This is a genomic window from Pseudarthrobacter sp. NPDC058362 (genome assembly GCF_042723515.1).
Classification (GTDB): Bacteria; Actinomycetota; Actinomycetes; order Actinomycetales; family Micrococcaceae; genus Arthrobacter.
In genome coordinates this window covers 131393-187426 of the sequence record NZ_JBHXIW010000004.1, presented here as the reverse complement: position 1 = coordinate 187426, position 56034 = coordinate 131393, and the positions used below count along the sequence as shown (strand labels likewise).

Below are 56034 nucleotides of genomic sequence, written 5' to 3'. Positions count from 1 at the left end.
CGCATTGCTCTGCGTCGGGTCGTACTGGACGGTCCGGGATCTTGGGAAGCTGCTGGGCGGTTCCGACTAGCCACCGGTTTGTCGGCGCCTGGTTGCCATGAGCCCCCTACCAAACACCGGACAACGGCGGGCACCCGCTGTCGCGCTGGCAGCCGTCCTGGGGACCGTCGCCGTCGTACTGGCTGTTCTGCTGTCCAACTCCTCCGGGAGTCCCCCGCCCTCAGGACCCGCCTCCGGCCCCACTCACGCGATTAGCAGTCCCGCTGGACCCGCCCCGTCCAAGTCCTCGGCCCCGCCCCTGCCGCCGCGTGCGACAGACACCGCACCGCCGGCGCCAGCGCCCCCTGAAGAGGGCCAGGTACCGGTGCAACCTCCGGCCACTGTGCCTCCCCCGCCTGTTACCACCCCGCCCGACGGCGGCCCTCTTCCCGTGCCGGCCCCGTTCCCGGCCGAGTTGCGGAACCAGGATCTGACTGAAATTCCGGGCGCGGGGCGCACCATTGCTCTGACTTTTGACGCAGGGGCCAACGCGGCGGGCCTGCCCAAGATCCTTTCTGCGCTGTCAGCCAAGGGGGTGGCCGCGACGTTCTTCCTGACCGGAAACTGGGCGGCGAACAACCCGGACGGAGTCCGGCAAATTGTCTCCGCCGGCCATCGTGTGGGGAACCACTCCATGACCCATCCTGGTTTCACCGGCCTCAGCGATGCGGAGATCGTCGCGCAGGTGCGGCGGGCGGAAGAGGCGATCCTGGCCGCAGGCGCAGACCCGCGTCCCCTGTTCCGCTTTCCTTTCGGCGAACGGGATGCGCGGACAATCAGTGCAGTCAATGACCTGGGCTATGCCGCAGTCCGATGGTCCGTGGACACGCTGGGCTGGAAAGGCACCAGCGGCGGGGTCACCGCGGGGATGGTCTCCGACCGGATCATGGCTGCCCTGCAGCCGGGTGGCATTGTCCTGATGCATATCGGGTCCAATCCGGACGACGGCACGACCCTTGACGCCGATGCCCTGCCGCAAGTGATCGACGGGGTCAGGGCGGCCGGTTACGGCTTTGCGACGCTCGACGCGTTGCTGGGGCGGTAAGCCGGCAGCATGGAACAACCCGGCGGATCGGAAACCAGAGGACTTACCGGCGGCGAGGTCCTGGAGCGAACCAGCACCGGCCGCGTCAACAGGGTGCCTTTCGCAGTCAGCCGGACAATCTGGCAAATTGTCCGGGCCAACGTCCTGACACTCTTCAACGGAATAGTGGCAGGGAGTTTTCTCCTGCTGTTCCTGTTGGACCAGTGGCGTGACGCGTTGTTCGGCCTGTCAGCGGTAGGCAATTCCGTTATCGGCATCGTGCAGGAGTACCGCGCGAAGCGCTCCTTGGATCAACTGGCGATTCTGCATGCCGCAAAGACCAATGTTCTGCGGGACGGGACCAAGCAGAAAATCCCGGCAGAGTGCCTGGTCCCGGACGACCTCGTGGTGCTTAGCGCCGGGGACCAGGTGACAGCGGACCTGGAGCTTACTGACGGCAGTTACCTGGAGGTAGACGAGTCCTTCCTGACTGGCGAATCCGAACCGGTGGAAAAGGGTCCCGGCGGTCAGCTCCTTTCCGGGACCCTGATACTGGGAGGCAGCGGCCTGGCGCGCGTCGTGAAAGTGGGCCAGGACACCTTTGCCTACCGGCTCGCTTCCGAAGCCAGGCGCTTCTCGCTGGTCACGTCGGAAATCAGGAAGGGACTGGAGCGGGTCTTCACCGTTGTGACGTGGCTGCTGCTGCCCACCGCGCTGCTCCTCATCAACGCGCAGGTGCATCATCAGGGCGGTTGGGCCGAAACGCAGGAAACGGGCCAATGGACCGTCGCCACTGTTGCGGCGGTCGCCGGCGTCCTCGCCATGATCCCCCTCGGCCTGCTTCTGCTCACAAGCGTGGCATTTGCCGTGGGCGGGCTGCGGCTGGCACGGCGAAAGGTGCTGGTGCAGGAGCTCGCTGCTGTTGAAGTCCTGGCACGGGTGGATGTCCTATGCCTTGATAAGACCGGGACGCTGTCCTCCGGCTCCATTGCCTTCGATGCCCTCCATGATGCAGGCGCCGAACCGGCCGAGGGATGGAAGGCGGCACTTGAATGGTTCGGTGCCAACGCCGGAAGCAGCAGCACAGCCGCTTCCATTGGGGCCGCATTTCCCGTTGAAGATCCACTGCCGGAGGTATCCTCCGTTCCTTTCGCAGCCGCGCAAAAGTGGAGTTCCGTCACCTTCGGACCCCTATCCGGTGCAGCCGGAACCTGGATCCTGGGAGCACCCAATGCATTATTGGACGGTGCCTCGCCGGCCGACGGCGAAGCCCACCGACGGGCCACAGCATTAGCCTCCACGGGCCTGCGGACTTTGGTACTTGCCCATGCGCCGGGCGTCCCTGCATCCACGGCCCCCGGGGAGGCCAAACTACCCGGACAAATGAAGCCGGCCCTGCTGCTCACATTTCATGAAAAACTCCGGAAGGAGGCGCCGGACACCGTGGACTACTTCCGCCGGCAGGGAGTTACCGTGAAGATAATTTCCGGTGATGATCCCCGGACTGTAGCCGTCCTGGCCGGCAAAGTCCGGGTGGGCGCGGGCAGGGCATACGATGCCCGGGACCTTCCGGCAGACCCGGTCCTGCTTGAGGAGGCGATGCAGCACCATGATGTCTTCGGGAGCGTCACACCGTCCCAAAAGCAGTACATGATCCAGGCGATGAAGCGGTGCGGGCATACCGTCGCCATGATAGGGGACGGCGTGAACGACATTCTGGCGCTGAAGGAGGCCGACCTGGGCATCGCCATGGATTCCGCCTCTCCAGCGACCAAAGCGGTGGCCAGGCTGGTGCTCTTGGACGGCCGCTTCGACAGATTGCCCGCCATTGTGGCCGAAGGCCGGCGGGCCATCGGCAACGTTGAACGGGTCTCGATGGTATTCCTCAGCAAGACCATGTATTCGACGCTTATCGCGCTCGCAACAGCAGTCATGCTGTTGCCGTTTCCGTTTCTCCCGCGCCAACTGTCCGTCATCGATGGCCTCACGATTGGCCTCCCTGCATTCTTCCTGGCCCTGCAGCCGTCGGGCCGGCGCTATGAGTCGGGCTTCCTAAGGCGTTCCCTGTCCTTTGCGGTCCCTGCGGGACTCTGCGTGGCCACCAGCGTTGTGGCGGTCAATGTCTACGCATATTCAGGAGGACACAACACGGCGGCCGTCCAAACCGCTTCGAGCTTCACGCTCTCTCTCCTGGCCGCCTGGATCCTGGTCACAGCGTCCCGTCCGCTCAACGTGCCCAAAACTGCCATTCTGGCCGGCATGTACGGTGGCCTTGCCCTGTTGTTCACGGTGTCACCCGCGACGGAGTTCTTCCGGCTTAGCCCCCCTCCGCCAAGCCTGCTGGCCGCAGCCGTCTTGGCCGCCATCACAGGAAGCCTTGCAATCGAACTCGTCAGATACTGCCAGCGAGGCACGGGCCGCCCCGGGCGATGATGTTGCCCGCCGGGCGCTTGCGGGTCAATGCCACCGTCAGGGTACGTTTGCCGCTTGTGACTTTTGGCCCTGCCGCCGTATGCCACCTCTTCTATACCATTCTGACTGGCAACACCGGCTTTTCCCCACCACTGCAAAAGGAACGGCATGAAGGCTGTCATCGTCTATGACTCCGTCTATGGAAACACCAAAGCGATTGCCGAGGCCGTTGCTGCCGGACTCGGTGCAGGGGCCAGGGCTGTTCCCGTGGCCGGGTTCGTACCCGGCAGCCTCCAGGCCGGCGACCTGCTCGTCGTCGGGAGCCCTATCAATGGCTGGCGCCCCACTCCTGCAATCGCTTCGGCCCTCGGAGACTTGGCCGGCGGCGGACTTACCGGAGTGAAGGCTGCCGCGTTCGATACCCGGCTCAAACTGTTCATCCATGGCGACGCGGGGAAGAAGATCAGCCGCGCCCTGCAGGAGGCCGGTGCCAGCATCATCGGCGGACCAATGGCGTTCTACGTCAAGGGCACAGAGGGGCCCCTGCTCGCCGGCGAGGCGGGCCGCGCGGCAGCATGGGCCGTTGAACTGGCCGCCGCCATGAAATAGGTCCCGGTTTGGTGCAATGGAGCCAGCCAACAACTCCTGGACCGTTGCCCGGTTCTTTGAAGGGTCACCCGCAGCCCGGGCAATCTACGATGCGGCGGAACGCATGGCCTCGGGCTTGGGGCCGATGGATGTCCGCGTCAGCAGGAGCCAAATCGCATTCCGCCGGCGCCGCGGCTTCGCTTATCTGTGGCGCCCGGGTACGTACGTCACGTCCGACATCCCATTGGTCCTTACTTTGGCCCTCCGACGGCATGAAGCATCGCCCCGTTTCAAGGAGGTGGCCCATCCTTCCCCCGGAGTCTGGATGCACCACCTGGAGCTCCCAGACAGCAGTGCCCTCGACGGCCAAGTGCAGGAGTGGCTGCGGGAAGCCTACGTGGCAGCCGCGTAGGGCGGAGGGAGTTTAGGGGCTTTATGCCCTGTCCCGTTGGCAGCCGGAAGGGGACGCTGGTGCCATGAGCGAAACAGGTTCTGAGCCCAGGAGAATCCAGACTACGGAGCAGCTTGTCGCTGTGATCCGTGAACGGGTCCCCATGACCTCGCTGACAGAATTCTTCGGCCGCGCCTTCGGTGCCGTTATGGCTGCAATGCAGGAACAGGGCGCTTTCGCCACAGGTCCTCCTTTTGCGAGGTACCACGGCATGCCGGGCGACAGCGTCGACGTCGAAGCGGGCTTCCCCTTCGGCGGCCATTTCAATGGGGCCGATGCTGTGCAAACGGGGACGCTGCCCGGCGGCGATGCATACGAAGCCATCCACACGGGACCCTACGAGACCCTTGGCGAAACCTACGGTGCCATCCAGCAACGGATGCAGGCGGAAGGCCTCACGCCGGCGGACATCATGTGGGAGTACTACCTTAGTGGTCCGGAGCAGGAACCGGATCCCGCCAAATGGCAGACGAAGGTGGTCTGGCCGGCAGCGTAGCCAAGGCCGGTCCCCGGCCAGCATGGACAGAAACAGGTTCAGGAGTATGTAGGGATAGGGTCCCACGCGTCCCGGACGAGGGCGAACGAGTTGACCAGGGCCCACGCCGCCATGAAGGCGATGAAGAAGCCTACGAACGTCCAGCTGCCCATGCCGTTGCGAAGGAACGTCCGCGGCGCGCTCGCCGCGGCTCAGGCTTTCCTTGTGGCGCAACATGCCACGTACTTCTTCGCTCGCCCATGTGCCCGCCGTACGCAGCCAGGACTCACTACATACCCTAGGGGGTGTTTTGACTACCCCGGGGGGTATCTGCAATACTTTTTGAGGTATCCCCCGAACCCTCCCGAGAGGCTCCCTCATGACTTCCCCTTCCACAGCAGCAGTAACCGCCCTCGCTCCTGAGACCCTGCAGTCCTGGATCACCGAGCACCAGGACCTCGTCTTGATCGACGTGCGTTCTGCCGCCGAGTTCGAGTCCATGCACATCCGCGGCTCGTACAACGTGCCGTTGCAGCTGCTGTCCGAACACACCGACGAGCTCGCCGCACGGCTCGGGTCCCGGGTGGTCCTGGTCTGCCAGTCCGGCGTCCGCGCAGAACAGGCCCGCCAGCGCCTCGCAAAGGCCGGGATCGAGGCCGCCTACGTCCTGACGGGCGGAGCCCCCGGCTACGCCGCCGCCGGCGGGGACGTAGTCAAAGGCAAGAACCGCTGGGACCTCGAACGCCAGGTGCGCCTGGCGGCCGGTTCCCTGGTGATGCTGGGCCTCACAGGCGGCAAGTTCGTCTCCCCGAAGATCCGTACGCTTGCCGGCATCATCGGGACCGGCCTGACATTCTCTGCGGCCACCAACACCTGCGCCATGGGCAAGGTCATCTCAGCAATGCCGTGGAACAAGACGGCCAAGGAACCCACCCGCGAAAGCGCCATCCTTGCCCTGCCCGTCAACACCGGCCTGACCGCGAAGGACGCCCAGGCATCATGAGCCTGACATTGCTCGTTGTACTGGCCCTCTCGGTCGTCATCGGACTCTCCTTGGGGGTCCTTGGCGGCGGCGGGTCCATACTGACCGTCCCGATCCTGGTCTACGTGGCCGGATTTGAGGCCAAGGAAGCAATTGCGGCTTCGCTCTTCGTCGTCGGCGTGACGTCGGCGGTCAGCGTGATCAGCCACGCCCGAGGAGGCCGGGTGATGTGGCGGACCGGCCTGATCTTCGGAGCCGCAGGCATGGCCGGCGCCTTCGTTGGCGGCCTCCTCGGCGGCCACATCCCCGGCCAGATCCTGCTCATCGCCTTCGCCATCATGATGGTGGCCACCTCAGTGGCCATGCTCCGCGGGCGGACAAAGAAGAACGACGGCGGTGCGGCGCCGGTCAAGCGCGAGCTGCCCCTTGGGCGGGTGCTGCTGGACGGCGCCATCGTCGGACTCGTCACCGGACTCGTCGGCGCGGGCGGCGGTTTCCTCGTGGTGCCGGCCCTGGCACTCCTGGGCGGACTTCCCATGTCCGTCGCCGTCGGGACGTCCCTGGTTGTCATCGCCATGAAATCCTTCGCCGGGCTCGCCGGCTACCTCACCACCGTGCAGCTTGACTGGGGCATCACGGTCGGGGTGACCGCCGCAGCCATCGTCGGCTCACTGATTGGTGCGAAACTCGCCGGTCGCATTCCGGAAACTGCCCTGCGCAAGGCATTCGGCTGGTTCGTCCTGGCCATGGGCACCTTCGTCCTGATCCAGCAGGCCCCCGCCGGGTTGCAATGGCCTATCGCCGCAGGGATCGCAGCACTTACCGCGGCAAGCGCCGGCATCTGCTGGTTCTTCGTCAATTCCTGTCCGCTCAGGAACCGCGGACGCCACAGCACCGATGTCCCCTCACCCGCTTGAACCGACCACTCCCAGTTAGGAATATCCCATGGCTGAAATCACCGTTACCGAAACCGACCAGCGCCGCTCCACCGCGCGCATCCTCGATGTCCGCGAGGACTTTGAAGTTGCCGAGGGCATGATCCCCGGCGCCCTGCACATCCCCATGGGACAGCTGCAGGCCCGCCTCGGTGAGCTCGATCCGGCCGTGCCCGTGATCGCCGTCTGCCGCAGCGGAAACCGCAGCGCCGCCGTCGCCGAAGCCCTCAACGGCGTTGGCTACAAGGCAGACACCATGGCCGGCGGCATGGTCGCCTGGACCCGCGCGGGACTACCCACTACCTAATACTTGCCCGCCGGCACAGTACAACCCCACCCGACTTCCCCGAAAGGACACGACAGACCATGGCCACCATCGACATCACCGAACAGAGCTTTGCCCAGACCCTGGAGAGCAGCGATATCGTCTTCGTCGACTTCTGGGCAGCCTGGTGCGGCCCCTGCCGCATGTTCGCACCCACCTACGGCGCCGCCGCTGAGCGGCACCCGGACGTCACCTTCGCCAAGGTGGACACCGAGGCTGAACAGGCCCTCGCCTCCGCAGCGCACATCACGTCCATCCCCACGCTGATGGCATTCAAGGACAAAACCCTTGTCTTTTCCCAGCCCGGAGCCCTCAACGCCACCGGCCTGGAGGAAGTGATTCAAGCCGTAAAGAACCTCGACATGGACAAGCTCCGCGCCGGAGCCGGGCATCAAAACCCCTAACGAACGCCCGGTTTGCCCGGGCATATTCCTCGTTGCAATATACCCCCAGGGGTATTACACTTGAAGCAGGAAATCCCTCAATACCAACTCCACAGAAGGAGCGAAGCACATGCTTATCGAACGCATCTATGACGAAGACCTCGCGCAGGCCAGCTATTTCATCGGCTGCCAGTCCAAGGGCGAGGCGATCGTGGTGGACGGCCGCCGCGATATCGCCGTGTACCAGGACCTCGCCGCGAAGAACGGCATGAAGATCGTGGCGGTGACTGAGACGCACATCCACGCCGACTACCTCTCGGGGACCCGTGAACTGGCTGCCGCTACCGGCGCCACGATGTACGTTTCCGGTGAGGGCGGGCCGGACTGGCAGTACGGGTTCGACGCCGAGCGCCTCTATGACGGGGACGCCATCACCCTGGGCAACATCAGTGTCAAGGCCCTGCACACTCCCGGGCACACCCCGGAGCACCTGTCCTTCCTGGTGACCGACGGCGCGTTCAGCGACCAGCCCGGCTACCTGCTCTCCGGTGACTTTGTATTCTCCGGAGACCTGGGCCGCCCGGACCTGCTCGATGAGGCAGCAGGCGGCATCGACACCCGGTTCGAAGGCGCCAAGCAGCTCTTCGCCAGCCTGCGGGATAAGTTCCTCACCCTGCCCGACTACGTCCAGGTCCACCCCGCCCACGGCGCCGGCAGTGCCTGCGGCAAGGCCCTCGGAGCCATCCCCTCCTCCACCGTGGGCTACGAACGCCTCTACGCCTGGTGGGGCCCGTACCTGGCCGCCAACGACGAGCAGGGCTTCATCAACGAACTGCTCGACGGCCAGCCCGACGCGCACGCCTACTTCGCCCGGATGAAACACGAAAACCGTGAGGGCCCGGCCGTCATGGGCAAACGCACCCCCCTGCCCGAACTCTCCACCGACACCGTCGCCGCAGGACTGGCCGCGGACACCCTGACCTTCATCGACACCCGCGGCAACCGGGAAGTCCACGAAGGCACCGTGGCCCGGTCCCTGAACGTCCCGGCCGGGAAGTCCGTAGCCAGCTACGGCGCCTGGGTGGTCAACCCCGAAACCGACAAGAACCCCCTGGTCCTTCTCGCACCGGACCAGGACGCCGCACAGGAGATGTGGGACCATCTGGTCCGCGTCGGCATCGACAACGTCGCCGGCTACGTCACCGGCATCGAAGGCCTGCCCATGACCACCCCGAAACTGGTCCAGCCCGAGGACCTCGACGGCTTCGACGCAGCCATGGTCCTGGACGTCCGCAACAAAACCGAACACAAGGACGGCCACATCCCCGGCTCGGTCCAGCTCAGCGGTGGCCGCGTCATGTGGCACCTGGACGAGCTCCCGGACAACGGCCCAATCGTGACCTACTGCCAGTCCGGCGTCCGCAACTCCGTCGCCGCCAGCGCCCTCCGCCGCGCCGGGTACGACGTCGTCGAACTCGACGGCAGCTACGCCGGCTGGAATGTGTTCAAGGCGTCCACAGCGGCAGCAACCAGCAACTGATCTGCGGTCCTCAGGGGCGGCGGTACCAGGGACACCCCGGTACCGCCGCCTTCTTTGTTGGAAGGCGGCGGTCCGCATTCCACAATCCGGGACTTTGGTCCCTAATGCGTCGCCGCACCCTCTGAGAATGTAAAGGGAAGCCCAAGGATGCGCCATGGCTGGAGTGCTGTGTCCAGGCTGCTGCACCGGGATACCGGTAGCCACCTGCTCCAGAGCGGCTGGAGCACGGGACTTTTGAGGGAGCAAAACCCATGGCGGGAATGTTCGAGCTGTTTACCGACGAGGATTCGCGGGTCAGGTTCAGGCTGGTGGCGCCCGACGGCTGTGTTTTGGCCGTGTCCGGACAATACCCGGACAAGCACCAGGCGGCCACCGCCATCAAGGATGTACGTGAGTGCGCCGGCACCGGGCTGATCGACGATCTCACACCTCGTTAGCACCTCCGATGCCTTTGGCCGGCCAGGAAGTGAGGACTGATGCAGCAGAGAAGTGAGGACTGATGCAGCAGAACGGAGCCATAGTCGCCGGCTATGACGGGTCAGCCGAGGCTCTTGCGGCTGTCCGTTGGGCAGCGCACCATGCGAACCTCCGTGATTGTGCTCTGCACGTGGTTCATTGTTCTCTCTGGCCCCTGCTGACCAGGAAGCTGGGCCCCGTGCCCGGCATCGCGGACAGCGGACTTGAGCGCTCGGCCCAGGCGATCCTTGCGGAGGGAGTTGCCGCCGCCAAAGCGGCCATGCCCGGACTGGAAGTGGAAGGCACTCTTTTTCATGGGCTGCCCGCGTCCTATCTCGCCCGTATTTCTGACGGGCAGGCCATGGTTGCGGTGGGAAGCCGCGGCTTGGGCGGATTCCTTGGCCTGCTCGTGGGTTCGGTAAGCCTTGAACTGGCCGCCACCGCCACCTGCCCGGTTGCGGTTATTCGGCCTGACGTGAACCCCGCGGGCCCAGTAATCGTGGCAGTGGACGGCTCGGGGTCACCCACGGCACTGGAAGATGCCTGCGTGATGGCATCGGTATCGCAGGCAGCGCTTTCCGTCATACATGTCCAACACACGCCTGCCGGATACCTGCAGAAGGATCCCACCGGCGCCCCGACCGCCCAATCCGGGGCGGAGGAAGTCCTTGCTGCAGCGGTTATCCGCGCCCGGGCACTGGCGCCCGGCATTCCGGTTGACGGCGCCGTCCTCGTTGGCAGATCGATCCCCCATGCCATCCTGACGGCCTCAATGCATGCGCGGATCCTCGTTGTGGGCACCAAGGGGCATGGTTTCCTCCGGGAAACGATAGGTTCAACAGCCCACGCGGTCCTCCACCATGCACGGGGGCCGGTTCTCATTTCGCGGCGAGGAACAGAGCAGTGATTGGAACTGCCTGTGCCCGGTAACACTCCTCCGCCACACGGACTCCAGGGCCGCCCGAGCCGCCAGGACTTATGGGACAACGGCTCCGCTGCCCGTAAGATGGGAGGATGACCGCGGTGGCCGGCCATTCCGGCAACCCATTCCGACTCGCCCGCAGCCTGCGGGGAGTGCTGCGCCGCGTGCCGGTGTGGACATGGCGGCTTCTGATGGTGGCTGTAGGTCCGCACGAGCGGGCAAGGTTCAACACAGACCCCATTAGCAATGTGGCGTACACGCACGACATTGACTATGCGGGTGACGGCGTCCCCGGCCACCGACTCGACGTACTGGCGCCCAGTGAGCCGGCGGACGTGAACTCACGCGAGCAGGCCGGCGCGGACCTGCCGGTGTACGTCTATTTCCACGGCGGCGGATGGACCTCCGGGGACAAGGCAGCGGTGACCAAGTACTGTGCCAGCCAGGTTCTGGGCGGAATGGTGGTCGTCAACGTGAATTACCGCCAGGCGCCCCGGTTCCGTATGGACCACGTATTGGAGGACGCTAATGCGGCTCTGGCATGGGTGGCCGGAAATATCCGGGCATTCGGAGGAGACCCGGAGCGCCTCATCCTGGGCGGTGATTCGGCCGGCGGACACATTGCGTCTTTACTCACGGCCGTAAGCTTGCGGCCCGAGCTGGCCGCCCACTACTCCTTGCAGCCAGCCGTTTCCGGCGGCCACATCAGAGGCCTGGTCCAGCACTGCAGCGTCGTCGATTTCTCCGTCTTCTTCGAGAAGAGCTTCGTCCTCAGCCTGAACTTCGTCCGAATGCTGCTGCCGGCCGCGGTTCCGCCTTCCGGCGGGTTCCGGCGGTGGCCGCAGACCCGCCGGAAGATCGGCCGCCTCAAGAAGGCAGCTGCATTTGTGTCACCTATCGAGTGGCTGCACGCGGGGCATCCGCCCGTTTTCGTCACCACGTCGGAACGCGACTTCTTTTACCAGGCAAACCTCAATTTCATTGAACGGCTTCGGCAGTTTTCCGTTCCGGTGGAGACCCTGATTTATTCCTGGTCCAACACAAACACCGAGCACACATGGCAGCAGGATTACCGCTACCCGGAGTCCCAGGAGGTGTACCGGCGCCTCCACGACTTCGTCAGTCGCGTTGCCCGGCTGCCGCACCCTGCCCGCTGACCAAACAGTGCCGCCGGCGCTATCTTTGGAGCATGGCCGATACAGACACGGAACAGTCGGGGGTTCACCCTGAGGAGTTCGGCTCTGCCCAGGTGGATGCTGCAGCTCTCCGGGACGCAGAGCTGGGCGATATCGATTGGTCCATACCCCCCGAGGGCTCAGTGCGCAGCAGCATCCAAGTTCCCAGCGGCAGCCTGGCGGCTCTGGCCCTGGGGAATCCCGACAATCCCGCCATTGTGATGGTTCCCGGCGCCACGGGTTCCAAAGAGGATTTTGTGCTGATGATGCCCGACCTCGCCGCTGCCGGCTACTTCGTGCTGAGTTACGACTTGGCCGGGCAGTACGAGTCCGCGTCCGCGGGGCCGGAAAATCTGGTTCCGCCGAGAAAACACTATGACTATCAGCTCTTCGTCGATGATTTCCTGGCCGTCCTGGAATCCACGGCAGCTCCCGTTCACGTCGTGGCGTATTCGTTCGCGGCCATCGTTGCCCAGCTTGCCTACGTGCAGCGCCCGGAACTGTTTCGGTCCCTCACGCTGCAGAGCTGCCCGCCCCAGCCTGGCCCCAGCTTCAGGGGTGTAAGCCGCATCGGCCGTTTCAGCACCTGGGTGAATGGCAGGATCGGCGGTGCCCTCCTGATCTGGGGCATCCGCAGCGGAAGATTCGTACATGTCCCGCCCGGGCGGCGAAAGTTCGTCAACGACCGCTTCCGCTTCACGCGCCGGCGATCCGTCGGGGACATCTACACCCTCATGCAAGAGGCGCCGGACCTGCGCGGCATCCTGGCCGAGGCATCCCTTCCCAAGTTTGTTGCGGTCGGCGAGCACGATCTGTGGCCGCTCCGGCTGCACAGGCTCTTTGCCCAAGCCATCCAGGCACGGATAGGCGTCTACCGGGGAGGCCACAGCCCCTGCGAAACTTCACCCCACCAGTTCAGCCGGGACCTGATCGACCTTTATGCCAAAGCAAACCAGCTGTCTCAACAGGACGAGTGACGCCCCCGCCGCCACAGAAGACGGTCCCTCCGGCGGCGCAGGGGCGGCTCATGCCCGGCCGCAGGCCGGTAGGAAATGTCCGGATCGTCGTGAACCAGGGCATTGTCCCGGATGACGGAGGTATGGAGAGCGGCCCAGAGCTCGCGGCTCAGGGCAAAGTTGGAGCTGTATACGGCGATGATGTCCACCCTGTCAGCGTGCCCTTCACTTCGGGCCCACGGGCGATATCCTGACCGAATGCTGATCGATATCACCGCCCCGGACGGCCCGGCCGAAGCAATACTCGCGCGGCCATCGACGGGCGAAGGGCCGTTTCCCGGTGTCCTCTTCTACATGGACGCCTTCGGGCTGCGCGCCCGGATCGAGGACATGGCGCAACGGATCGCGGACTGGGGATACATCGTACTGGCTCCCAATGTCTTCTATCGGGAGGGAACTGTCGCCCAACTCAACTCCGGCATCGACATGACCACCCCGGCCGGACGCAAGGCCGCCGGGGAACTCGCCTTCCCGCGGATAGGACGGCTCACCACCCAGCGGGCACTTCCGGATATCGATGCGTGGCTTGCCGCCCTCAACAGGATTGACGGAGTGTCCCCGGGACCCATGGGTACGACGGGCTACTGCATGGGTGCCCGCCTGGCCGTCCGCACTGCTGCAGCCCATCCGGAAAGGATCGCCGCCTGCGGGGGATTCCACGGGGGCGGACTGGCGACGGACGCCCCGGACAGCCCGCACCTCGGCCTCGCGCGCGCCAGTGCGCGCTTCGTGTTCGGTCACGCGGACAACGACCGGAGCATGGACCGGGATGCTGTTGCGCGGCTGGGCGAGGCGTTGGCGGCAGCCGGCCTGCCGGCGTCGAACGAAGTCTATTCCGGCGCGGCCCACGGCTACACCATGGCCGATTCGGCGGCTTATAACGAAGCCGCCACCGAGCGTCACTTCCGAGAGCTGCGCGAACTATTTGATGGTGAGCTGAAGGGCTGAGCTGACTCAAGAGCTGAGCTGGGCGCGGGATTTCGCCCGGGCGCCAGCGGAACGCCGCAGTCCTGTCCCGGAATCTGGCTTCCGACCGCTTATTTGGTCCGCGGATCCGTCGCAGAAGCAAATTGCCGTTTCAGACTGGCCGTAACCGTGGATTCAGAAACTTTCCTTGAAAAGTTTCCGAGCGCTCCCCCATCGCCTCAAAATGTCAGACCCCCCTTTGATAATTAGTTCATGGCAAGCGAAGCGGCAGCAGGGGCATTCGAGGCGATCGACGCCGCCCTTGCCGTTCTCCGCGCCGAGGTAGCCAACGCCGGGGCAGCCCGTACCGTTCGCGGACAGGCAACCAACGATCCCCTCGCCGCCATCGCCGACGACTGCCTGGACATTCTGGCGGGCGCAGCCCGGACCGAGGCGCGCCTCGCAGCACTGAAAGCCGAAGCGGCGGCCACCTACGCGGATTCAGCGCGGTCCATCGCGCCGCCGGACATGCCGGTCCAGGCGCAGGAAATGTCTATCGCCGCGGAAATCGGCTGCGTTCTGGCCATCGGAGACCAGGCCGCGGACGCGTTGTTGGCGCAGTCCTACGCACTGGCAACTTCCCTGCCACTGACCTTGGAAGCACTCAAAGCGGGCACAATATCCTGGCAGCACGCACGGGTGATGGTGGACGAAGCCTCCACGCTGGCCCCTGACGCCGCGGCCGCATTGGAAGCGCACTTTCTTGACCCGGAGACACCGCAGCCCGCCCGCGGTTGCCCCGCCGGCGAAATGCCCGCCTACCGTTTCCGGCGGAAGGCGCGGGGCTGGCGCGAACGGAACCACCCGGACAGCATCGAACAACGCCACGCCAGGGGTGCTGCTGACAGGTGTCTCGAGTTCGCCCCGGAGCAGGACGGCATGGCCCGCCTCTCCGCCTACCTCCCGGCAGACAAGGCCTCGGCCATCTGGAACCGCTTCACCGCCATCGCCCGAGGCCTTCAGGGGCCCAACGAGGAGCGCACACTCACCCAACTTCGGGCTGACCTTTTCGCCGCCACGGCCCTCCGCGGGGGCAGCGGCTGCACTGGCTGCACCGGCGGATCCCCTGAAACGCACGACGCCGGGTCCCCACCGCAGGGTCTCGCGGACAGTCCCGCTCCCCGAGCCGAAGTCCTGGTGACAGTTCCGGTGTTCTCGCTCCTGGGCGCCACGGACGAGCCCGCCATGCTGGACGGCTACGGCCCCATTCCGGCATCTTTGGCACGGGATCTTGTAGCCAACGGCGCAGATTCCTTCTACCGGGTCCTCGTGGATCCCCGGGACGGAGCGCCGCTGGAAATCGGCCGCACCAGTTATCGGCTCACCAAGGCCATGCGAAGATGGCTCCGGTTGCGGGACGGAAAGTGTCCATTCCCCGGCTGCAGCAATCATTCTCTGGACAACGAGGCAGACCACCTGCTCGCCTGGCATCACGGCGGGACCACCGGAATCAGCAACCTGGGTCAGCCATGCCCGAAGCACCACCGGCTCCGGCATACCAGCCGTTGGCGGCCAACGCCTGCGACGAAGAATGAACCGCCCGGCTGGATTTCCCCGGCAGGGCGAAAATACAAAAGTGAGCACCAGGACTGGGAGCCGCCAGCGCTGCCCCACCCACTGAAAGCGCGCGCCGGCACCCTGCACGGTTCAAGCCCCTTCGCCGCCATGCCCGTAAGCAGCGGAACCGTGGATTACTTCCGTCTGCCGCCGTCCATCGGCGAGAGCAGCCTGGCGGAGTATCTCGCCGCGCGGTGAGTCAACATGATCGGTCTCGAAAGCGCGCGGCACGAGCGCTCCTATCCGCCTGCCCAAGAGCCGAAGTTGCCGCCTCCCCTATTGCGTTCATCGTCATCTTTGCCGCACCGCCGACAGCGTTTATAGACGACCCCGTCTTCGGCATGTTCGAGATGCCACTCGTGCCTTATGTTGAGCTTGCACAGGAGAGCTTGAATCATGGTGCCTCCATTCACTCTGCAGCGCTCCGATATCACGATCATGCTCTTCGTCGGCTTCCATGGCAACGCGCAGTTATCTCTTCGGCGGGACTTTCACCTGCGTAACCCGGTCCCGGACCGTCCATACGAGTGGCTGGTGGCGCACAGTCGCATGGGGACAGTGCCAGTTGCTGCAGTGCGCGGGAATGGACAAATATTGCGGATCCGGGCTTCCCGGCCAGGTGACGTCCACCTTCTGGTACACCACCGAACTGGCGCAGAGCGCACAGACTTCACTCATTGAATTCGTTCCCCTGCAGGTCCCCGCTCTACATGACGCCCCATTGGACTCCCTTGAGGTGAATCGTTGGTCCCCGTCCGGCATAGGCGTTGCATCGCGGAGGTAAACAACAGGTGACGCCGCACCTCGCAGATCAGCCGGATGGCAATGGCAAGCAGGCCTCGGGCACGTTTACCGCCAGTTCATCTTGGTGCCGGACGATGTAGCACGCTGCGGCACGTACCCGGTCAGCGACGGCCAGCCGGCCAACCCTCATATAGGCAAACCTCGCATAAGAAAGGGGTTCCGGAGTGCTGCGCTTTCCCGAGATCCTCCCTGCCCTGAAAACCAGCACGGGCCGCTTCACGCTCACGCCATTCAGCACACTTGATGTCGAGCCCCTCGCGCGCATCCTGGGCAACGATGACATCTGGGCGCAGGGTTTCGGCGACGGGGAAAGCCGGCCCGCAAACCCTGCCGAACTCAACTCATATATCCATCGCCGCTTCGCAGGACTGCCGATCTTCGCGATCTACTACACGGGCTTGCCCGGGGGCCCGCTGTTCGCCGGCACCACGGGCGTGACAGAAGTCACCGAGCAGTATGACCGGGTGAAAGTCGGCCGCACCGTCATCAACCCTGCGTTCTGGGGCACAGGTGCAAACCATGAGGTGAAAACCGCTGTCTTCGACTGGCTGTTCGCCATGGGCGCGGGCCGCCTGGAATGCGATGTCGACCCGAGAAACGAGCGTTCCATTCGTTCCCTCATCCGTTTTGGATTTACCGTGGAGGGCACCCGCCGGCGCTCCTCGCCGCGGGCCGACGGGACGTGGCGTGACATCGTGGTCCTGTCCCTCCTCGTGGAGGAATGGCCGGAAACCAGGCAACGGGCGCTTCACGCCCTGGACGGGAGAACCGGCTGGCAGGTCCCCGCCTAAGAACGTTCCCGTCGGGGGGACCCACAACCAGCCAGCTAGAAGTCCCAGTCCTCGTCTTCGGTGTTGACGGCCTTGCCGATCACGTAGGACGAACCGGAGCCCGAGAAGAAGTCGTGGTTCTCGTCAGCGTTCGGGGACAGTGCCGAGAGGATGGCCGGATTCACGTCGGTGACGGAAGCGGGGAACATCGCCTCGTAGCCCAGGTTCATCAGGGCCTTGTTGGCGTTGTAGTGCAGGAACTTCTTGACGTCCTCGGCCAGGCCGACGCCGTCGTAGAGATCGTGCGTGTACTGGACTTCGTTCTCGTACAGCTCGAAGAGCAGTTCGAACGTGTAGTCCTTGATCTCCTGCTTGCGCTCCTCCGACAGGCCTTCGAGTCCCTTCTGGAACTTGTAGCCGATGTAGTAGCCGTGGACAGCCTCATCGCGGATGATCAGGCGGATCAGGTCAGCGGTGTTCGTCAGCTTGGCGCGCGAGGACCAGTACATCGGCAGGTAGAAGCCAGAGTAAAAGAGGAAGCTCTCCAGCAGCGTGGAGGCGACCTTGCGCTTCAGGGGATCGTCGCCCTGGTAGTAGTCCATGACGATCTGCGCCTTCTTCTGAAGGTTCGCGTTCTCGGTGGACCAGCGGAACGCCTCGTCGATCTCCTTGGTGGAAGCCAGCGTGGAGAAGATGGACGAGTAGCTCTTGGCGTGCACCGACTCCATGAAGGCGATGTTCGTGTACACGGCCTCCTCGTGCGGAGTCAGCGCGTCCGGGATCAGGGAGACGGCGCCGACGGTGCCCTGGATGGTGTCCAGCAGGGTCAGCCCGGTGAAGACGCGCATGGTGAGCTGCTGCTCGGCCGGCGTCAGCGTGTTCCACGACTGGACGTCGTTGGACAGGGGCACCTTCTCCGGCAGCCAGAAGTTGTTGACCAGGCGGTTCCAGACGTCAACGTCCTTCTCGTCCTGGATCCGGTTCCAGTTGATGGCCTCGACGTGGCTAAGCAGCTTGACCTTTTCGGTCATGTCATCCCCTAAGAAGTTGGGTGGGTTTCTCTAAGTTAAAGCGTACGACGGCGGGCGGGCACCCGCCGTCGTACTGGCACCTTTAGTTGAAGCTACAACATGCAGCTGACGCAGCCCTCAACCTCGGTCCCTTCCAGCGCGAGCTGGCGGAGACGGATGTAGTAGATCGTCTTGATGCCCTTCTTCCAGGCGTAGATCTGGGCCTTGTTGATGTCGCGCGTGGTGGCCGTGTCCTTGAAGAACAGTGTCAGGGACAGGCCCTGGTCCACGTGCTGCGTGGCCGCGGCGTAGGTGTCGATGACCTTCTCGTAACCGATCTCGTACGCGTCCTGGTAGTACTCCAGGTTGTCGTTGGTGAGGTACGGCGCCGGGTAGTACACGCGGCCCAGCTTGCCTTCCTTGCGGATCTCGATCTTGGACGCCACCGGGTGGATCGAGGAGGTGGAGTTGTTGATGTAGGAGATCGAGCCCGTGGGCGGAACAGCCTGCAGGTTCTGGTTGTAGATGCCGTGCTCCATGACGGACGCCTTCAGTGCACGCCAGTCTTCCTGCGTGGGGATGTGGACATCCTTGAAGAGCTCGCGGACTTTCTCGGTCTGCGGCACCCACTCCTGCTCCGTGTACTTGTCGAAGAACTCGCCGGAGGCGTACTTGGACTTCTCGAAGCCGCCGAACGTCTGGCCGGTCTCGATGGACAGCAGGTTCGACGCGCGGATGGCGTGGTACACCACTGTGTAGAAGTAGATGTTGGTGAAGTCCAGGCCCTCTTCGGAACCGTAGTGGACCCGCTCGCGGGCCAGGTAGCCGTGCAGGTTCATCTGTCCCAGGCCAATGGCATGGCTCTGGTCGTTGCCGCGGGCGATGGACGGCACCGAGGTGATGTTGGACATGTCGGACACTGCCGAGAGTGACCGGATGGCCGTCTCGATGGTCAAGCCGAAGTTGGGGCTGTCCATGGTCTTCGCAATGTTCAGCGAGCCCAGGTTGCAGGAGATATCCTTGCCCGTCTCGTCGTAGGACAGGTCATCGTGGTACGTGGTGGGCTGGGAAACCTGGAGGATTTCCGAGCACAGGTTGGACATGATGATCTTGCCGTCGATCGGGTTTTCCCGGTTCACGGTGTCCTCGAACATGATGTACGGGTAGCCGGACTCGAACTGGATCTCGGCGAGGGTCTGGAAGAACTCGCGGGCCTTGATCTTGGTCTTCTTGATCCGGGAATCGTCCACCATCTCGTAGTACTTCTCGGTGACCGAGACGTCGGAGAACGGCATGCCGTAGACGCGTTCGACGTCGTACGGCGAGAACAGGTACATGTCCTCGTCCTTCTTGGCCAGCTCGAACGTGATGTCCGGGATGACGACGCCCAGGGAGAGGGTCTTGATGCGGATCTTCTCGTCCGCGTTCTCGCGCTTGGTGTCCAGGAAGCGGTAGATGTCCGGGTGGTGCGCGTGCAGGTACACCGCACCGGCACCCTGGCGCGCGCCGAGCTGGTTGGCGTAGGAGAAGCTGTCTTCGAGGAGCTTCATGACGGGGATGACGCCGGAGGACTGGTTCTCGATCTGCTTGATGGGAGCACCCACCTCGCGGATGTTGGTCAGCGCGAAGGCCACTCCGCCGCCGCGCTTGGACAGCTGCAGGGCGGAGTTGATGGAGCGGCCGATCGACTCCATGTTGTCCTCGATGCGCAGCAGGAAGCAGGAGACCAGCTCGCCGCGCTGCTTCTTGCCCGCGTTCAGGAACGTTGGCGTGGCCGGCTGGAAGCGGCCTTCGATGATCTCGTCCACCATCTGCAGGGCGAGCTGCTCGTTGCCGCGGGCCAGGTGCAGGGCCACCATGCAGACGCGGTCCTCGTAGCGCTCCAGGAAGCGCTTTCCGTCGAAGGTCTTCAGCGTGTAGGAGGTGTAGAACTTGAACGCGCCCAGGAAGGTCTCGAAGCGGAACTTCTTCTTGTAGGCGCGGTTGAACAGCTCACGGATGAAGTTCATCGTGTACTGGTCCAGCGTCTCGCGCTCGTAGTACTGGTTCTTCACCAGGTAGTCGAGCTTCTCCTCCAGGTCATGGAAGAAGACGGTGTTGTTGTTAACGTGCTGCAGGAAGTACTGGTGCGCAGCTTCCCGGTCAGCTTCGAACTGGATTTCGCCGTTGGGACCGTACAGGTTCAGCATGGCGTTCAGCTCGTGGTAGCCCAGGCCCTTGTAGGCGGCGGGCATCTCGGGCTTCTGGGCCCTGGTTACTTCTGTGTCTGCGACAGTCGTGTCCAAAACGTGTCCAATCCTTGGTTGACCCGGGTGACGTCTTCCGGCGTTCCCATAAGTTCGAATCTGTAAAGGTGGGGTACCTGGCACTTGGCGGCAATGATGTCCGCCGCCAGGCAGTAGTTGTCCCCGAAGTTTGTGTTGCCGGCCCCGATGACGCCCCGCAGCAGCTGCCTGTTCTGCGGGTTGTTGAGGAACCGGATGACCTGCTTGGGAACGGATCCTTCTCCCCCGGTGCCGCCGTATGTGGGAACCACCAGCACGTAGGGCCGGGTGGCCAGGAGCGGTGCGTCCTTGGCATACAGCGGGATCCGGGCAACCTCACGGCCAAGCTTCGAAACGAAGCGGCTGGTGTTCTCGGATGTGGAGGAAAAGTAGATCAGCTGGCTGTCCGTGACAGCCGGCCGCGGAAGGTCTTCGGGGGAAGCCGGCGAAGCCACCGCTGCGCGCTGAGCCGCGTGCGGATGGCTGGTCCTGCGTGAATGCTGTGCTGTTGGTGCTGCCATGGGAGCCACCTCAGCTGGTTGGTACGTTGCCGGCAAAAAGTGCTGGTCCTTAGGCCACCGAGGAAACGGAAGCCTGCGCCAGTTCTTCGATCTTGTCCGGACGGAAGCCTGACCAGTGGTCCTGGTCGGTGACAACAACGGGGGCCTGCATGTAGCCCAAATCCTTCAGGCGGGCCAGGGCCTCTGCGTCCTGAGAGATGTCAACGCTCTGGTACGTGATGCCCTTCTTATCGAGCGCCCGGTACGTCGCGTTGCACTGAACACAAGCAGGCTTGGTGTAAACCGTTACGGTCATTGTTCCCTGTCCCCTTAGTCGAAATCCTCGCTGGCCCGGTGTCCCGGCCCAAGCTGTATGTAGATACTACATGTAGTGCAGACGCCTCTTTGGAACCCCAAGATGATGTATTACAAGTATGTCATTTAATGCACTTTTAATCCACAGCCAGAGGCTCTAAAAATCTCCGGAATCCCGGGTTTTTTCGCCCCGCCATCCACATGCTGTGGACGAGTTAGCCACAAATAACCATCCCGCGTGTCGCGAAAACTGCGGCGTGTCGCCCGCCGGGCGGCGGCAACGAAAAGGGTCCTTCATCACTACATGTAGTGATGAAGGACCCTTACCCAGCGGCCAGGATCCCGGGCCGGCAGCCCGCAGCCTATTTGCGGGACCAGCTGCCTGCTTGTGGGACCAAGCTGCCTCCTGCGGAGCCCGGATGCCCCTGCTATCTGGCTGAGGGGTTGAGCTTGGCGATCCCCGCGGACAGGATCGTGGCGAATCCGCACCATGCAGCGTAGGGCGCAAGCGAAACACCCGCAGCACGGTTCAGCCGGTAGGTGCGCCGCACCAGATCCGCGCTGCTGGCTGTGAGCACCGCTGCCTCGGCGGCTCCCAGCCATGGCCGGCGGGAGCGCCAGAAGAACCAGCTCCACGAAGCGTTGAGGACCAGGTTCGCGGCGAGTGCCCTGCGGTAGGCCCGCAACTCCGTTCGCAGGTCTTGTCCGCCCGTACCAGCGCCACCTGCCCCAGCGCCACCTGTTCCAGCCCGGCCCTCCTCAGCGGCCCGGTCCAGGGCCGCGGCGGACGCCACAGCCAGGTCGGCGTACAAAACCGTCCACACGATCGGAAAGGCAAGGGCCGGCGGTTGCCAGTCCGGTTTTCGCAGCCCGATATACCAGCTGCTCCGGGGGTCCGTAGCCGCGGCGCCGGCAGCGGCAGTGGCCACCGTTGCCGCCGTCGTCCATGCCAGTGTCGTGAGTTTCATGCCTGCCCACTTTCCTTCCCTGGAAACCAGGGTCCCTGCACCACGCCCGGTCCCCGCACCCAGGCCGAACCTACAGCTGCGCTTCCCTGCGGTCCAGCACGATCTGCTGCACGTCCAGGTAGCCCGACTGGAAGCCGGCCCGCGAGTAGCAGAGGTAGAACAGCCACATCCGCTGGAACACGGCGTCGAACCCCAACTCGCCGACCTCGCGGGAGCGGGAAAGGAACCGTTCCTCCCACAGCCGCAGGGTAGCGGCGTAGTGGTCCCCCATACCCATCCGCTCCCGGACCCGCAGTGTGGTGTGCTGCTGGGTCACGGACTCGATGGCCCGAACGGAGGGCAGGAAGCCGCCGGGGAAGATGTACTTGTGCACCCATGTGTAGGCGTTACGGGTGGCCAGCATGCGCCCGTGCGGCATGGTGATGGCCTGGATGGCCACCTTCCCCCCAGGCGCAAGGACGCGGTCGATGGTTTGGAAGTAGATCGGCCAGTACTCATAGCCCACGGCTTCAATCATCTCCACGGATACCACGGCGTCGTACTCGCCCTCCACCGCACGATAGTCCTGCAGCGCCACGGTCACACGGTCGGCGTACCCGGCGGCGGCTATCCGTTCCTGCGCCAGCGCCTGCTGCTCGCTGGACAGCGTCACGCTGTATACCGTCGCCCCGCGTGCCGCCGCGCGCAGCGACAACTCGCCCCAGCCGGTCCCGATCTCCAGCACCCGGCTCCCGGAAACCACACCCGCTTTGTCCAGCAGCCGGTCGATCTTGTCCTGCTGCGCCCCGGCAAGCGCATCCCAGCCCACGGATTCCAGCGGACCCGCCGACATCGGGAACAGCGCCGAGGAATAGCTCATCGTGTCGTCAAGGAAGTTCGCGAAGAGGTCGTTGGAAAGGTCGTAGTGGCGCGAGATGTTGCTGCGGGTGTTCTGCTCGGCGTTCCGTTCAGTCCGTGGCGTGCGCGGCAGGTACAGCGAGCGCAGCTTCTGCAGCGGCACCGGGATCAGGGTGTCCACGGCCGCGGCGAACACCTCCAGGACGCCCGCCAGGTCGCTCGCTTCCCAGTCTCCCGCCATGAAGGACTCCCCGAGCCCGATCAGCCCGTTGTCCCCGATCCGTGCCTCGAACGCCCCCGGCCGCCGCATGGTCATCACGGGGGCGTCCGGTCCGCCGGTTCCCAGGACAGTCCCGTCGGGGTATTCCACCCTCAGTGGCAGCCGCTTCACAGCGCCTTTGAAAAGCGCGCCGGCGGCCCTTCCTGCGATCAATGCCTTGGCGCCCGACGGCGGTGCGGCCACTCCCGGCCAAAGGTCAGGATCGATAGTGGCGGGCGACGCCGGCACCCGGGTAGCGCTCCCGGCCTTACGGGCAGGGGCGGTTCCGCTGTTGTCCGTCATTGTCATTGAACTGCCTCCTGTGATGGGTGGTGTGGCCTGGCGACGACGGGCAGGCGTCGTGCCCAGAGTTTAATGCCCTGCACCCGGATGAGTGCGGATACCAGCAGCGGCGCGGCCGGAACGGCCAGGGCCGCTGCGAGGATGTTGCGGACGGTGGCCGGCCGCCGCCTGCCGTCCATCGTGGCGACGAACGGCCGGTGCCCTTCGCGGTCCAGCACGATTGACACAGCCAGCCTTTCGTCCGGCGCCGGCAGTTTCATCCGGTACTGGCCGGACACATCGTTGAACGGAGAGACGTAGAAGGCCTTGGGCACTGCTGCGCGGCCGGACTGGTCGGTCCGCAGCAGGTAGCAGTGGCGTTCACCGTAGGTGTTGTGGACCTCCGCCACCACGCACTCCAGTCCGCCCCCGGCCCGATAGCACCAGAACAGCGTGAGCGGGTTGAAGACGTAACCAAAGACCCGGGCGCTGGCCAGCATGTGGATAGGGCCGCCGTCGGGCGTTATTCCCTGGCTGCGCAGGAAGCGCTCCACGTTGGCGCGGATCGTGGCGTCCGGGGCACCCAGGTGGTCCGCAGCATGGAAGCCGGCGAGCGGCCGCAGGAGCCATGGCAGCCGGGGCAGGTGGTCCACGTCCACGAACCAGCTGTAGCTGCGGTAGGTGAAGGCGTTCTTCAGCGGGCTGTGCCGCACGTGCGAGATGCAGGTGCGGTAGATCGCGGGTTTCATGCCGGCTCTCCGGCGGCCAACAGGTCCCGCTCGCCCGGCATGGGAATGTCCGCGGGCCCCGCAGGCACCGCCGGCCACGTACGCCCCAGCTTCTCTGCGGCCCGGACGCCGGAGAGTGCGCCGTCCTCGTGGAAGCCCCAGCCGAGGTACGCGCCGGCGTAGGCAATCCGCGGGTCTGCGAGCGCGGCGATGGCCTGCTGTGCCTTCAGCGATTCCGGCGTGTACTGGGGGTGTTCGTACACCATCCGGTCCAGGACGGTGTCCGGGTGGATCAGGTCCGATTCGCCAAGGCTGACAAGGTAGCGCCGGCCGTCCGCCGGTTCCAGCCGCTGGAGGCGGGTGAGGTCGTAGCTGACCAGGACCTTGTCCGGGCGGGCGTCGCAGGACGGCAGCCGGTAGTTCCAGGAGGCCTTGGCGTTGTCGGTGGCGGGCAGCACCGCCGGGTCCTGGTGGAAGACGGTGTGGTTCACCGAGTACGGCATCCCGGCGAGCGCTTCCTGCTCAGCCGGGGTGGCGTCCGCCAGGAACCGGAGCGCCTGGCCGGGATGGGTAGCGATCACGACCGCCTCAAAGTCCTCGCTGATCCCGTTGGAGCTGATCTCCACCCCCAGGGCGTGCCTGTGGATGGCGGTGACGGGGGTGTTGATCCGGATGTCGGGCAGCGTGGCTGCGAGCTTCTCCACATACCGGGCGGATCCGCCGGTGACCGTGCGCCACTGCGGCGAGCCCTTGATGCCCAGCATCCCGTGGTGGCCCAGGAAGGTGAACAGGTACCGGGCCGGGTAGGCCAGTGCCGTGCCGGGATCGCAGGACCACACAGCGCTCACCACCGGGGTCATGAAGTGCGAGATGAAGTAGGAGCTGAACTTCTCCCGCGCCAGGAATTCGCCCAGCGTCAGTTCGGGCACCTCGACTTCGTCGCTGACGGCCCACGGCGGCGCCGTCCTGAGCAATTCCCTCGCCTTCCGGTAGAACCGGGTTACTTCGAGCAGCATGAGCAGGTACCGTCCGCGCAGCAGGGTGGACGGGCGGGGAATGATGCCGCGGGCACCATCGCGGGCTCCCGCGTATTCGAGCCCGCAGCCGTCGCAGCGGATGGACATGCTCATCTCGGAGTCCTGGGTTTCCACGCCCAGCTCGGCAAACAGGCGCAACAGGGTGGGATAGGTCCGCTCGTTGTGGACGATGAACCCAGTGTCAACGCCCAGGGTACCGCCGCCCGGCTGCGGCATGTCGTGCGTGTGCGCGTGCCCGCCCAAGCGCGCGTCCGCTTCAAAAACTGTGACGTCATCATGCCGGTTGAGGACGTACGCCGCGGTCAGGCCGGCCACGCCGCTGCCGATGACCGCCACCCGGCGGCGGCCGATACTTCCTGCTGGGATTGCTGACAAGGGATGCTCCTCTGCTGAACATTGCCTCTGGGACGGGTATACAGAGGGCAATTCGGCGCAGCCGCCTGCCCGGATGGGCGGGATGGAAAGGTTCTTTGCCGCGGGTCCGCGGAGTAGGGTGGGCAGGTGGTAAATCCGGTACACCTCAAGACCCTCCTGGAGGTCACGCGGCAGGGCTCCTTCGCGGCCGCCGCGGCGACGCTCGGCTACACGGCGTCCGCCGTCTCGCAGCAGATGTCCGCGCTGGAACGGGACACCGGCGTGACCCTGTTCCAGCGGTCGGCGCGCAGCGTGGTTCCTACGGATGCCGCCGTCGTCATGACCCGGCACGCCGCCAAGGTGCTCACCGACATCGAGGCGCTGATGGCAGCCGCCTCCAAGACCCAGGACACTGCCAGCCAGGAACTACGGCTCGGTATCTTTCCCAGCCTGGCCACGTATGTCCTCCCCCGCATCCTGAAGAATCCGGCCTGGAAGGACCTGGGCATCGACCTGAAGGTGTCCGTCGCCGAGCCCGGCCAGACCATCCAGGGCCTGCGGACCGGCGGTGACCTGGACGTGGCCGTGGTGTTCCAGGTCGGCCAGACCGGATTCGCCTGGCCCAACACCATCAACCGGCAGTGGATCGGCGACGACGATTTCCGGGTGGTGCTCCCGGCCGGCTGGGGCTTCCGCAGCGATGCGAAGGTCGCAGCGGACCATCTGTCGGAGATGCCCTGGATCATGCACCACCCCGGGACCAGCGACGCCATGGTGATCGAGCGGCTGTTCGCCGGCTGCAACCTGCACCCGCGGGTGGTCGCGCACAGCGACGATTTCCACGCCAGCCTGGAAATGGCGGCAGCGGGCCTGGGCGCCGCCCTTGTTCCTGAGCTTGCGCTGCGGAACAAGCCCTCCGGCGTCGTGGTCCTGGACGTTCCGGAAATCCGGCTGGCGCGCAACGTCTTCGCCCTGCTGATCAACGACCGGAAGACCGCCCGCGTGCAGTTGTTCGTGGACCTCCTCGCCGAAACGCTGGCCGGCATGCGCACCGCCGTGAATTAGCTGCCAACGCTGGAATGCACCGGGCTTCGGGTCTATGTTGAGACTATGAACAAGGTAGCGAGCCAGCATTTTGGGGAGATCGAGCTCAATCACGGCCGGGAGCACTCCGTTGCCGCCAAGCACGAACTGCGCGGCCACCCGCTGGAACTCGACCTGAACATCGCCGCCCACGACCACTTCGACGAAGCCGCCCTCCGCAAGGTCGAATATCGGCTCCGCTTCCTGCCTGAGCTGGTGGACGAGGTACGCGAGATGATTGCGGAGGAACTGGACCAGGAAGGCACCAGTCCGCAGGAATACCTGCACTTCCACTGCAACGCCCTCAAAGATGAGCACCTGCACAAGGTCTTCGGCGTCGAGGACCGCAGCCAGCTCACCAAGGACGTCTTCCTCAAGGCGCTCAAGCTGGGCCACGTGGGTATCTACCCCGGCCAGCCGGAACGCTACTTCGTCATGGACTTCACCCTCGGCGAGCACTTCACCGATGAGGTCCTGGTGGCCTCGGCCGACGAGGACGGCGTGGTGGACGACGAGATCCTCTGGGAATCCTGAGGAGTACTTAATGCACGACGGCGCCCCTCACCTTAGCGGTGGGGGCGCCGCTCACTGCGCTGCTACTCGGCGGCCTCCAGCAGTTCCGCGCGGACTGCCTGTGTGGCCTTGACCAGGTTGCGCAGCGACTCCTCGGTCTCGGCGTAGCCGCGGGTCTTCAGGCCACAGTCCGGGTTGACCCAGAGCTGCCGCGTCGGGACGTGCTTGACGGCGGTGCTGAGCAGTTCGGTGACTTCCTGCTCGCCGGGAACGCGCGGCGAGTGGATGTCGTACACGCCCGGGCCGACACCGCGGCCGAAGCCGTGGGACTCGAGGTCGTGCACAACCTCCATGCGGGAGCGCGCCGCTTCGATGGAAGTCACGTCCGCGTCGAGCCCGTCGATCGCGTCGATGATCACGCCGAACTCCGAGTAGCAGAGGTGGGTGTGGATCTGGGTGGAGTCGGCTGCTCCGGCGGTGGCCAGGCGGAACGAGTCCACGGACCACTTCAGGTAATCGGCGTGGTCGGCCTTCCGCAGCGGGAGGAGTTCGCGCAGCGCGGGCTCGTCCACCTGGATCACCTTGATGCCGGCGGCTTCGAGGTCCGCAATCTCGTCACGCAGTGCCAGGCCCACCTGGTTGGCGGTTTCGCGCAGCGGCTGGTCGTCGCGGACGAAGGACCAGGCCAGGATGGTGACGGGACCGGTGAGCATGCCCTTCATCGGCTTGCTGGTCAGGGACTGCGCGTATTCGGCCCATTTGACCGTGATGGGTGCGCTGCGGGTGACGTCGCCCCACAGGATGGACGGTCGGGTGCAGCGGGAACCGTAGGACTGGACCCAGCCGTGGACCGTCACGTCGAAGCCCTCGAGGTTCTCGGCGAAGTACTGGACCATGTCGTTGCGCTCGGGCTCTCCGTGCACCAGGACGTCGTAGCCCAACTCCTCCTGCAGGTCCACGACGCGCTTGATCTCGTCCTTCATGAGCTGCTCGTACTGCGCGTCATTCAGCTCGCCTTTGGTGTTCCGGGCGCGGGCGGAGCGGATCTCCGCCGTCTGCGGGAAGGACCCGATGGTGGTGGTGGGCAGCGGCGGCAGGTGCAATGCTTCCTGCTGCGCGGCTTCGCGGACCGCGTAGGCTGAGCGGCTGAAGTCGGCGGCGGTAAGGGCTTCCGTGCGGGCCCGGACGTCGGCGCGGCGGACGCCTTTGGCTGGGGCGCGGGAGGCAATGACGGATGTGGCTTCATCGATGGCGGCCTGCGCGGATGCAGGATCGGCCAGGTATGCGGCAAGGATCCTGACCTCAGCGGCCTTCTGGTCGGAGAACGCCAGCCAGTTGCGGAGCTGGTCGGACAGCTCAGTCTCCTCTGCGACGTCATGCGGCACGTGCTGGGTGGAGGTGGAGGTGCTGACCGCCAGCTTGCCTGCCGCAGCCTTCAACGCGTCCAGTTTGGCAGCTGAAGCGGCGAGGTCGTTGCGCCAGATGTTGTGGCCGTCAACGACACCCGCAACCAAAGTCTTGCTGCCCAGTCCGGCGAGTGCCGCGGCGGAAGGGACGGCACCCTTGAAGACGTCAATGTGGAGGGCCTCGATGTTGGTGGCTGCGAGGGTGTCGAGCTGGCCGTCGAGCGAACCGTACGGGGTCGAAACGAGGATCTGCGGGCGGTTGGCTGCAGCGGTGAGGACCTCGTAGGCGCGGGCCACGGCTGCTTCGATCTCCGCGGCCGGGGTGTCTTGGTCAACTACGAGTGCGGGTTCGTCCAGCTGGACCCAGCTGGCGCCGGCGGCGGCGAGTTTCTCGAGCAGCTGGACGTAGACAGGCAGGATGTCCTCGAGGCGGGACAGCGGGGCGAAGCCCGCCGGTGCCTCGTCGGTAGCCTTGGACAGCAGCAGGTAGGTGACCGGGCCCACGATGTACGGGCGGGTTTCGATGCCCTTCTCCAGGGCGAAGGTAAACTCGTCAACCTTGGCGGTGGAAGCCAGGGTGAAGGCGGTTTCGGGGCCGATCTCCGGAACCAGGTAGTGGTAATTCGTGTCGAACCACTTGGTCATTTCCAGCGGCTGCTGCTCCTTGGTGCCGCGGGCGAGGGTGAAGTACCCGTCGATGTCCAGCTGTCCTGCTTCGTTGAGGAGCTGGCCGAAGCGGGCCGGAACTGCTCCGACGTGCGCTGTGGTGTCCAGGACCTGGTCGTAGTAGGAGAAGGTGCCGGGGACAGCGGCGGCCTCGGTCAGGCCGAGCTCCTGGAGACGCCTGGCAGTGGTGAACTGGATGTCCTTGGCTGCGGCGTGCAGGGCGGCGGAGTCGATCCTGCCGGCCCAGTAGGCTTCAACGGCCTTCTTGAGTTCGCGGCGGCGGCCGATCCGGGGGTAGCCCAGGAGCGAAGCTGACGGGAACGGAGTGTTTTTGGGCGTGCTGAAGTCAGTCATGGTGATTCCTCGAATTCTTGGTGGTCTGCAGGCCTGGCAGGCTGGGCTCAGGCCTCGGGGCAGGTTCTCAGGGTGCGGGCCCCGCTGTCAGCTGGCGAGCCGGCGGCCCGCGGTGCGCGCGGCCGGGCGGCTGGGCCTGGGAAGGGCCAGCTTGTCCAGCACCTGGAGTGCACTCTGGTGTTCGTTGAAGGTGTAAAGGTGGATGCCGGGTGCTCCCGCATCCAGTGCGGCATTGGCCAGGTCCACGGTGGCATTGACGCCGATGCGGAGCCTGTCCGCATCGGTGTCCGCCGCAGCCAGCCGCTCGGTGAGCTCGGCTGCCGGCTCCACCCCGGTCAGCTCGCCCAGCCGCTTCAGCCGGCGCAGGCTGGTCAACGGCATGACACCTGGAATGATCGGAATGGTGACCCCGGCACGGCGCGCCCGGGTCAGCAAGTCGGCGTACTGACCGGCATGGAAGAACACCTGCGTGATGGCAAAATCGGCGCCGGAACGCTGCTTCGCCAGCAACACCTCGACGTCGTGCGCTTCACTGGGCGACTCGGGATGGCGTGCGGGGTACGCCGCAACGCCCACCGCGATCTTGCCGGCGCAGAGGAGGGCCGAACGGCGCTGCTCGACACGGCGGATCAGGTCGATCAGGTCCTGGGCGTAGCGCAGGGAACCATCCCCCGGCGCGACGCCGTCCTTGGGCAGGTCGCCGCGCAGGGCCAGGATGCCCCGGACGCCGGTGTCCAGCAGCTGGCCAATGATCCCCGCGAGTTCCTGCGGCGTGTTCCCCACGCAGGTCAGGTGGGCGAGCGGCCGCAGGGTGGTCTCCAGCAGGAGCCGGTTGATCAGGTCAACGGCCGTGTCCCGGTTGGAGCCGCTGGCACCGTACGTCACGGAGACATAGTCCGGGCTGGTGGTTTCCAGTTCCCGGATGGTGGTCCACAGGGTCTCGGCCGCAGCGGGCGAACGGGGCGGAAAGAGCTCGTAGGACAGCGCAACGGGAGCGGCCGTCTCGGAGAGGGATGGATGTGTGTCAATAAGGCTTGGTGGCGACATTTGCGTCCTTGGCTTTGGGTCACTGGGGCCAGCTGCCCGAAGGCGGTGCCGGCCCGGCAATGAATTTGAGTTTGGGAACACGGAAAAGGAACTTCAACAGGGACGCAGCCGCGACTGTTACGCCTGGATTGAAGCTTTCCGTGAGCAAATGTCAGGCCCACATGGGGGCACCCACACCCTCCTGACCGGAGGATCGCTGACACGTTACCGCGGTAACTTGCCTACGACTCTATGGGCCAGGGGGGAAGCATTCAAGTCGGCGTCCGAATTAAGACGCAGTTTTACAGCCGCCAGCGGTGGCGGGCAGAATATTATTCGACGTCGGGCCGGGCCATTTCCCCCTCCCCATCAGGCGCCCGCAGGTCTATCCTTTTGCCATGATCGTGCTTCCAGCCAGCTACCAGGAGTTCCTCGCAGGCAAGAGCGAGATGTTTATCAGCACCGTGCGGCCCGTCCTCATGCAGTCCGCTGCGGACAAGCTGCACGGAGTCCGGGTCACCTACAACCCCGGATCCACCGGCCACCAGGCACACCTCGACGAGACGCTCCCCTACGGAGTGGTCCTCGAGGACATCGACTGACTCTCGCCTCTACGCCTCGTGCGGTCTCACGCCTTGGATCCGGTACCCGCGCACTCACAGCGCAGCTCTCCCCGCCAGGGCCGAGGTGCCCGGCAGTGTTCCGGAACAGGAGCCCACCATGCATGATCGGCGCGTGACCGCAACCGCACTTGCCCTGGGGGCTTTGCTCCTGGCGATTCTTCCCGGCCCGCCCCCGCAGTCCGGCGGGCAGCCGCAAGCGGGGATGTCCGCCGTCGTGGACCGGCAGGTGGCGGCACCCGCCGCCCTTATCCCGGCCACTCCTGGTGAGCTTCACGTCACAGCAGCCGGCGACTACTCCGCAAGTGCAGCAGCCGCGGGCGTCCTGGCGGGCATTGGCGCGGTGAAACCTGATCTCAACCTTGCCTTGGGCGACCTGTCCTACGGGACCACGGGAGCAGAACAGAGCTGGTGTGACCTGGTGACAGCAAACACCGGCGCGGGCTTTCCCTTCGAGCTCGTCTCCGGAAACCACGAGAGCAACGGCCAGAACGGCAATATAAATGATTTTGGGGCCTGCCTGCCGAACCAGCTGCCCGGTCTGGTCGGAACCTACGGGCGCCAGTACTACGTTGACGTTCCGCAGCAGGACCCGATGGCCAGGTTCATCATGATATCGCCGGGCATACCCTTTCCCGAGGGCACTTGGGACTACTCTGCGGGTAGCGTCCGCTACAACTGGACGGCAGCAGCCATCGACGGTGCCCGGTCCGCCTCCATTCCGTGGGTAGTCGTCGGGATGCACACCCCCTGCCTCTCCATAGGCCAGTACGGATGCGTGGCCGGGTCCGCGGTCACCAACCTGGTCCTCAACAAGAAAGTCGACCTGGTACTGAACGGCCATGAACACCTCTACCAGCGAAGCAAGCAGCTTGGTACCGGCGGGGGCTGCACCGCAGTTGTTCCGGGCACCTACCAGGCGGGCTGCGTTCGTGACGCCGACAATGCGCTGTCGAAGGGTGCCGGTACTGTCTTTGCCACCGTGGGAACCGGCGGAGTTGCGCTGCGGGACGTCAACACAGCCGACCCGGAGGCACCCTACTTCGCCAGCTATTCTGCGCTCAATGCCAGTCCCAGCCACGGGTTTCTGCAGCTGCAGTTCACGGAAACCTCTCTCAATGCGCGGTTTGTGGCCACAAACGGCAGTTTCGCGGATGCTTTCGGCATAACAACGGGCGCAGGGAATGCCCTGCCGACGGCCTCGTTCACTGAAAGCTGCGATGGCCTATCGTGCTCGTTTGATGGCTCAGCATCCACAGACCCGGACGGCAGCATAGCGTCGTACGCCTGGAATTTCGGCGACGGGACGACGGGAAGCACAACGACGGCGTCGCACACCTATGCCTCTGCAGGCACCTACGCAGTCACACTGACGGTAACGGATAACGACGGTGCCACTGATTCAACCACCCGGCAGCTCTCGCTGGCCACCACTGCGGTCCTGGCTGCCGACGCCTTCGACCGCACGGTCTCCAACGGGCTGGGCAGCGCAGACGTGGGCGGTCCGTGGACAACCACCGGCAATTCCTCCGCGTATTCCGTCTCCGCAGGCGAGGGGCGGATCCGAATCTCCGCCCCCGCAGTCGGCAACAGCGCCTATCTTGGTTCTGTTTCTTCGTCCGCGACTGACGTGTACCTGGTGCTGGCCACGGATAAGCCCGCGACCGGCAGCGGAATCTACACTTCGGTAATCGGCCGGAGAGTTCCTGGAAGCGGCGAATACCGTGCCAAACTGCAGCTGACATCCACGGGTAGCGTGAATCTTTCGCTGGTGCGGGCGACGTCCAGCGGCGCCGAAACCACATTGACCGGCGGCACGGTTGCGGGGCTGAACTATGCAGTTGGCGACCGGCTCGGCATCCGGCTGCAGGTTACGGGCACGAGCCCCACCACCGTCCGGGCACGCGTCTGGGAATTGGGTACCGCTGAGCCCGCCATGTGGCAGCGCACCGTGACGGACTCGACCGCCGTGCTGCAGGTGCCTGGCAGCGTGGGCATCATGACGTACCTCTCAGGCAGCGCCACCAATGCACCGCTGACTGTCCTGATAGATGACCTCCGCGCGGCTGCCCCGTAGCCGGACGGGAGCTGAGCCAGGCGGAGCCGGCCCTACCCGCGCACAGCACCGGACAAGGCAAAGGTGCCGCCCGAGCCCTTGGCCACGATGGCATACAGGCCCAGCACAGGTGACGAGTACAGGATCGAGAAGGCGGCCAGTTGTCCGTAGGCCACCGCTCCGTGCTGGCCGAAGAAGCTGTAGATCGAGACGGCCGCCGGTTGTGTCGCCGTGGACAGGAGCAGCACGAAGGGCACGAAGAAGTTGCCCCAGGCCTGGATGAACACGAAGATGAACACCACGCCCAGCCCGGACCGCATCAGCGGAAGGACGATGGCCCACAACGCCGCCATCCGTGACGCACCGTCCACCCAGGCTGCTTCCTCCAGGGAGACCGGCACGGAATCCATGAAGTTCCGGGTCATCCAGATGGCCATCGGCAGCGAGGTGGCCGCCATGAACAGGATGGTGGCGGGCATGGAGTCCAGCAGTTCCAGCTGCACGAACAACCCGTAAACCGGAACCATGATCGCGGTGATGGGCAGGCAGGTGCCAAACAGGACACCGTACATGAACGGGCCGTTGAAGCGCGACCGGTAGCGGGACAGCGGATAGGCCGCCAGCACGGCTGCTGCCAGGGTCACCGCACCGGTACCGGCTGAAAGCACCAGGCTGTTCCACAGCGGCCCCAGCAGCAGCTCCGGAGTCATGACAGCGGTGAAGTTGGCCAGCCCCGGCTGCTCCGGCAGGCGCGTTTCGTGGCCGGCCCCGGTGTCGAGGGAGGCCAGCACCAGCCACAGGAGCGGCAGCAGGAAGCAGGCGCCCACCACCAGGAGTGCGGCATCGGCCGGCGCACTGCCCATCAACTTTTTGCCGACGGCCTGCCGCTTTCTGCCGGCGTCCTTCCGCTTCATGCCCGGGCTCCGCGCAGCAGCCGGATGTAGACAGCCCCGAATCCGGCTCCGATCAGCAGCAGGACCACCGCCACTGCCGTCCCATAGCCGATGTCCCCGAAGCGGAACGCTTCAACGTACGCCAGCAGCGGCAATGTGGCGCTGGCATTCGCTGGGCCCCCGGCCGTCATCACCCAAATGAGCGTGAACACCGCAAGCGTCTGCAGCGTGACCAGCATCAGGTTCGTGGCGATGCTGCCGCGGATGATGGGCAGGGTGATGAAGGCCAGCCGCTGCCACCCCGTGGCCCCGTCCACCTGCGCCGCCTCAACCACTTCGACTGGAACGTCGTTCAGCGCCGCGCGGTACACCAGCATGGAGAACGCCGTTCCCCGCCACACATTGGCCAGCATCACCGCCGCCAGGGGAAAGGAATAAAGCCAGTCCGCGCCCTGCAAACCGAGCCCCCCGAGGAGCTGGTTGAGCGTGCCGTCGCGGCTGAAATACGCATAGGCGGCAATGGCGGCAACGATCTCAGGCAGCACCCACGCCGCCACCACCGCCGTGCCCACCGCCGCGGAAATGGCGGGACGTGCCCGGCGCATCAGGACAGCCAAGGCCAGCCCCAGCAGGTTCTGGCCCAGGACCGCCGAGCCCGCCACGAACACGAGCGTTACCAGCAGGGACAGGGGGAAGGCGTCATCTCCCAGCAGCCTCGCGTAGTTCTCCAGTCCGATCCACTGCGGGTTGCGGGCGGTGCGGCCTGTCAGTCCGGCATTGGTCAAGGAGGCGTGGAAGGCCCAGACGACGGGACCGGCAAGGAAAACCAGCAGGAGCAGGACGGCGGGCAGGACCGGAAGATACCGGAGGCCCTGCCGCGGGCCGGCGGAGGCGGACACAAGCTACTTCCGGACGATGTTTTCGACGCCGACGATCTGCTCCACCGCAGCGTCATAGCCGGCCGCAGCCTCTGCCGGTGTCCGGGCACCGGTGATCACAGCTTCAGTGGCTTCCTGCACCGCAGCGGAGATCCGGGGATAGTCCGAGGTGGCAGGACGGTAGCGGGTTACCGGCACGACGGCGGATACGTCCCCCACGAAGGGATTGGCGGCCTGGTAATCGGGATGCGCAGCGACGTCCTTGCGGACCGCAATCTGCGAGCTGGCAAGGGTGAAGGCCAGCGAATTCTCCATGTTCAGGGCCGTGGCGAGGAATTCGAAAGCGAGGTCCGGGTCCTTGGTGCCCGCGCCCACCGCCAGCGTCCACCCTCCGGACATGCTCACCGCACCCGGGGCTGCGCCGTCACGCGTGGGGAAAGGAGCGACGCCCATGTCCTGCGCATAGCCGGGCCATTCGTAGCTGCCGCCTTCCTGCCAGAACGACGGCGCGTAGGAACCTTCCACGGTCCCGCCCAGGCGGCCCTTCGGGAACCACTCGCCAAAGACCTTCTTCCACACGTTGCCGTCCAGCGCCTCCGCGGGACTGACCGCAAGGTCCTCGTCGTAGAGAGTCTTCAGGAACGCCAGGGAATCCTGGAAGCCTGCCGAACCAACCACCCACTTACCGGTGTCGTCGTCGTAGAGCCCGGTTCCCGTGCCGTACAGAAGTTCGTAGAAGCCCTGCATGACAGTGCCTTCGCCGGGGCCCTTGCCCGCGTACATGTTGAAGGGAATGATGTCCGGGCCTTGGGCCTTGATGGTGCGCGCGGCCGTGAGGATGTCCTCCCAGCTCTTCGGCTGCCACGGGACACTGATCCCGGCGGCGGCGAAAACCTTCTTGTTGTACCAGATGACCCGGGTGTCGGTACCCAGCGGCACTGCGTACGTGCCGCCGTCGTCCGCCTTTCCGGCCGCCTTGGCCGCGTCCTCGAAGGCGTCCCAGCCCTCCCATTGGTCCAGGTGGGAGTCGAGCTTAAGGAGGTAGCCGGCGTCGACGTCGGAGCGGACCTTGAAAGTGTCCTCGTAGAACACGTCCGGGGCCGTGGCCGGTGAGCGGAGGGCGAGTGCCAGTTTGGTTCCGTAGTCCTCGTCATTGCCCTGGATGGGCTGCAGGTCCACCGTGACACCCGGGTGGGCGGCCTCGAAATCCTTCTTGGCGGACTGGAACATGGTGTCCAGGGCAGTGAAGGAATCCGTCTTCTGGTAGGCGACCTTGAGGGTGGTTCCGGAATCGCTGTCGGATCCCGGCGAGCAGGCGGTGAGTCCCATCAGTGCTGCGGCCGCGGCCGCCCCTGCCTTCAGCGCCGTGCGGCGCGTGGTGCGGGCCATGGTTCAGGACTCCAGGAGGAGGCGCTGCGCCCGGGGGGCGAGCGCATCTTCCAGTACGAGGGACGCGGCGCCGATGGCGCCCACGTCCTCGCCCACTCCGGTGCCCACCACCTCGATGGGGTGGATGAGCCGCGCTGCGCTGTTGGTGTTCAGCATCTCCGGCACCAGCTCCAGGTAGCGGCGGGAGAGCCGGCTCCAGAACGGGCCGCCGAAGACGACCCGCTCCACGTCCAGGGCGTTGGCCACGACGGAGGCGGCCCGTGCCACCAGGACTGCGGACTTGTCAATGATGGCCAGAGCGCGTTTGTCGCCGGCGTCGGCGAGGTCGCACAGCTGCCCGAAGCTTTGCTGGATTTCGGCTCCGCTGTCGCCGGTGCGCGACCGGGCCAGGATGCCTGCCGCCTCCGCTTCTGCAACGAGGACCTGCGGAATCGCGGAGGATTTCACGCAGCCGTGCTGCCCGCAGTCGCATAGCGGACCGTCCGGATCCACCACGATATGTCCGATTTCACCGGCGTTGCCGGAGGTACCCCGGACCACTTCATCGTTCAGCACGATCCCGCAGCCGATGCCGGTGCCCATGTACATGAAAACGAAGCTCCCGGCGCCGCTGGGACCGCCGGCCCACGTCTCGGCCACGGCCGCACTGGTGACGTCCTTGTCCATGAGAACGGGGTAGCCGGTGGCTTCGGACAGCGCATTGCGGAGTTCCACCCGGTCCCAGCCCGACAGCAGCGGCGGGTCCACCACGGTCCCGTGTTCAGGATCGATGGGGCCGGGGGCCGCAATGCCGAGTCCGGCGATGCGTCCCCGGTCCACGCCGGAATCGTTGACCAGGTCAGTGATTCCGGCCGCGATGGTGGAGATCACCGCAGCCGGATCATTGCCGCCGGGAGTTTCAATCCGTACGTGCTGCACCACGGCGCCCACCAGGTCCAGGACCACCAGAGTAGTGACGGCGGGGTCCAGGTGCACGCCGAGCGCATACATCCCGCCGGGGTTGAGCCGGAGGATCGTCCGCGGCTTGCCCGGGCCGCTGCCTTCCTTGCCTGCTTCGACGATGAGGTTCTGGTCCAGCAGCCTGCGGGAGATGTTTGAGATGGTCTGCGGTGAAAGGCCCACGATCTGGGCCAGCTCAACGCGGCTCAGGCCACCGCCGGCACGCCGGATGGCGTCCAGGATCACCGTGAGGTTGAAGTCGCCCATCCGGGGCAGGTTGGTTCCTCGCCTTGGCGCGGATTGGCGGGTCTCAGTCACGGCGTCCCCTAAACGTCTTCGGCCACCCGGTATGGTGCTGCTTGAAATCGTACGGTACACGCCCGGGCTGGCACATGCGCCGCGGCGATGTGGCGGAGGCGGGAGGCGCCGGGCCGCGGTCAATGTACGCGCCGGCAACTGCCCGTCAGGCCCGGCGCCGGCTGAGGGTGATTGTGAACTTTGGGTTCTGGCCCTTTATCACCGTTGGCCCCACTTCGCGTTCCAGTGCCGGCAGGTATGGCAGATGGCGGTTGAACACCGTCCATAGCTCGCCTCCCGGTTCCAGCACGCGGCCCGCGGCGGCAATGAGCTTCAGCCCTGCGCCTGCGTGCACCCCCGCGCCTACGTGGAATGGCGGATTCAGGAGGACCAGATCCGCGGCACCGTCCGGAAGCGTGCTGAGGGCGTCGTCCTGCAGGACGCTGATGCGCTCCCCCAGTCCGTTCGCTTCCGCGGTGGCGCGCGCGGAAGCCACCGCGGCAGCGGACTGGTCCGATGCCGTCACGGCGGCCCCAGGAAACCGGCGGGCATACATCGCGGCCAGGATACCGGTGCCGCATCCCAGGTCCACGGCATGGCGGGCGGGCTTCATCTCCGGCAGGAGCGTGAGCAGGAACCGGGTTCCGATGTCCAGCTTTGCCCCGGCAAAGACCGCCCCATGCGCGGCGACTTCCAGGTCCAGTTCCGCGAGGTGTTCGACGGCGGGAAAGCGGCTGCCTTCCCCGTCCCGCCGGGGGCCGGTGGCCAGCAGCACCCGGGACTTCTGCCGGGCGTGCTGGGGCTGGACGACCTCGAAGTGTTTGGCCAGGACCGCGTTCATGCCCAGGGACATGTGCTTGATCCGGCCGCCGGCCAACAGCACTGCCTCCGGGGCGGCGTAACGGGCGACGGCGGCAGCGGCCTCGTCCAGCTCCGCGAGGGTTTTGGGCAGCTGCATCAGGACCGTTTCCGCTCCGGCCAGCAGGGCAGGGCCAAGCGGCAACTGCCGGAAGCCGGGCGCGGAAGGTGCGCCGCCGTCGTCGCGCGCTCTGTCATGATGCGCTGAGTCAGGGTTGGCTGAATCAGAGTTCGCTGAGTCAGGGTTGGCTGAATCAGAGTTCGCTGAGTCGGGGTTCGCCGGGTCAGGGTTCGCTGGGTCGCGCGGCGCTTCAGGGTAGTGCGAGGCGAGGGCGGCCGCGTTAAGCTGCAACGCGCGCTCCCCCGTGATCAGGTCCTGGTGCACCCGCAACGCGCCCGGCTGGAGGACAGCGCGGGCGCCCAGGGTCAGGGCACCGTAGCGGTCACCGATGACGGCCACAGTACTGCCGGGCCGGACAAAGGACGAGGCTGTCTCCAGCAGGAGCCGGTCCGTGGCGTCCCAGGCCTGGAGGTTTGGCGCTTCCACATCCGGCCGGCGGCGCAGTATCCGGAAAACATCCTCAAGGGTGGGTCCTGTCACGGGGCTGGTGCCGCCTTCCGGGGTGGGGTGGTCTTCTTGATTGCCGCCGCGCGGCGCGGTACCCGTCAGCCCCATGCCTGCGCAGCCTGGCTGGGTTCGATGCCGGGGAGTTTGAGGATGGCGGTCACGGCTGCGCGTCCTGCCCGGTTTGCGCCGATAGTGGACGACGACGGGCCGTAACCCACCAGGTGGACGCGCGGCTCCACTGCCACCCGGGTACCGTCCATAACGATACCGCCGCCGGGACCACGGAGCCCCAGCGGTGCCAGGTGCTCAAGTTCGGCCCGGAAGCCGGTGGCCCAGAGGATGACGTCGGCCGCCAGGAAGCTTCCATCCGCCAGGCGGACACCGTCCGCTTCGATGGCCGTAAACATCGGGCGCCGGTCCAGCGCCCCGCGTGCTGCCGCGGCGCGCAGCGCCGGCGTCCAGACGAGCCCTGTCACCGAGACCACGCTTTGCGGCGGCAGGCCCTGGCGGACGCGCTCTTCCACGAGCGCGACGGCGTCGTGGCCCGCCTGGGAGTCGAACCCTGCGTCCCGCCATTCCGGCTCGCGGCGGGTGAACCAGCTTGTGGTGGTCACCTGGGAGATTTCATCCAGGAGGCCCACCGCGGAGATGCCGCCGCCCACCACAATGACATGCAGCCCCGCGAATTCATCTGCGGCGACGTAGTCGGCCACATGCAACTGCCGGCCCCGAAAGGTTTCCCGGCCGGGATAAATGGGCCAGAAGGGCCGGGTCCAGGTGCCGGTGGCGTTAATGATGGCCCGCGCGCTCCAGTCGTCTTTGTCTGTCCTGACGAGGAGCCGCCCGGCTGGCTCCTCGTCTTCCCGGTGCACGGACCGGACCTTGACCGGCCGATGCACGTCGAGGCCGAGTTCCTCCTCGTAGCCGCTGAAGTACCGGGTGAGGAATTCGGAGCTGGGTTCCCGCGGGTCCGGTGAGGGTTTAGCGATGCCGGGGAGGTCGCTGATGCCGTTCACGGTTGCCATTCGCAGGCTCCTCCACCGGTGCCGCCAGGCGCCGCCCGGGCCTTGCTCGGCATCCAGCACCACGTAGTCCAGGCCGCGGCGCTTGAGGTGGTATGCGGCGGAAAGTCCGGCCTGGCCCGCCCCGATGACTACGACGTCGGCGGGGGTGGGATTCACTCCCCCATGATACCGGGACGGAGGATCCGGCAGATGATGGCCGGCGCGCCATAGCCCTGCGGGGCGCCGTGGCCATAGTCTGGGCACACACGGGGACGGGAGGACCATCATGACGCGAAGCAACGGCGCCGCCGGACAGCTCAGTAAAGCCCTTGGCATTGTCCTGGGGACGGAAACGATACCCCTGCGGCTGAGGGCGTGGGATGGTTCGGAAGCCGGCCCCGAGGGAGCGCCCATCATCGAATTCCGTTCGCGCCGTGCCCTGCGGCGCATGCTGTGGTCCCCCGGCCAGCTTGGCTTGAGCCGGGCCTATGTGGCGGGGGAAATCGATGCGCCCGGTGACATCTTCGCCGCCTTTACCGCCCTGAGCTCCGCGGGCAAGTTCGCCGAGCCGGGCCCGTTCCGCCCTCCCACGCCGCCTGAACTCTGGGCACTGTTGCGGACCGCCGTCCGGCTCGGGGCACTCGGTCCCAATCCGGTTCCGCCCCCGGAAGAAGCGAAAGTGGCGCGAAAGGGGCGCCTGCATTCGCGCAGCCGAGACTCTGCGGCGATCTCCCATCACTACGATGTGGGCAACAGGTTTTATTCCCTGGTGCTGGGCCCATCGATGGTCTACTCGTGCGCGGTCTGGCCGGACGACGGGCAGCCCGGCAGCCGGACGGACGGTTCCTCCGGAGGTCCCGGCGGGCTGGAGGCAGCGCAGGAATCCAAGCTGGACCTCGTCTGCCGCAAGCTGGACCTGGAGCCAGGGACGCGGGTTCTGGATGTGGGCTGTGGCTGGGGCAGTTTCGCCCTGCATGCCGCGGGGAAGTACGGGGCGTCGGTGGTGGGGGTGACGCTCTCGTCGGAACAGGCCGAACTGGCCCGGCAGCGGGTGGCTGATGCGGGACTTTCCGGCAAGGTGGAAATCCGGGTTCAGGACTACCGTGATGTCACGGACGGGCCGTTCGATGCCATCAGTTCCATCGGGATGTCCGAGCACGTTGGCCGGGAACAGACCCCCCGCTATGCGGCTGCCCTGTATGCGCTGCTGAAACCGGGCGGCAGGCTGCTTAACCACGCCATCTCGTGGAATGCCGGCCCCACCAGCCCGGACCCGGATTCGTTTATTCCCCGCTACGTGTTTCCCGACGGCGAAATGATCAGCCTGGGCGAGATGGTGACGGCGCTGGAAGAGGCCCGCTTCGAAGTACTGGACGTGGAGGCCCTCCGCAGGCACTATGCCCTGACCCTGCGGGCGTGGGTTCGGCGGCTGGAGGAGAACTGGGACGACGCCGTGCGGCTTGCCGGCAGCGGGCGGGCCAGGGTGTGGCGTCTGTATATGGCTTCCAGTGCCGTGGGCTTCGAGAACGGGCTGACAGGCGTCAACCAAGTGTTGGTCCAGCGCCCCGGCGGCAAGGAACCTCCCCTGCGCCGGACAGGCTGGCTGTGAAAGAGATCCGCGGCTCTGACTCGGCGGCTCTGCAGCTGACTCCGGGAGGGAAACCCAGGTAAAGAAAAACACCCCGGTCCGAAGACCGGGGTGTTTCTCATATCCGTGGAGCTGAGGGGACTCGAACCCCTGACCCCCTGCATGCCATGCAGGTGCGCTACCAGCTGCGCCACAGCCCCGGATTTGCTGTTCCGCTGGTTTCCCCCGGAGCAACCTGACCAGCTTAATGCACTTTCGCTGGTGACGCCAATCGGGCCTCTGGACTGCCGGAAACCGCTCGGTCGGTCGGCCGCCTCTCCAGGTGTAATGGCCCGCGCGGCGCCAGGCAGGGCCCGGCAAGGCAACGAAAAGAGCAAAAAAATCCGCCGGAACCACATGGTTCCGGCGGATTATTTGGTGGAGCTGAGGGGACTCGAACCCCTGACCCCCTGCATGCCATGCAGGTGCGCTACCAGCTGCGCCACAGCCCCGAACTATTGCCGCTCCGGGAGCGTTTTTCCGGGTCTCCCCGGAGCAACTCAAATATCTTAGAACAGCAATTCCGAAAATTCCAAATCGGGCATATTCGGCTTTTTGGGGTGAACCTTACTCGCCTTCGGCGGCCGCGCCGGCCTTGGCGGAAGCGTCGTCTCCGAGCCCCAGATCCACCACGGGGCAGTCCTTCCAGAGCCGCTCCAGGGCGTAGAAGACGCGGTCCTCTTCGTGCTGCACATGGATCACGATGTCGGAGTAGTCGAGCAGGACCCAGCGTCCGCCGGAGCGGCCCTCGCGGCGGACAGGCCGGAGGTCCAGCTTGGCCAGTTCTTCCTCAATGCCGTCGACGATCGCGTTGACCTGGCGCTCGCTGGGTGCCGAGGCGATAAGGAAGACGTCAGCCAAGGCGAGACGCTCGCTGACGTCCAGGCCCACCACGTCCTGGGCGAGCTTGTCCGCAGCGGCCTTGGCGGCAGCGCGGGCTGTGATGATGGATGATTCTGATGCAGTCACGGGACTCCTTGTAGGTTTGAAAATGCTGTTGGCGCGGCCGGACTGCTAGCCGGAGAATCCGCTAATGATGAGGATGATCCCGGCGATAAGCGCCACGATGCCCAGCGCCAGGACGAAGATCTGCAGCATCCGGTTTCGGTTAGCCCGGGCGAGGCCTGCCGTGGCAGCGTCCAGCGGTTCCAGGCCATGGGCCGATGCCGCCGGAACACGGGGAAGGTCTTCGAAGAGGTCGTCCGCCAATGGTTCGGCGGGCGGCTGCGGTAGGGGCCGTTGTGCTGGCACACGCGTCTCCTGCGGCGCGGACTGCGGCGCTGTTGCCGGCCCTTCCTGTGCCGCCCGGCGTTGCGCCTGTCGGTGCTGGACAGGCTGGGCTTCCAGCACTCCCCCAGCTCCCCCGGCGGCCCGGGCCGCTGCCTCGGCACGGGCAATAACGTGTGATCGCTTGGATCCGGAGCCGTCCGGAACCTGACCCGAAGGACCCTGTGGAGCGTTTGGTCCTTGGGTGCGGTCCGCGGTCGCCGCGGCGCCGCTTTCACGCGCCGGGATCTTGGTGCCCTGATGGGTTGTGACCGGCACGTAGGACGTGGCCGGAGCCTTCATCACGGGGCGATCCACGCCGGGAACCTGGACGAACTCCAGCGGCGTGACCATGGCCAGGTTGGTGGCGGTGGAGGGTGCCTGACGTTCTTTCGCTGCACTGTCCCGGGCCGGCGGGGCGGACGCCTGCTCAGCCAGCTTCTGCCTTGCCATGGCCCGGCGGTTCAGCACGGCCGCACGCTCGGCCAGGGCGATCTGTTCGGCAAGGATCTCCGGGTCAACAGCTTCGGGATCCAGCGAAACTATGTGCTCCATCTTGGCGATCTGGTTGCGCGCCTGCTCAGCGATGAGGGAACGCGCCGCGAGTGCCTGCTCCACGGTCATGGCTGGCAGTCCATGCCCGCTTGCAGGTCCCGGCTGCGGTCCGTCGCCGGCAGCCCTGGGGTGCGCCGGATTGTTCGGCTTCGGGTTCCCAGGGGCGCCGGGTCGTGTGGGTCCATTGCCTTCCGCCGCCGCCGGAGCGTCCATCTGCGCCGGGGGGACGACCGGGTTCAGCCCGGTCAGGGCCTGTTCCTTAAGCTGCTGGAGCCGGAGCTGGCGCCGGGTCACCGGGCCACCGGCAGAAAGCTGGTTTTCCTTCTGCTCCATCTCCTTGATGGCACGGAGGGCAGCGCGGTCGCGGGCGCGGACCTGTGAGGACCGTTCCGTCGACGCCTGCCGGGGCGCGGCGGAAACTTCGGCTGCCGGAGCAGAAGGAGGCGCGCCGTCCGGACCGGAACGACCGGACGAAGCAGGCGTGGCCGCAAGGGCAGGCCCCGAAGCGGAAGGTTCACCGGACGCGGCAGTCGCCTGGCCGTCGTCGTGCGCGGTATTTCCGGCGGCGGCCGCCTGCTGTGCGTCGCGGGCCTTCCGGAGTTCCCTGCGGCTGCGGATGGGGGGCTGTTCGTGACTCATTGAGGACTCATTCAGTACTTGCTGGTTCACGTGCACCGGCCGCGGCGTCCGTCCCGGCAGGCGGGACGTCCGCGTAGAGGCCGTATTTGGCGATGTATTGCACCACGCCGTCCGGTACCAGGTACCAGACCGGGTTGTTCGCTGCCACGCGGCTGCGGCAATCCGTCGAGGAGATGGCCATAGCCGGCACTTCGAGCAGGCTGACGTCGTCCCGGCCCATGCCGTCCAGGACGTGCCCCGGCCGGGTGACACCAACAAAGTGCGCAAGCGACCAGAGTTCGTCAATATCCTTCCAGGACAGGATCTGGGCCAGGGCATCCGCGCCGGTGATAAAGAAGAGGTCCGCCTCGGGGCGCTGGGCGCGCAGGTCGCGGAGCGTATCGATGGTGTAGGTCGGGCCAGGCCGTTCCACGTCCACGCGGCTGACGGTGAACCGCGGGTTCGAGGCAGTGGCGATCACCGTCATGAGGTACCGGTGTTCCGCTTCGCTGACCTGTTTGTGGGACTTCTGCCACGGCTGACCTGTGGGGACAAAAATCACCTCGTCCAGTTCGAACTCGGCGGCAACTTCGCTGGCAGCCACGAGGTGGCCGTGATGGATGGGATCGAACGTCCCGCCCATCACGCCTACCCGCAGCCGGCCGTTGGCACCTTGACGGTGCAGAGCGCGCGAAATGTTAGTGGCCCTGCCCGTGATCGTGCTTGTTCGGGTGCTGGCGGTGCGGGTCGGCGTGCTCCTCGGTGACCTCGTGGCGGTTGCCCAGATTGGTGTAGGAGAGCGTGATGAACATCATCACCAGCAGGATGGCGAAAATGACCACACCGAAGACCCACGGCTCGGCCCAGAGCGGAGCAAGTTCGTGTTCTTCGGCCTCAGCGGCTGCGGTCATGGCGATCTGCTGGAACAGCATGTTCTCCCCTAGGGTTCAAGGATTGCGGCAGCGGAAGTGACCGCTGCGAATGGTTCTGGTCTATGTTACCGCGTTGCTACCCGCGGACCTGGCCCTCGCCCTGGACGATCCACTTGGTGGTGGTGAGCTCCGTCAGGCCCATCGGACCGCGCGCGTGCAGCTTCTGCGTGGAGATGCCCACTTCGGCGCCCAGGCCCAGCTCGCCGCCGTCCGTGAAGCGGGTGGAGGCGTTGACAATCACCGCCGCCGAATCGATCTCGGCGATGAACCGCTCCGCGTTGGCCAGGTTGTTGGTGAGGATCGCCTCGGTGTGGCCGGTGGACCACGTTCGGATGTGCTTGACCGCTTGGTCAAGGCTGTCCACCATGGCCACGGCGAGATCCAGGTCCATGTACTCGGTCCCCCAGTCCTCGTCCGTCGCGGCCTCAGCCGCCACGCCCGCCGGCAACGCGGCGCGGATGCGTTCGTCCACGTGCAGCCTGACGCCGGCCTTCTGCAGCGCGGTCGCGACGGCGGGAAGCACCGTGGAGCCCGAGTGCACCAGGAGCGTCTCCACGGTGTTGCACACGCTGGGGCGCTGGGTCTTCGCGTTGAGCAGGATTTCTACGGCCATCTCTTCGCCGGCGGACTCATCAATGAAGATGTGCACATTGCCCTCGCCGGTCTCGATGACCGGCACGGCGGAGTTGGTGACGACCGACTGGATCAGTTCGCGGCCGCCGCGGGGAATCAGGACGTCAACGCGGCCGCGGGCGCGCATCAGGGCCGTCGCACCGGCGCGGCCGTACTGGTCCACCGTCTGGACGGCGTCCGCGGGCAGGCCCACGGATTCCAGCGCCTCACGCAGGATCCGCACCAGGACCTCGTTAGTGGATTCCGCGGCGCTTCCACCGCGGAGGATGACGGCGTTGCCGCTCTTGAGGGCGAGACCGGCGATGTCCACGGTGACGTTGGGGCGGGCCTCATAGATGGCTGCCACCACGCCCATGGGAACGTTGACCTGGCGCAGGCGCAGGCCGTTGGGCAGCGTCTGGCCGCGGACCACGTTGCCTACCGGGTCCGGCAGGTTCGCCAGGTTCTCCAAAGCATCGGCCAAACCCTGGATGCGGGCAGGCGTCAGCGTGAGCCGGTCCAGCATGGCCGCAGAGGTTCCGTTGGCCTTGCCCCGGGCTACATCTTCGGCGTTGGCTGCGAGGATGGCCTGCTGGTTCTCTTCAAGTGCGGCACAGACGGCGCGCAGCGCCCGGTCCTTCCAGGCCCGGTTGGCCATGGCCATCCGGCGGGCAGCATGGCGCGAACGGTCTGCAATGGCGTGGACGCCGGCCTCGACTTCTTCCTCGGACAAGGGAACAGCGCCCGACGACCCAGCAACTGAAGCCTCAGTGCCGGAAGTCACAGTGCCCGACGCCGGAGCCTCCGCGGATTCCAGCGGCTGCGCCTGGGCAGCCGCGTTGGTCTCTCCGGAATTTTCAGCAGCGTTATGGATCAGGGCCTCAGTCATAGTCCAAGTTTAGGCGAGCGGACGGCTCGGACCAGCACCAGGTCGTCAACGTGAACAACTTCACGCTCGTAGCCGCTGCCCAGCTCCTCCCCCAACTCCATGGTGGTGCGCCCCAGCATGCGGGGAAGCTCCGCCGAGGAGTAGTTGACCAGTCCGCGCGCCACCACGGTGCCGTCGGCAGCCGCTATCTCGACGGCGTCGCCGGCTTCAAACTCTCCGTGCACCGCGGAAATCCCGGCAGGGAGCAGGGACGTCCGGTGGTGCCGCACGGCGCGGACCGCTCCTTCGTCCAGGACCAGGCGGCCCTGGACTGACGCGATGTGGGCCAGCCAGAGCAGCCGGACCGGTTTGCGGGCGCCGTTTACGGTGAACCAAGTGCCCACGTCCTCGCCGCGGAGTGCCGCCGCGGCGTTCGGCGTTGACGTGACCAGGGCGTGGATGCCGGAACCGGCGGCCATGGTGGCAGCCTCAACCTTGGTCAGCATCCCGCCGGTTCCCACGCCGGCTTTGCCCGCCTTGCCGATGGAGACACCCTCCAGATCCTGCGGGCCTTCCACCAGCGGAATCCGCTTGGCCCCGTGGGCGGGCGGACCGTCGTAGAGGGAGTCGACGTCGGAGAGCAGCACCAGCGCGTCGGCGCGGACCAGGTGGGCCACCAGTGCTGCAAGGCGGTCGTTGTCACCGAAGCGGATCTCGTGCGTGGCCACCGTGTCGTTTTCGTTGACCACCGGCACCACCCCGAGGTTAAGGAGGCGGTTGAGCGCCCGGAAGGCGTTGGCGTGCTGGCTGCGGCGCATCAGGTCCTCCGCCGTGAGGAGGACCTGGCTGACCGTGACGCCGTGGGCGCCGAATGCCTGCGTGTACCTGGCCATGAGCAGGCCCTGGCCCACGCTGGCAGCAGCCTGCTGGGTGGCAAGGTCCCGGGGGCGCTTGGCCAGTCCCAGCGGCGCGAGCCCGGCCGCAATGGCACCGGAGGACACCAGGATGATCTCCGCGCCCGTGTTCCGCTTCGCCGCGAGGGCGTCGGCGAGGCTGGTCAGGGACTCCTCGGAGATGCCGCCCTTGATGCTGGTCAGGGAGGACGAGCCGACCTTGACCACGATCCGGCGGGCGTTGGCCAACACGCTCCGGTCGGACGCCGGCTCAGTGGCTTCTGTGGGCGCTGCTGCGGCCATGGAAAAGGGCGCTGCTGCGGGCCTAGAACTCATCGCCTGCGTCCAGTCCACTCTCCTTGAGGGGCTTGGCCACGCGCCGGCTGCTCACGGACTCGGTCCAGATGCCCGCCTTGCGCTCGGCCTCGAGCTCGGCCCGGGCCGCAGCCTTGGCGTCCTTGCGCTCCTGCTGTTCTTCGCGCTTCTGGTTCCGGGTGGGGCGGTCGCCGATGTCCGCGAACCGGACGTCGGTGCCGCGCGGGGACGCCAGGAGCTCGGCGCCTGCCATCATGGTGGGCTCCCAGTCGAAGACCACGCCGTCGTCCTCACCGATGACCACGGTGTCGCCGGGCTTGGCGCCCTGCTTGAACAGCTCGGTTTCCACACCCAGCTTGGCCAGGCGGTCCGCCAGGTAGCCGATGGCCTCCTCGTTGGTGAAGTCCGTCTGCTTGACCCAGCGCACGGGCTTCTCGCCGAGGACGCGGAACAGCGGTTCCAAGCCCTTCTCCTCCCGGCGGATCCGGAAGCCGGTCTCGTTGACCGCACGGGGACGCAGAACGACAGGCTGTACCTTGGGCGGTGCTGCGGCCACGGCGTCCCGGGCGGCCTTGACGATTTCTGCCATCGCGAAGCCCAGCTGGCGCAGGCCCTCATGGCTGGTGGCGGAGACCTCGAAGACGCGGTAGCCGCGGGACTCCAGCTCGGGGCGGACGAAGTCGGCCATATCCTTGCCGTCCGGCAGGTCCACCTTGTTCAGGGCTACCAGGCGCGGGCGGTGGTTGAGGGGCATAACTTCGCCGTCCTGGCCCGCGTAGCTCATGTCCACGGCGTACTTTTCGAGTTCAGCCTCAATGATGGCAAGGTCAGAGAGCGGATCGCGGTCCGATTCAAGCGTGCCGCAGTCCAGAACGTGGACCAGCGCTGCGCAGCGTTCCACGTGGCGGAGGAAGTGGTGGCCAAGGCCCTTGCCCTCGCTGGCGCCTTCGATCAGGCCAGGCACGTCGGCGATGGTGAACCGGACATCGCCCGCCTGGACCACGCCGAGGTTGGGGATGAGGGTTGTGAAGGGGTAGTCCGCAATCTTCGGCCGCGCGGCGGACATGGCAGCGATGAGGCTGGACTTGCCCGCGGACGGGAAGCCGACCAACGCGATGTCGGCGATGGACTTCAGTTCCAGGACGATGTCGCGGGATTCGCCCTCGATGCCGAGCAGCGCGAACCCGGGAGCCCGGCGCTTCTGCGACGACAGCGCTGCGTTGCCCAGGCCGCCGATTCCGCCGGCGGCCGCCACGAATTCGGCGCCTTCGCCCACGAGGTCCGCCAGGACGGTGCCGTCCTTGGACTTGACCACGGTGCCGTCCGGAACGGGCAGGACCAGGGTCTCGCCGTTCTTGCCGCCGCGCCAGTCGCCCATGCCGGGGCCGCCGTTGGTGGCATGCCGGTGCGGTGCGTGGTGGTAATCAAGGAGGGTGGTGGTCTGGTGATCCACGCGAAGGATGACGTCGCCGCCATTGCCGCCATTGCCGCCGTCGGGACCGCCGAGCGGCTTGAACTTTTCGCGGTGGACGGAGACGCACCCATGGCCGCCGGTACCGCCGGATACGTGCAGTACTACCCGGTCTACAAAGCTGGCCACGTGGATCTCCTCAAATGCTGTTTCCCGGCGCCGCTGGACGCCAAGACGATTGTAATGCGGTTAAAAGAACAGTGGAGCGGACCGTATGGCCCGCTCCACCGCTTCAGAACTGTTTGTTACTCTGCAGCCGCAGCAGCAACGATGTTGACGACGCGACGACCGCGGCGGGTACCGAATTCAACGGCTCCCGGGGTCAGTGCGAACAGGGTGTCGTCGCCGCCACGTCCAACGCCGGCGCCCGGGTGGAAGTGGGTGCCGCGCTGGCGGACGATGATTTCGCCTGCGGAAACAACCTGGCCGCCGAAGCGCTTCACGCCGAGGTACTGAGCGTTGGAGTCACGACCGTTGCGAGTGGAGCTCGCGCCCTTTTTATGTGCCATCTGAAATGCCTGCCTCTAAATTCTGGGGAATCTGCTGAAAAACCTGAACAGTAACCGGTGGTTACTTGATGCCGGTGATCTTGACCTTGGTCAGTTCCTGGCGGTGACCCTGGCGCTTCTTGTAACCGGTCTTGTTCTTGAACTTCTGGATCACAATTTTAGGACCACGGAGGTCCTGGAGGATCTCAGCCGTAACAGTCACCTTGGCCAGGTCAGCAGCGGCGGAGGTGACCTTGTCACCGTCTACCAGGAGCAGTGCGGGCAGCTCAATGGTGCTGCCGGCTCCACCGGCGACGCGGTTCAGGGTAACGAAGTCTCCAACGGAAACCTTCTCTTGGCGGCCGCCTGCGCGGACAATCGCGTACACCACTTGGGAACTCACTTCTCTCGACGTTTATTACTAAATTTGCGTGCGGCACCCGGCGCTGAGTGGCTGGGTTTCCGCTGTGCCTCAACGCCGTGGATTTCCCGGGGGAACCCGTGAGCTATCCCGGAAGAAATTGCAGCATGTCCTGGACACGCGGCGACCCCCAGGGTCATAACCCAAGTGTTGGCGTAAGCACCGAAGATCTAGAATACGCTAGTTTTGGCTTCGGCCGCAAATGAGGCTGGTTCCGGCGGGTCGTCTGTGATAGTAGCCACAGGTTGCTCCGGCGCCGGGACCGTGCCCCACCATAGTAGCCGCAGACAAGCCCCGTTACGGTCAGGAATGCAGGCGCGGCGCGTCGAAGAATTCCACTTCCAGCCGGCACGAGTGCCGGAACGCTGTCACCATGGCGGTCCTCTCCGTTTCGGATGCGTTCCGCCCGGCCTCGTCCACGATGGCCACGGCCCGGCGCGTCGCCGCCGCGAAGGCTTCGTCCGCGTACGTGCGCAGCCAATCGGCGTAGGGGTGTCCGGCCGGCTCCCCCGCTGCCACGAATCCTGCGTGCAGCGTGCGCCCTACCTCCGCATATAGCCAAAAGCAGGGCAGCACCGCGGCGGTGAGCACCGCATAACTGCCCGACGCCGACGCTGCCGTCAGGTGATCCACGTACGTCTTGGTCACGGGGCCCAGTCCGCCCTGCGCCGGCCGGGTGCTGAGCCAGGAACGGTGCAGCTCCGACTCGACCTCCAGGCATTGCTGCGCAGAGCCTGCCCAGAACAACTGTTCGGCCTCCGTGGGCGCCAGCGCGCTGGTCCGGGCCAGCACCCGTGAGTAGCCGTTGAGGTAGATGGCGTCCTGGGCGAGGTAATACGCAAACTCGCTTTCGGACAGGTTTCCCGCGGCCAGCGCCTGGATGAAGGGCAGGGCAAAAATGTCCTCGAGGTAGTCCTCGGCGTCCGCCCAGAGCTGCCGGGCGAAGGCACCTTCAGGGCGCGGGACGTCCTGGTGGTGGAAATGGTGCACGGGGCCGTTTCCCGTTCCCACCGACAGCTGGCCCGAAGCAGCCAGTGCGCCCGCCAGCCATGGCTTGACCTCCCGAAGCGATGCTTCCCAATGTCCGAGCCGGGCCTGGATTGTGGCCATCGCCGAGGACAGGGAGCAGCCCGTGCCGTGGCTGTTCCACGTAGCGACCCGCTCGCCCGGCAGTTCCACCACTTCCGCGGACAGCCGGCCGGACGTGTCCACCAACGCATCCGGGCAGTCCCGGCCTGCGAGATGGCCCCCTTTGACCAGGACCGTCGCGCCGGTTGCACGGGCAAGCCGCCGGCCCTGGTCCAGGGCCCCAGCCCAGGTGGACTGCTGCTCTTCGCCAACGAGGACCGCCAGTTCGGCGAGGTTCGGGGTAATGAGGTCCGCCAGTGGCAACAAGGCGCGCAGGGCGGCCTCGGCGGACTCCTGCAGGAGCCGGGCGCCGCTGGTGGCAACCATCACCGGGTCGAGGACCACGACGGCGGGGCGCGCCTTCTCGAGCCAGGCCCGCACCACTTCAATGACCGCTGCCTCGCCGAGCATGCCGATCTTGACCGCGTCCACCGTAATGTCTTCGCTGATGGCATCGAGCTGCTGTGCCAGAAAAGCTGCGGGCGGAACGTGCACTGCCTGCACGCCACGGGTGTTTTGCGCGGTGAGCGCCGTAATGGCAGCCATGCCGTACCCTCCGTGGGCGGCGATGCTCTTCAGGTCCGCCTGGATGCCGGCGCCGCCGGAGGGATCGGAGCCGGCAATGGACAGGACGCGCGGGATGCGGGACAGTGCGGCGCCAGTTTCCCGCACTTGTGGCAGGACAGTGATCGATGACAAGAGACATCCCTTCGCCGGTGCTAACCGGACAGGTTCAACGGGTCTGGATCTCAGCCGCCCTCTGCGCGGCACCCCGTGTCGGTTTCCCAGCCTAGCCTTTTTGCCGTCCCGGACGCAGAAATCCCCGCCTTATGAACTTCTCCCCCGGGGTTTCCAGAGGGAAAAGTCCATGAGACGGGGACTTCCGGAGGGCGCTTGCCCGGGCTACAGCTCCGAGGCCGGCACCCCGACGCCGAGGATGATGGGCTCCTCCGCCTGCTTCGCGGCTGGCGGGGCTGTTTCCGGCGCGGGGCCCGCGGCAGGTTCCGGAGCCTTGGCCGCGTGGGAGTGCCCGGCGGCCGGGACCGGCACGTTTTCGTGCTGCTCCACCGTGGTGGCGTTGGCTGCGCCTTGGGCACGGCTCGCGCTCCGGTTGCGGCGCGGCCTCCGCTGGCGGGACTGCTCCAGCGTGTGGTCGGAGTAGTCCTTCTCCGCGGACGCACCTGCGGGAGCCGCTGGAGCTGCAGAAACCGGTACGGCCAAAGCAGCGGGTGCTGCTGGCTCGGCGGCGGCAGCTGCCGGTGCAGCTTCCTCCTCGCTGACGGGACCGCCCAGGTGTGCGAACGCCTCGGCCAGGCGGTCCAGGGAGAGCGAAGGCTGGGGCTGCTGCTCTTCCGTGTGCTCCACGAACGGCAGCGCAACCTTCTCGCCGCCGAAGGTGAGCACTGCTGCGGGCCGGGCGGAAGCAACGGCGTCGCGCTTTTCCGCTTCCGCGACGCGTTCAGCGGGCACCGGCGCCGCGGGCGCGGCAGCTGATGCTGCCTGCTTGCTTGCTGCCACCTCGTCGTCGTGGAGGTGCGCCGCATGGGCCGCGGCCGCGATGTTGGCCAGGGCCAGGCGGGTCGCCTCTGCCTTGGCGTGGCGTTCGGCGTCGGACGGGTCCGGGTGGACCGTGTGGAGCTGGACGGGGGGTGCCGCCGCCGGCGTCACTTCTGCCTGCTGGCCGCCCCGGCCGCGCCGGCGCTTGCGCTCCCGTCCGCCCGGCTGGTTGCTGTCGCCGCGCTGGTTCTCGTTGCGCGGACCCTCGCCCCTGGATTCGCCGCGGTTGTCGGCACGGTGAACGTGGTGTTCAGCCGCCACAGTGTTGGCGCGGCGGTGCTCTACTGGGTCATCGTGCGTGATCATGCCACGGCCCGCGCAGGCCTCGCACTGCTCGCCGAAGACCTCGAGGAGGCCCGTACCCATGCGCTTGCGCGTCATCTGGACCAGGCCCAAGGACGTAACCTCGGCAACCTGGTGCTTGGTGCGGTCGCGGCCCAGGCACTCCACCAGGCGGCGCAGGACCAGGTCGCGGTTGGACTCGAGCACCATGTCGATGAAGTCGATGACGATGATGCCGCCGATGTCACGCAGGCGCAATTGGCGGACAACTTCCTCGGCAGCTTCGAGGTTGTTCTTGGTGACGGTTTCCTCGAGGTTGCCGCCGCTGCCGGTGAACTTGCCGGTGTTGACGTCCACCACGGTCATGGCTTCGGTCCGGTCGATCACCAGGGAGCCGCCCGAGGGCAGGAAGACCTTGCGCTCGAGGGCCTTGTGGATCTGCTCGTCGATACGCCAGGCGGAGAAGATGTCCTGGTCCTGGGTCCACTTTTCCAGCCTGCCTACCAGGTCCGGAGCCACGTAGGTCACATAGGCCTCGATGGTGTCCCAGGCTTCCTCGCCGGAAACGATCAGCTTGGAGAAATCCTCGTTGAAGACGTCACGGACCACTTTGATGGTCAGGTCCGGTTCACCGTAGAGCAGTTCCGGGGCAAGGATCTTGGTGGACTTCGACTGGTTTTCGATGCCTTCCCACTGCGCGCGGAGGCGGTTGATGTCGTGCGTCAGCTCTTCTTCGGAGGCACCCTCAGCGGCCGTGCGCACAATGACGCCGGCATGCTCCGGCAGGCGGTCTTTGAGGATTCGCTTGAGGCGGTTGCGCTCCACGTCCGGCAACTTCCGGGAGATTCCGGTCATTGACCCGCCCGGGACGTACACCAGGTAGCGGCCCGGCAGCGAAATCTGGCTGGTGAGGCGGGCGCCCTTGTGGCCCACGGGGTCCTTGGTGACCTGCACCAGGACGGTGTCGCCGGACTTCAGCGCGTTCTCGATTCGGCGCTGCTTGCCCTCCAGGTTCACAACGTCCCAGTTGACTTCACCGGCGTAAAGGACGGCGTTGCGGCCGCGGCCGATGTCTACGAACGCGGCCTCCATGGAGGGCAGCACGTTCTGGACCTTGCCCAGGTAGACGTTGCCGATCAGTGAGTCCTGCTGGGTCTTCGAGACGAAGTGCTCGGCCAGGACGCCGTCTTCCAGGACGCCGATCTGGATTCTGTCGTCGCGCTGCCGGACGATCATCTGCCGGTCCACGGATTCCCGGCGTGCCAGGAATTCCGCCTCGGTGATGACGGTGCGGCGACGGCCGGTGTCGCGGGATTCGCGGCGGCGCTGCTTCTTGGCTTCCAGGCGGGTGGAACCCTTGACGCTGGTGACACGGTTGCTGACGGGAATGTCGCTCGCGGGGCGGGGTGCGCGGACGCGGGTAACCGTGTTGGGCGGGTCGTCGTCCTCGCCGCCGGTGAGTTCAAGGTCCTGGTCGCCGCGACGACGGCGGCGGCGCCGTCGCGACGTTACGCCTTCTTCGACCGGTCCGGCGGTGTCTTCATCGGCGGTGTCTTCGTCTTCCTGGCCGTCCGCGGCTTCGCCGTCACGGTCGGAGCGGCTGCGGCCACGGCGGCCACGGCTGCGGCGGCGGCGCCTGCTGCCAGGCTCCTCGGAATCGTCCTCGTCCACGTCATCCTGGTCAGCTTCTACGGCTACGGGCGCGGGCCGGGCAACAGTGCTCAGATCCGGGGCCTGGAACAAGACCGAGGTCGCGGAACCGGGTTCCATGAACAGCGATCCGAACGGGGTGGCCGGTGCGTCTTCGGTCTGCGCGGTGTCTTTTTGGGCTGTGTCGTCCTGGGCGGGTCCTGCCACAGGGGTTCCTGCCTCCGCGGGCCCTGCGGCGGCTTCCGGTGCCGGGGTTTCAGCTGAGGGGGTTGCGGCTGCGGGCTCGACAGTTTCGGTTGCGTCGGCGGCCGGAGCTTCCTCCGCGGCAGCATCGGGAGCGGCTGCCTGCGCCTTGCGCGTTGACGTACGACGGCGGCGCACCGGTTTGGCGTCCGGCTCCCCTGAGGTTTCCTGACCGGCGTCTGCGGGGACGGCAGGGTCCCCGCTGCCGTCCCCCGCGACTTCGCTCTGTAGAGAGTCGGCGGGCGGAACGTCACCCTTGACTACTGGGGTTGCATCAGCAGCAGACGGTGCGGCCTCCGGTTTCTTGCGGGCCCGGGTGCGGCGGGCAGGGGCAGCCTTCGCCGCAGCTGGTACTTCCCCGCCGGAATCTGCACGGCCGGCGGTTTCAGTCAGCGAAGTTTCGGTAATCCCAGTTTCGGTAAGCCCAGTTTCGGTGAGCGCCGGCTCGCCCAGGGACGGTTCAGCCAGCTGCGGCTCGCTCAGTTCCGGTTCAGCCAGTGCAGGGTCAACGTGTGCCGTGGCTTCTGCGGCGTCTTTCTTGGGCGCAGCCTTGCGCCGGGTCCTGGTGGCTTTCTTGGGGGCAACGGCGGCATCCGCCGCAACAGCTTCTTCGTTAACGGCCAAACCTTGTTCATTTTCCATACGTGGCAACACTCCTGCCCCTGACGTACCGCCACATCCGGCACCCATTGGGGCAAATATTGTCAAAACCCGCAGGCGTTGACAGAAGTCAAGTGGATACTCCCAGGTTCGCACCGGCGTGGGGGTGCGGCAGCCCGTGGGAGCCGGCAGGATGTCCTGAAACCCGTTGTTCTACGTGCTACAACCAGGTGCCGCCCAATGGAGTCGCGGGAGTCTGATCCGTATACAACCGGAGCCTGCCCTGCGCGTCATTGGCGGTCTTGCAAACAAGCCACCGGACCGGAGTCCGAATGTGGATCGGCTTCCAGCCACGCTTATTGTCTCACACCCCGGCAATTGCGGGGCGGAAGCGCGGCCCGGACATGTGCGGCTGAAAGGCCCTCCCAGCGGGCGGCGTTACAATCGGGGCAACGAGCACCCTGATGAGAAGGACGCTATACCAATGCCCAGCATCTCCCCCGCCAACAGCTCACCCGCGCCGGCCCGGGGCGCTGAACCAGGCTCCGGCAGTGCCGCCCCCGTCCCTGCCGTGACCCGCACCC

Annotated in this window: 53 protein-coding genes, 2 tRNA genes and 1 riboswitch (2 of these 56 only partly in view); of the genes, 24 read left to right on the top strand and 31 right to left on the bottom strand. The window is 65.9% G+C overall.

Annotated features, from left to right (window positions below; genetic code table 11):
* The 6 genes from ACFWIX_RS10580 to ACFWIX_RS10555 all read left to right on the top strand — a co-directional run.
* Positions 1 to 70: the final stretch of a DUF3040 domain-containing protein gene (locus ACFWIX_RS10580; RefSeq protein WP_377216069.1), read on the top strand. 209 nt of this gene lie to the left of the window's left edge; only the last 70 of its 279 coding nucleotides appear in the window; the start codon falls outside the window, past its left edge; the stop codon is at positions 68 to 70.
* A gap of 360 nt (positions 71 to 430) precedes the next feature.
* Positions 431 to 1084, top strand: a complete 654-nt coding sequence (locus tag ACFWIX_RS10575; RefSeq protein WP_377216068.1) for a polysaccharide deacetylase family protein — start codon at positions 431 to 433, stop codon at positions 1082 to 1084.
* Positions 1085 to 1093: 9 nt separating this feature from the next.
* Entirely contained in the window at positions 1094 to 3496 is a 2403-nt protein-coding gene (locus ACFWIX_RS10570; RefSeq protein ID WP_377216067.1) for an HAD-IC family P-type ATPase, read from the top strand.
* Between the two features lie 147 nt (positions 3497 to 3643).
* Positions 3644 to 4084, top strand: a complete 441-nt coding sequence (locus ACFWIX_RS10565) for a flavodoxin family protein (RefSeq protein WP_377216066.1) — start codon at positions 3644 to 3646, stop codon at positions 4082 to 4084.
* Positions 4085 to 4100: 16 nt separating this feature from the next.
* Entirely contained in the window at positions 4101 to 4475 is a 375-nt protein-coding gene (locus ACFWIX_RS10560) for a DUF5655 domain-containing protein (protein ID WP_377216065.1), read from the top strand.
* Between the two features lie 64 nt (positions 4476 to 4539).
* Positions 4540 to 5010 (top strand): GyrI-like domain-containing protein, encoded by a 471-nt coding sequence (locus ACFWIX_RS10555; RefSeq protein WP_377216064.1) that lies wholly within the window; start codon positions 4540 to 4542, stop codon positions 5008 to 5010.
* 38 nt (positions 5011 to 5048) lie between these two features.
* Here ACFWIX_RS10555 and ACFWIX_RS10550 read toward each other — a convergent pair whose 3' ends face one another.
* On the bottom strand, positions 5049 to 5162 hold the full coding sequence (locus tag ACFWIX_RS10550; RefSeq protein WP_377216063.1) for a DUF1003 domain-containing protein: 114 nt from the start codon (positions 5160 to 5162) through the stop codon (positions 5049 to 5051).
* A 206-nt stretch (positions 5163 to 5368) separates the two neighbouring features.
* Between ACFWIX_RS10550 and ACFWIX_RS10545 the strand changes: the two genes are divergently transcribed.
* The 9 genes from ACFWIX_RS10545 (at position 5369) to ACFWIX_RS10505 (ending at position 12684) form a co-directional block, all read left to right on the top strand.
* Positions 5369 to 5992 carry a rhodanese-like domain-containing protein gene (locus ACFWIX_RS10545; RefSeq protein ID WP_377216062.1) on the top strand — a complete coding sequence of 208 codons (624 nt, stop codon included), beginning with the start codon at positions 5369 to 5371 and terminating at the stop codon, positions 5990 to 5992.
* Entirely contained in the window at positions 5989 to 6888 is a 900-nt protein-coding gene (locus ACFWIX_RS10540) for a sulfite exporter TauE/SafE family protein (protein WP_377216061.1), read from the top strand. Before ACFWIX_RS10545 ends, ACFWIX_RS10540 begins: the two co-directional genes overlap by 4 nt.
* Before the next feature lie 28 nt (positions 6889 to 6916).
* Positions 6917 to 7213: a rhodanese-like domain-containing protein gene (locus ACFWIX_RS10535; protein ID WP_377216060.1), complete on the top strand. Its 297-nt coding sequence runs from the start codon at positions 6917 to 6919 to the stop codon at positions 7211 to 7213.
* A gap of 59 nt (positions 7214 to 7272) precedes the next feature.
* Positions 7273 to 7635: a thioredoxin gene (gene trxA, locus ACFWIX_RS10530; protein ID WP_377216059.1), complete on the top strand. Its 363-nt coding sequence runs from the start codon at positions 7273 to 7275 to the stop codon at positions 7633 to 7635.
* 109 nt (positions 7636 to 7744) lie between these two features.
* Positions 7745 to 9154, top strand: a complete 1410-nt coding sequence (locus ACFWIX_RS10525; protein ID WP_377216058.1) for a rhodanese-like domain-containing protein — start codon at positions 7745 to 7747, stop codon at positions 9152 to 9154.
* A gap of 251 nt (positions 9155 to 9405) precedes the next feature.
* Positions 9406 to 9591 (top strand): YegP family protein, encoded by a 186-nt coding sequence (locus tag ACFWIX_RS10520; RefSeq protein ID WP_377216057.1) that lies wholly within the window; start codon positions 9406 to 9408, stop codon positions 9589 to 9591.
* A gap of 62 nt (positions 9592 to 9653) precedes the next feature.
* The gene (locus ACFWIX_RS10515) at positions 9654 to 10517 is read left to right on the top strand and encodes a universal stress protein (RefSeq protein ID WP_377216056.1); all 864 of its coding nucleotides are present in this window, start codon (positions 9654 to 9656) and stop codon (positions 10515 to 10517) included.
* A gap of 107 nt (positions 10518 to 10624) precedes the next feature.
* On the top strand, positions 10625 to 11689 hold the full coding sequence (locus tag ACFWIX_RS10510; protein ID WP_377216055.1) for an alpha/beta hydrolase: 1065 nt from the start codon (positions 10625 to 10627) through the stop codon (positions 11687 to 11689).
* Between the two features lie 32 nt (positions 11690 to 11721).
* Positions 11722 to 12684, top strand: coding sequence for an alpha/beta fold hydrolase (locus tag ACFWIX_RS10505; protein ID WP_377216054.1), 963 nt, complete (start codon positions 11722 to 11724; stop codon positions 12682 to 12684).
* Here ACFWIX_RS10505 and ACFWIX_RS10500 read toward each other — a convergent pair.
* Positions 12669 to 12872, bottom strand: coding sequence for a hypothetical protein (locus ACFWIX_RS10500; protein WP_377216053.1), 204 nt, complete (start codon positions 12870 to 12872; stop codon positions 12669 to 12671). The two genes, ACFWIX_RS10505 and ACFWIX_RS10500, sit on opposite strands and share 16 nt — an antisense overlap.
* 49 nt (positions 12873 to 12921) lie before the next feature.
* Here ACFWIX_RS10500 and ACFWIX_RS10495 point away from each other — a divergent pair, with 49 nt between their 5' ends.
* The 3 genes from ACFWIX_RS10495 to ACFWIX_RS10485 all read left to right on the top strand — a co-directional run bounded on the left by ACFWIX_RS10495 (position 12922) and on the right by ACFWIX_RS10485 (position 16841).
* A complete protein-coding gene (locus ACFWIX_RS10495; RefSeq protein ID WP_377216052.1) occupies positions 12922 to 13671 on the top strand; it encodes a dienelactone hydrolase family protein in 750 nt (249 codons plus the stop codon).
* A 231-nt stretch (positions 13672 to 13902) separates the two neighbouring features.
* Complete coding sequence (locus ACFWIX_RS10490) at positions 13903 to 15444, top strand: DUF222 domain-containing protein (protein WP_377216051.1); 1542 nt, start codon at positions 13903 to 13905, stop codon at positions 15442 to 15444.
* A 770-nt stretch (positions 15445 to 16214) separates the two neighbouring features.
* Positions 16215 to 16841, top strand: a complete 627-nt coding sequence (locus ACFWIX_RS10485; RefSeq protein WP_377216050.1) for a GNAT family N-acetyltransferase — start codon at positions 16215 to 16217, stop codon at positions 16839 to 16841.
* A 35-nt stretch (positions 16842 to 16876) separates the two neighbouring features.
* On the opposite strand, the gene nrdF is transcribed toward ACFWIX_RS10485, so the two are convergent.
* The 8 genes from nrdF to ACFWIX_RS10445 all read right to left on the bottom strand — a co-directional run bounded on the left by nrdF (position 16877) and on the right by ACFWIX_RS10445 (position 25395).
* Positions 16877 to 17851 (bottom strand): class 1b ribonucleoside-diphosphate reductase subunit beta, encoded by a 975-nt coding sequence (gene nrdF, locus ACFWIX_RS10480; RefSeq protein ID WP_377216049.1) that lies wholly within the window; start codon positions 17849 to 17851, stop codon positions 16877 to 16879.
* 92 nt (positions 17852 to 17943) lie between these two features.
* The gene (nrdE, locus tag ACFWIX_RS10475; RefSeq protein ID WP_377216191.1) at positions 17944 to 20064 is read right to left on the bottom strand and encodes a class 1b ribonucleoside-diphosphate reductase subunit alpha; all 2121 of its coding nucleotides are present in this window, start codon (positions 20062 to 20064) and stop codon (positions 17944 to 17946) included.
* 20 nt (positions 20065 to 20084) lie between these two features.
* The gene (gene nrdI / locus ACFWIX_RS10470) at positions 20085 to 20615 is read right to left on the bottom strand and encodes a class Ib ribonucleoside-diphosphate reductase assembly flavoprotein NrdI (protein WP_377216048.1); all 531 of its coding nucleotides are present in this window, start codon (positions 20613 to 20615) and stop codon (positions 20085 to 20087) included.
* Positions 20616 to 20664: 49 nt separating this feature from the next.
* Positions 20665 to 20910 (bottom strand): glutaredoxin-like protein NrdH, encoded by a 246-nt coding sequence (nrdH, locus tag ACFWIX_RS10465; RefSeq protein ID WP_377216047.1) that lies wholly within the window; start codon positions 20908 to 20910, stop codon positions 20665 to 20667.
* A 427-nt stretch (positions 20911 to 21337) separates the two neighbouring features.
* Entirely contained in the window at positions 21338 to 21877 is a 540-nt protein-coding gene (locus ACFWIX_RS10460) for a TspO/MBR family protein (protein WP_377216046.1), read from the bottom strand.
* Between the two features lie 70 nt (positions 21878 to 21947).
* The gene (locus ACFWIX_RS10455; RefSeq protein ID WP_377216045.1) at positions 21948 to 23282 is read right to left on the bottom strand and encodes a class I SAM-dependent methyltransferase; all 1335 of its coding nucleotides are present in this window, start codon (positions 23280 to 23282) and stop codon (positions 21948 to 21950) included.
* A complete protein-coding gene (locus ACFWIX_RS10450) occupies positions 23279 to 24004 on the bottom strand; it encodes a DUF1365 domain-containing protein (RefSeq protein WP_377216044.1) in 726 nt (241 codons plus the stop codon). The genes ACFWIX_RS10455 and ACFWIX_RS10450 overlap by 4 nt, the downstream gene beginning before the upstream one ends.
* Positions 24001 to 25395: an NAD(P)/FAD-dependent oxidoreductase gene (locus tag ACFWIX_RS10445; protein WP_377216043.1), complete on the bottom strand. Its 1395-nt coding sequence runs from the start codon at positions 25393 to 25395 to the stop codon at positions 24001 to 24003. The genes ACFWIX_RS10450 and ACFWIX_RS10445 overlap by 4 nt, the downstream gene beginning before the upstream one ends.
* A 126-nt stretch (positions 25396 to 25521) precedes the next feature.
* Between ACFWIX_RS10445 and ACFWIX_RS10440 the strand changes: the two genes are divergently transcribed.
* Positions 25522 to 26439, top strand: coding sequence for a LysR family transcriptional regulator (locus ACFWIX_RS10440; RefSeq protein WP_377216042.1), 918 nt, complete (start codon positions 25522 to 25524; stop codon positions 26437 to 26439).
* Positions 26440 to 26484: 45 nt separating this feature from the next.
* Complete coding sequence (locus tag ACFWIX_RS10435; protein WP_377216041.1) at positions 26485 to 26991, top strand: DUF2004 domain-containing protein; 507 nt, start codon at positions 26485 to 26487, stop codon at positions 26989 to 26991.
* A gap of 62 nt (positions 26992 to 27053) precedes the next feature.
* Here the strand turns inward: ACFWIX_RS10435 and metE are convergent, their stop codons facing one another.
* Both metE and ACFWIX_RS10425 read right to left on the bottom strand, forming a co-directional pair.
* The gene (gene metE / locus ACFWIX_RS10430) at positions 27054 to 29396 is read right to left on the bottom strand and encodes a 5-methyltetrahydropteroyltriglutamate--homocysteine S-methyltransferase (protein ID WP_377216040.1); all 2343 of its coding nucleotides are present in this window, start codon (positions 29394 to 29396) and stop codon (positions 27054 to 27056) included.
* Positions 29397 to 29483: 87 nt separating this feature from the next.
* The gene (locus ACFWIX_RS10425) at positions 29484 to 30443 is read right to left on the bottom strand and encodes a methylenetetrahydrofolate reductase (protein ID WP_377216039.1); all 960 of its coding nucleotides are present in this window, start codon (positions 30441 to 30443) and stop codon (positions 29484 to 29486) included.
* 377 nt (positions 30444 to 30820) lie between these two features.
* Here ACFWIX_RS10425 and ACFWIX_RS10420 point away from each other — a divergent pair, with 377 nt between their 5' ends.
* Both ACFWIX_RS10420 and ACFWIX_RS10415 read left to right on the top strand, forming a co-directional pair.
* Complete coding sequence (locus ACFWIX_RS10420) at positions 30821 to 31024, top strand: hypothetical protein (protein WP_377216038.1); 204 nt, start codon at positions 30821 to 30823, stop codon at positions 31022 to 31024.
* Between the two features lie 133 nt (positions 31025 to 31157).
* Positions 31158 to 33119, top strand: coding sequence for a PKD domain-containing protein (locus tag ACFWIX_RS10415; protein ID WP_377216037.1), 1962 nt, complete (start codon positions 31158 to 31160; stop codon positions 33117 to 33119).
* A gap of 32 nt (positions 33120 to 33151) precedes the next feature.
* Here the strand turns inward: ACFWIX_RS10415 and ACFWIX_RS10410 are convergent, their stop codons facing one another.
* The 6 genes from ACFWIX_RS10410 to ACFWIX_RS10385 form a co-directional block, all read right to left on the bottom strand.
* Positions 33152 to 33961, bottom strand: coding sequence for a carbohydrate ABC transporter permease (locus tag ACFWIX_RS10410; RefSeq protein WP_377216190.1), 810 nt, complete (start codon positions 33959 to 33961; stop codon positions 33152 to 33154).
* Positions 33962 to 34008: 47 nt separating this feature from the next.
* Positions 34009 to 34890, bottom strand: a complete 882-nt coding sequence (locus ACFWIX_RS10405) for a carbohydrate ABC transporter permease (RefSeq protein WP_377216036.1) — start codon at positions 34888 to 34890, stop codon at positions 34009 to 34011.
* A gap of 3 nt (positions 34891 to 34893) precedes the next feature.
* Positions 34894 to 36258, bottom strand: a complete 1365-nt coding sequence (locus tag ACFWIX_RS10400) for an extracellular solute-binding protein (RefSeq protein WP_377216035.1) — start codon at positions 36256 to 36258, stop codon at positions 34894 to 34896.
* 3 nt (positions 36259 to 36261) lie between these two features.
* Positions 36262 to 37464, bottom strand: a complete 1203-nt coding sequence (locus tag ACFWIX_RS10395) for an ROK family transcriptional regulator (RefSeq protein ID WP_377216189.1) — start codon at positions 37462 to 37464, stop codon at positions 36262 to 36264.
* A gap of 196 nt (positions 37465 to 37660) precedes the next feature.
* Positions 37661 to 39028 (bottom strand): class I SAM-dependent methyltransferase, encoded by a 1368-nt coding sequence (locus ACFWIX_RS10390; protein ID WP_377216034.1) that lies wholly within the window; start codon positions 39026 to 39028, stop codon positions 37661 to 37663.
* On the bottom strand, positions 39019 to 40101 hold the full coding sequence (locus ACFWIX_RS10385; protein ID WP_377216033.1) for an FAD-dependent oxidoreductase: 1083 nt from the start codon (positions 40099 to 40101) through the stop codon (positions 39019 to 39021). The genes ACFWIX_RS10390 and ACFWIX_RS10385 overlap by 10 nt, the downstream gene beginning before the upstream one ends.
* Before the next feature lie 109 nt (positions 40102 to 40210).
* Between ACFWIX_RS10385 and ACFWIX_RS10380 the strand changes: the two genes are divergently transcribed.
* Positions 40211 to 41533 (top strand): class I SAM-dependent methyltransferase, encoded by a 1323-nt coding sequence (locus tag ACFWIX_RS10380; RefSeq protein WP_377216032.1) that lies wholly within the window; start codon positions 40211 to 40213, stop codon positions 41531 to 41533.
* Between the two features lie 106 nt (positions 41534 to 41639).
* Here the strand turns inward: ACFWIX_RS10380 and ACFWIX_RS10375 are convergent.
* From ACFWIX_RS10375 to ACFWIX_RS10315, 13 genes are all read right to left on the bottom strand, one after another.
* Positions 41640 to 41712: transfer RNA gene (locus ACFWIX_RS10375), tRNA-Ala, on the bottom strand.
* A gap of 215 nt (positions 41713 to 41927) precedes the next feature.
* A tRNA-Ala gene (locus ACFWIX_RS10370) sits at positions 41928 to 42003 on the bottom strand.
* A gap of 115 nt (positions 42004 to 42118) precedes the next feature.
* Positions 42119 to 42520 (bottom strand): ribosome silencing factor, encoded by a 402-nt coding sequence (gene rsfS, locus ACFWIX_RS10365; protein ID WP_377216031.1) that lies wholly within the window; start codon positions 42518 to 42520, stop codon positions 42119 to 42121.
* A gap of 45 nt (positions 42521 to 42565) precedes the next feature.
* Complete coding sequence (locus ACFWIX_RS10360; protein WP_377216030.1) at positions 42566 to 44011, bottom strand: hypothetical protein; 1446 nt, start codon at positions 44009 to 44011, stop codon at positions 42566 to 42568.
* Positions 44012 to 44018: 7 nt separating this feature from the next.
* Positions 44019 to 44648 carry a nicotinate-nucleotide adenylyltransferase gene (nadD, locus tag ACFWIX_RS10355; protein ID WP_377216188.1) on the bottom strand — a complete coding sequence of 210 codons (630 nt, stop codon included), beginning with the start codon at positions 44646 to 44648 and terminating at the stop codon, positions 44019 to 44021.
* Positions 44649 to 44688: 40 nt separating this feature from the next.
* The gene (locus ACFWIX_RS10350) at positions 44689 to 44922 is read right to left on the bottom strand and encodes a hypothetical protein (protein WP_377216029.1); all 234 of its coding nucleotides are present in this window, start codon (positions 44920 to 44922) and stop codon (positions 44689 to 44691) included.
* Positions 44923 to 44998: 76 nt separating this feature from the next.
* Positions 44999 to 46423: a glutamate-5-semialdehyde dehydrogenase gene (locus ACFWIX_RS10345; protein ID WP_377216028.1), complete on the bottom strand. Its 1425-nt coding sequence runs from the start codon at positions 46421 to 46423 to the stop codon at positions 44999 to 45001.
* The gene (proB, locus tag ACFWIX_RS10340; protein WP_377216187.1) at positions 46420 to 47598 is read right to left on the bottom strand and encodes a glutamate 5-kinase; all 1179 of its coding nucleotides are present in this window, start codon (positions 47596 to 47598) and stop codon (positions 46420 to 46422) included. Before proB ends, ACFWIX_RS10345 begins: the two co-directional genes overlap by 4 nt.
* Positions 47599 to 47620: 22 nt before the next feature.
* A complete protein-coding gene (gene obgE / locus ACFWIX_RS10335; RefSeq protein WP_377216027.1) occupies positions 47621 to 49210 on the bottom strand; it encodes a GTPase ObgE in 1590 nt (529 codons plus the stop codon).
* A 116-nt stretch (positions 49211 to 49326) separates the two neighbouring features.
* The gene (rpmA, locus tag ACFWIX_RS10330; RefSeq protein ID WP_009372867.1) at positions 49327 to 49590 is read right to left on the bottom strand and encodes a 50S ribosomal protein L27; all 264 of its coding nucleotides are present in this window, start codon (positions 49588 to 49590) and stop codon (positions 49327 to 49329) included.
* Positions 49591 to 49651: 61 nt separating this feature from the next.
* Complete coding sequence (gene rplU / locus ACFWIX_RS10325) at positions 49652 to 49960, bottom strand: 50S ribosomal protein L21 (protein ID WP_003803420.1); 309 nt, start codon at positions 49958 to 49960, stop codon at positions 49652 to 49654.
* A 333-nt stretch (positions 49961 to 50293) separates the two neighbouring features.
* The gene (locus ACFWIX_RS10320; protein WP_377216026.1) at positions 50294 to 51817 is read right to left on the bottom strand and encodes a bifunctional hydroxymethylpyrimidine kinase/phosphomethylpyrimidine kinase; all 1524 of its coding nucleotides are present in this window, start codon (positions 51815 to 51817) and stop codon (positions 50294 to 50296) included.
* Positions 51807 to 51903, bottom strand: a riboswitch (TPP riboswitch). It overlaps the preceding gene by 11 nt.
* Positions 51904 to 52021: 118 nt before the next feature.
* A complete protein-coding gene (locus tag ACFWIX_RS10315) occupies positions 52022 to 55492 on the bottom strand; it encodes an Rne/Rng family ribonuclease (RefSeq protein ID WP_377216025.1) in 3471 nt (1156 codons plus the stop codon).
* Between the two features lie 442 nt (positions 55493 to 55934).
* Between ACFWIX_RS10315 and ACFWIX_RS10310 the strand changes: the two genes are divergently transcribed.
* On the top strand, positions 55935 to 56034 hold the 5' end (the start) of the coding sequence (locus tag ACFWIX_RS10310) for a vitamin K epoxide reductase family protein (protein ID WP_377216024.1). It continues 572 nt past the right edge of the window; the window shows 100 of its 672 coding nt (coding positions 1-100); its start codon is at positions 55935 to 55937; the stop codon falls past the right edge of the window.

Coding starts and splice junctions, on each gene's coding strand:
- nrdF (WP_377216049.1), bottom strand. CDS start 17,851: ATGACCGAAAAGGTCAAGCTGCTTAGCCACGTCGAGGCCATCAACTGG.
- ACFWIX_RS10515 (WP_377216056.1), top strand. CDS start 9,654: ATGCAGCAGAACGGAGCCATAGTCGCCGGCTATGACGGGTCAGCCGAG.
- ACFWIX_RS10460 (WP_377216046.1), bottom strand. CDS start 21,877: ATGAAACTCACGACACTGGCATGGACGACGGCGGCAACGGTGGCCACT.
- ACFWIX_RS10545 (WP_377216062.1), top strand. CDS start 5,369: ATGACTTCCCCTTCCACAGCAGCAGTAACCGCCCTCGCTCCTGAGACC.
- ACFWIX_RS10540 (WP_377216061.1), top strand. CDS start 5,989: ATGAGCCTGACATTGCTCGTTGTACTGGCCCTCTCGGTCGTCATCGGA.
- metE (WP_377216040.1), bottom strand. CDS start 29,396: ATGACTGACTTCAGCACGCCCAAAAACACTCCGTTCCCGTCAGCTTCG.
- nrdH (WP_377216047.1), bottom strand. CDS start 20,910: ATGACCGTAACGGTTTACACCAAGCCTGCTTGTGTTCAGTGCAACGCG.
- ACFWIX_RS10560 (WP_377216065.1), top strand. CDS start 4,101: ATGGAGCCAGCCAACAACTCCTGGACCGTTGCCCGGTTCTTTGAAGGG.
- ACFWIX_RS10425 (WP_377216039.1), bottom strand. CDS start 30,443: ATGTCGCCACCAAGCCTTATTGACACACATCCATCCCTCTCCGAGACG.
- ACFWIX_RS10510 (WP_377216055.1), top strand. CDS start 10,625: ATGACCGCGGTGGCCGGCCATTCCGGCAACCCATTCCGACTCGCCCGC.
- nrdE (WP_377216191.1), bottom strand. CDS start 20,064: ATGCCCGCCGCCTACAAGGGCCTGGGCTACCACGAGCTGAACGCCATG.
- ACFWIX_RS10420 (WP_377216038.1), top strand. CDS start 30,821: ATGATCGTGCTTCCAGCCAGCTACCAGGAGTTCCTCGCAGGCAAGAGC.
- ACFWIX_RS10520 (WP_377216057.1), top strand. CDS start 9,406: ATGGCGGGAATGTTCGAGCTGTTTACCGACGAGGATTCGCGGGTCAGG.
- ACFWIX_RS10345 (WP_377216028.1), bottom strand. CDS start 46,423: ATGACTGAGGCCCTGATCCATAACGCTGCTGAAAATTCCGGAGAGACC.
- ACFWIX_RS10450 (WP_377216044.1), bottom strand. CDS start 24,004: ATGAAACCCGCGATCTACCGCACCTGCATCTCGCACGTGCGGCACAGC.
- ACFWIX_RS10395 (WP_377216189.1), bottom strand. CDS start 37,464: ATGGGCGACTTCAACCTCACGGTGATCCTGGACGCCATCCGGCGTGCC.
- nrdI (WP_377216048.1), bottom strand. CDS start 20,615: ATGGCAGCACCAACAGCACAGCATTCACGCAGGACCAGCCATCCGCAC.
- ACFWIX_RS10505 (WP_377216054.1), top strand. CDS start 11,722: ATGGCCGATACAGACACGGAACAGTCGGGGGTTCACCCTGAGGAGTTC.
- ACFWIX_RS10380 (WP_377216032.1), top strand. CDS start 40,211: ATGACGCGAAGCAACGGCGCCGCCGGACAGCTCAGTAAAGCCCTTGGC.
- ACFWIX_RS10455 (WP_377216045.1), bottom strand. CDS start 23,282: ATGACAATGACGGACAACAGCGGAACCGCCCCTGCCCGTAAGGCCGGG.
- ACFWIX_RS10550 (WP_377216063.1), bottom strand. CDS start 5,162: ATGGGCAGCTGGACGTTCGTAGGCTTCTTCATCGCCTTCATGGCGGCG.
- ACFWIX_RS10490 (WP_377216051.1), top strand. CDS start 13,903: ATGGCAAGCGAAGCGGCAGCAGGGGCATTCGAGGCGATCGACGCCGCC.
- ACFWIX_RS10555 (WP_377216064.1), top strand. CDS start 4,540: ATGAGCGAAACAGGTTCTGAGCCCAGGAGAATCCAGACTACGGAGCAG.
- ACFWIX_RS10435 (WP_377216041.1), top strand. CDS start 26,485: ATGAACAAGGTAGCGAGCCAGCATTTTGGGGAGATCGAGCTCAATCAC.
- ACFWIX_RS10315 (WP_377216025.1), bottom strand. CDS start 55,492: ATGGAAAATGAACAAGGTTTGGCCGTTAACGAAGAAGCTGTTGCGGCG.
- ACFWIX_RS10350 (WP_377216029.1), bottom strand. CDS start 44,922: ATGCTGTTCCAGCAGATCGCCATGACCGCAGCCGCTGAGGCCGAAGAA.
- ACFWIX_RS10495 (WP_377216052.1), top strand. CDS start 12,922: ATGCTGATCGATATCACCGCCCCGGACGGCCCGGCCGAAGCAATACTC.
- ACFWIX_RS10360 (WP_377216030.1), bottom strand. CDS start 44,011: ATGAGTCACGAACAGCCCCCCATCCGCAGCCGCAGGGAACTCCGGAAG.
- ACFWIX_RS10565 (WP_377216066.1), top strand. CDS start 3,644: ATGAAGGCTGTCATCGTCTATGACTCCGTCTATGGAAACACCAAAGCG.
- ACFWIX_RS10535 (WP_377216060.1), top strand. CDS start 6,917: ATGGCTGAAATCACCGTTACCGAAACCGACCAGCGCCGCTCCACCGCG.
- proB (WP_377216187.1), bottom strand. CDS start 47,598: ATGGCCGCAGCAGCGCCCACAGAAGCCACTGAGCCGGCGTCCGACCGG.
- rpmA (WP_009372867.1), bottom strand. CDS start 49,590: ATGGCACATAAAAAGGGCGCGAGCTCCACTCGCAACGGTCGTGACTCC.
- ACFWIX_RS10410 (WP_377216190.1), bottom strand. CDS start 33,961: ATGGGCAGTGCGCCGGCCGATGCCGCACTCCTGGTGGTGGGCGCCTGC.
- ACFWIX_RS10570 (WP_377216067.1), top strand. CDS start 1,094: ATGGAACAACCCGGCGGATCGGAAACCAGAGGACTTACCGGCGGCGAG.
- ACFWIX_RS10390 (WP_377216034.1), bottom strand. CDS start 39,028: ATGGGGCTGACGGGTACCGCGCCGCGCGGCGGCAATCAAGAAGACCAC.
- trxA (WP_377216059.1), top strand. CDS start 7,273: ATGGCCACCATCGACATCACCGAACAGAGCTTTGCCCAGACCCTGGAG.
- ACFWIX_RS10400 (WP_377216035.1), bottom strand. CDS start 36,258: ATGGCCCGCACCACGCGCCGCACGGCGCTGAAGGCAGGGGCGGCCGCG.
- ACFWIX_RS10525 (WP_377216058.1), top strand. CDS start 7,745: ATGCTTATCGAACGCATCTATGACGAAGACCTCGCGCAGGCCAGCTAT.